Genomic DNA, 47,861 nt, shown 5'->3' with positions numbered 1-47,861 from the left:
TACCTGACGGATTACTACAACCATCAACGACCACACAGCTACAACGGATACAGAACGCCAGCGGAAACCGAATCACTGGCCGGATAAACCTAAACCAGTGTCCAGTTCTCGTTGACCACAACAAGGGCAGGGTGAGGGGGCGGCGTGCGGGCTGGATAAGTCTGTGTCCGAACTTGGCTCAGCTGATGCGTCCCGCACGTGCCCTCAAGCGTGAGAGCAACTCCGTATTCCGGACTGTTACTCGGCAACTGTATCCATGCGCCGCGCACGCCAACTGCTAGTGTGCGCGGAGTTTTCCAGGAGCCCTCGCCATGCCCTTGCCGCACATTCTGCTCGCCCTGCTGGTCACCCTGATCTGGGGCGTCAACTTCGTGGTGATCAAGGTTGGCCTGGAGGATTTCCCGCCATTGCTGTTCTGCGCCCTGCGCTTCGCCCTGGCGGCATTGCCGCTGCTAATTCTGCGCGGCCCGTTGCCGGCGCCCTGGTGGCGCATCGTGCAGATCGGCGTGCTGCTCGGGGTGATCAAGTTCGGCCTGCTGTTTGTCGGCATGCACCTGGGCATGCCGGCCGGGCTTTCCTCGCTGGTGCTGCAGAGTCAGGTGTTCTTCACCGTGTTGATTGCCGCGCTGGTGCTGGGCGAGCGTCCCAGTCGCCGCGCATTGGCCGGGCTGGCCCTGGCCGCCGGTGGCTTGGTGCTGATCGGCCTGCAACGACCGCTGGGTGACAGCCTGCTGGCTTTCGCTCTGGTGATCATCGCTGCGCTGGCCTGGGCTTGCGCCAATATCGCGACCAAACGCTCCGGGGCCAGCGACATGCTGCGGCTGATCTGCTGGGTGAGCCTGGTGCCGCCGTTGCCACTGCTGGGTTTGTCGTATCTGTTCGAAGGCCCACAGGCGATTACCACGGCGCTCTCGCACCTGAGCTGGCGCGGCGTGGGCGCGTTGCTCTATATCGCCTTCCTCGCCACCACAGTCGGCTTCGCCATCTGGAGTTTTTTGCTGCGCCGTTATCCGGCCAGCCTGGTCACGCCCTTCGCACTGGCGGTGCCGGTTTCCGGTCTGCTGGCCGGTTGGCTGCTGCTCGGCGAGTCGTTGACCATGCTTGGTTGGCTGGCCTGTGGACTGGTGTTTGGCGGCCTGGCCATCACCGTCATGCCGCGGTCTTTTCCAGGGTTGGCGAAAAGCCCTGCAGCCTAGCTGCCATGCGGCTTTGGCGGAATGCGAATCGCTCCGCCAGGTGCGACATTTACAGGCTTGACCATTGCTCGATCAGGGTCGAAGCTTGGCACTTAATCCGCTTTTTCCGGGACATCCGAACATGCAAGGCCAGGCCGAAGTCATCGAATACCTCAAGGACCTGCTGCGTGGCGAACTCGCCGCGCGCGACCAGTACTTTCTGCATTCGCGGATGTACCAAGACTGGGGATTCGACAAACTCTACGTGCGTCTCAATCACGAGATGGAGGAAGAAACCGAACACGCCGATGCCCTGCTCAAGCGCATCCTGTTCCTCGAAGCGACTCCGGACATGACCCCCAAGACCATCGTCCCCGGCACCACCGTGCCCGAGATGCTGCGTGCCGACCTCAAGCTGGAATACGAAGTACGTGAGGCGCTGAGCAAAGGCATCACCCTGTGTGAGAAGCACAAGGACTACATGAGTCGCGACATCCTCGCCCTGCAGCTCAAGGACACCGAAGAAGACCACGCCTACTGGCTGGAACAGCAGCTCGGCCTGATCGATCGCGTGGGGCTGGAGAATTACCTGCAGTCGCAGGCGTAATCGCCACTGCTATGAAAAGGGAGCTTCGGCTCCCTTTTTTCATTTCAGGCCTGGCGTTATGCGGGGTGTGTCGGCGTTTAGCAGAATCCACAGGCTTGCACAATTATTCCACTTGGGAAGTTAATAGCTTATGATAATGATTCTCGCCAACACTATAATTATCTGGAAGCACCTTCATGTCCCTTCTGGTTACCCTGCGTCAACAAGACGCTGTTGTGACGCACTCATCCGTTGCTCTTCGTCCGCTGGCCCTGGCTGTGCACATGCTGGCCGCCGGTATCGCCTTCGCTGCGCCATCGGTGCACGCTGAAGAGGCGCAGAAGACTGAAGCTGGTAGCGCCATTACCCTCGACGCCACGGCTATTTCCAGTACCGCCGACAGCCAGCTTGGCGACGTCACCGAGGACACCCAGTCCTACACCACGGGTTCTGCGCGCACTGCCACACCGCTGAAAATGTCCCTGCGCGAAACCCCGCAGTCGGTCACCGTGGTTACCCAGCAGCGCATGCAGGACCAGGACCTGCAGACCATTACCGACGTGGTCAATAACACCACCGGTATCTCGATGAACCGCTACGAAACCAGCCGGGGCCAGATCAACGCCCGTGGTTTCGAGCTCAACTCGCTGATGATCGACGGCGTACCGACTATCTATGAGCAGCCATGGAGCTCGGGCGAGATCTTCAGCAGCCTGGCCATGTATGACCGCGTTGAAGTCGTCCGTGGCGCCAACGGCCTGATGACCGGCGCTGGCGATCCTTCCGCCTCCATCAACATGGTGCGCAAGCGCGCCAACAGCCGTGAGCTGAAAGGCTCGGTGGAACTCAGTGCTGGCACCTGGGACACCTACGGCACCGAGGCTGATATCTCCACGGCGCTGAACGAGGCCGGCACTGTTCGCGCCCGTCTGGTTGGCGAGACCAACGAAGGCGACAGCTGGATCGACATGAACTCGACCCAGCGTGAAACCCTCTATGGCACCATGGACATCGACCTGACCGAAGACACCACGCTGTGGTTCGGTTTGAGCCGCCAGGAAACCAACTCTGACTCGCCCATGTGGGGTGGCTTGCCAGTCTGGTACGCCGATGGCAGCCGCACTGACTGGAGCCGTTCCAAATCCACGTCGGCTGATTGGAGCAAGTGGGACACCACTTACGAGACCTACTTCGTCAACCTCGACCACACCTTCGCCAACGATTGGAAGCTGAACCTGAGCTACAACCGTGGCGAGCGTAACGGCGACTCCTCGCTGCTGTACCTCTCCGGTAACCCGGGCCGGAACGGTAGCAGCGGCATGTACTCGTTCCCGGCGACCTATAAAACCGAGACCACCCAGGACGACTACAGCATTCGTGTCGATGGCCCGTTCTCGCTGCTGGGCCGTGAACACGATCTGGCTTTCGGTTACGTCGACAGCAAACAGGAGTTCGACGCTGACTCGCTCGATGCGCAAACCGGCTTTGGTGGTGTGGCCAACTTCGATAGCTACAACGGTGACTTCCCCGAGCCGATCTGGGGGCCACGCAGTGACTACGGTTACAGCGAAACACGGCAGAAGGGGCTGTACGCGGCTACCCGCCTGAACGTGACCGACGACCTGAAGGTGATCCTGGGCGCGCGGGAAAGCTGGTACGAGAAGACCAGTGATGACATCTACTCCGAAGTCAGCAAGACCGATGTCGATAACGAAGTGACGCCGTATGCGGGCCTCGTCTACGACCTCACCGAAAACATCTCGGCCTATGCCAGCTACACGGAAATCTTCCTGCCGCAATCGGTTCGCGATAGCAGTGGGCAGCAGCTGGACCCGATCGTTGGCGAAAGCAATGAGATCGGCCTCAAAGGCGAGTTCTACGATGGTCGCTTGAATGCCTCTGCTGCCGTCTTCCAGATCAAGCAGGACAATCTGGGCCAGAGCACTGGCGTGCTGATCGACCCTTCCAACCCCATGGGCGGCTATGCCTATGAGGCCAGCGAAGGCGCAACCAGTGAAGGCTTCGAGCTGGAAGTATCCGGCGAGCTGGCCAACAACTGGAATGCCTCGGTGGGTTACACCCAGTTCACCGCCGAAGATGCTGATGATAACGACGTGAACACCCTGTACCCGACCAAGCTGCTGCGTACCTTCACCACTTATCGTCTGCCTGGCGTGCTCAACAAGCTGGTCATTGGCGGCGGCGTCAACTGGCAGGACAGCATCTACACCTACGCTACCAACCCGGCGGGCAACCCCGAGAAGATCGAGCAGGACGCTTACGCCCTGGTCAACCTGATGGCGCGCTACGAGTTCACCGAGAACCTCTCGGGTCAACTGAACGCCAACAACGTGACCGACGAGAAGTACTTCGACATCTTCGATGCCTACGGCGCGATGACCTACGGCGCACCGCGTAGCCTGACCGCTTCCGCGAAGTACCGCTTCTAAGGCAAAACCGTGAGCGATGGCAGCTGTCTGCCCTCGCTCACTGCACAAAGCACAACGCCGGCTCTGCGCCGGCGTTGTGCTTTGTGCAGGAGTGAAAATCAGCGGTCGTTACTCGTACCTATTTCAAGGTCGCAACTTATGCAGTGGCGCCGCAGCAACCCGTCTCCAGCCCCTTGAGAATCGGGCAGTCGGGTCGGTGATCGCCTTGGCAGTGCTGCACCAGGTCGGTCAGGGTGTCGCGCAGGCTGCTGAGTTCTTCGATCTTGCGGTTCAGCTCGCTGATATGCGCCTGGGCCAGGGCTTTGACGTCGGCGCTGGCGCGGTCACGGTCTTGCCACAAGGCCAGCAGCTTGCCTACCTCCTCCAGGGAGAAGCCAAGGTCACGCGAGCGCTTGATGAAGGCCAGCACGTGCAGGTCTTGCGCGCCATACAGGCGGTAGCCGCTGTCGCTGCGTCCGGCGGGTTGCAGCAGGCCGATGGATTCGTAGTAGCGGATCATCTTGGCGCTGAGGCCGGACTGTTTGGCAGCTTGGCCGATGTTCATGGTTGTTGCTCCGTATCGCGCGGTTTCCAAGTGTTGAGCAGCAGGGCGTTGCTCACCACGCTGACGCTCGAGAGGGCCATGGCGGCGCCCGCCACCATGGGATTGAGCAGGCCGAAGGCGGCCAGCGGGATGCCGATCAGGTTGTAGACGAAGGCCCAGAACAGGTTCTGCTGGATCTTGCGCCAGGTACGCCGGCTGATATCCAGTGCGGCCGGCACCAGGCGCGGGTCGCCGCGCATCAGGGTGATCCCGGCGGCATGCATGGCCACATCGGTGCCGCCGCCCATGGCGATGCCGACATCGGCGGCGGCCAGGGCGGGGGCGTCGTTGATGCCATCGCCGACCATTGCCACCACCGCACCGCCCTGTTTCAACGCGGCGATGTGCGCGGCCTTGTCCGCCGGCAACACCTGGGCATGCACGTCGTCGATGCCTAGGGCGCGGCCCACGGCATTGGCGCTGCCGGCGTTGTCGCCGCTGATCAGGTGGCTGCTGATGTGTTGGTCGCGCAAGGCGCGGATGGTGTCGGCTGCACCGGGTTTCAGGCTGTCACCGAAGGCCAGCAGGCCGAGCACGCGTGGCTGTGGCGCCAGTTCCAGCAACCACGACAGGGTGCGGCCTTCGGCTTCCCAGTTACTGGCCAGCGCGCCGAGCTCGGCACTGGGCAACTGCAGTTCGTTGCGCAGCCGCTCGTTGCCCAGGGCCAGATGGCGCCCGTCGACCTCGCCCTGGATGCCGCGGCCACTGAGGGCCTGGCTGGCGCTGACCGGCGGCAGCACTAACTGGCGTTCGTTGCAGGCCTGCAGCACCGCGCGCGCCAGTGGATGTTCACTGCCTTGCTGCAGGGCGCCGGCCAGGCGGAGCAGCTGGCTTTCCTCGCCGACCGCTTGCAGATGGACGATGCGCGGCTGCCCGGAGGTGAGCGTGCCGGTCTTGTCGAACGCCACCACGCTGACCCGGTGGGCCAGCTCCAGCGCTTCGGCGTCTTTGATCAGGATGCCGTGGCGCGCGGCCACGCCGGTGCCGGCCATGATCGCCGCCGGGGTTGCCAGGCCGAGGGCGCAGGGGCAGGCGATCACCAGCACCGCCACGGCATTGATCAATGCGGTTTCGACGCCCGCGCCCATCCACAACCAGCCAGCCAGGGTGAACAGGGCGATCAGCAGCACCACGGGGACGAACACGGCGCTGACCCGGTCCACCAGTTTCTGGATCGGCGCCTTGGCGGCCTGGGCGTCTTCCACCAGGCGGATGATCCGCGCCAGTACGCTTTCGCCGCCGAGGGCGGTGGTGCGGATGACCAGGCGACCGTCGCCATTGATCGCACCACCGGTAACGGCATCACCCAGGGTCTTGGCGACAGGCAGGCTTTCGCCGCTGATCAGCGCTTCGTCGGCCTGGCTCTGGCCATCGGTGACCACGCCATCGGCGGGGAAGCGCTCGCCGGGGCGTACCACCAGCAAGTCGTCGAGTTGCAGTGCGCTGATCGCGACGTCTTCTTCGCGGCCATCACGCAAGCGCGTGGCGCGCTCCGGGCGCAAGGCTTCGAGGGCGCGAATGGCGGCGCTGGTCTGGCGCTTGGCGCGGCTCTCCAGGTATTTGCCGAGCAGAACCAGGGCGATCACCACGGCCGAGGCTTCGAAGTAGAGGTGCGGGGCGTGGTGCCCGGCAGTCGCCCACAGGTACAGACTGAGGCCATAGCCGGCGCTGGTGCCGAGCGCGACCAGCAGGTCCATGTTGGCGCTGCCGGCGCGCAGGGCTTTCCAGGCGGCCACGTAGAAGCGCGCGCCGAGGATGAATTGCACCGGGGTGGCCAGGGCAAATTGCACCCAGGCTGGCAGCATCCAGTGCAGGCCGAGCCAGTCGGCGAACATCGGCAGCACCAGGGGCGCGGCCAGCAACAGGGTGAGCAGCACGCGCAGGCGTTCGCGGCGCAGTGCGTGGCGTGGGTCCTGCGTCGGTGCGTCGGTGAGCAGGCGGGCCTGGTAGCCGGCGGCGTCGACGCTGGCGATCAGTTGCTCGGTCGGTAGGCCCTGGATGATCTCGACGCTGGCTCGCTCGCTGGCCAGGTTGACGCTGGCGCTGCGTACGCCGGGTAGTGTTGCCAGGGCGCGCTCGACGCGGCCGGCACAGCTGGCGCAGGTCATGCCGTCGATGGCCAGTTCAACACGTTGCAGCGGTACGTCGTAGCCGGCCTTGGCCACTGCGCCGATCAAGGCGTCCAGCTGTGCGGCGGGGGCGACGACACGGGCCTGTTCGCTGGTCAGGTTGACGCTGCTTTGTTGCACGCCGGGCACCTGGCTCAGCGCGCGCTCGACGCGGCCGGCGCAACCGGCGCAGGTCATGCCGTGGATGGGAAGGTCAAACGTCTGCAGGGCGGACATGGGCGAAACCTCCGTGGATTCACCCATAGGATCAACCTTTCCATGAGGTCAAGGTCAAGTGACGGCTTGTCGCAGAGGCTCTCAGTAGTTCTGCGGGGCTGGTGTCAGGTACAGGCCGCTCTGGCTCATGGCGATGCGGTACTTGTGTACCTGTCCGGCGCTGAGTTGCAGGGTCTGGCTGCGCAATTGCTCGAACTGCGGCTGGCAATGGCCGCCGCCGAGCAGGCCGAGGCGGACCAGCACGTCGCCGGGCGGCAGGTTGAGGGTGATCGACTGGCCCTGGTACAGGCGGGCGGTGAGGTTGCCCTGCAGGTACAGGCCGATATCGCAGGCGGTGGACACTTCCAGGCGTTCGCGGGAGATCACCAGAATGCCGTAGTCGATGGGCGCCGGCAGGGTCAGCGGCGCCAAGGGCACAGCCATGGGCGTGGGCGCCGAAGGAATGCTCGCCGAGGGTTCGCTGGCCGGTGGCGGACTGTCGGCCGGGGTTTCATCGGCCAGGGCGGGCAGGCACAGCAGAGCGAAGAGGAGAGGTAACACGCGCATGGGGCAACTCCGCAGGGTTCGCCATGAGCTTGGGCCAGCGCGGCGCTGACGACAAGTCGTGAGCCTTGACCTTGTCACGATGGCAAGCCGGAAGCTGCATCCAGAGCCATCCATGAGGAACCCACCATGCATATTCTGAAAGTGACCGGTATGTCCTGTGGTCATTGCGTCCGGGCCATCACCGGGGCGTTGCAGGCCGGTGATCCGGCGGCCGAGGTGCAGGTCGATCTGGCGGCGCGGGAAGTGCGTGTCAGCAGTCGCCTGAGCCTGGAGCAGTTACTGGCGGCGATTCGCGATCAGGGATACGCCGCCGAATCGGCCTGATCCAGAAGGGCTGTCGGCGGGGAGGGTGCAGCGTCACCCTGCACGTGATTTCGCGGGTGCTATGCAGGCGGATTCCAGTCCCGCAGCAGGCCGCGCAACAGGGCGTCGATCAAGCCGGCGGTGTCGCGCAGCGGATCGAACAGCGTGGGGTCGCGCGTCCAGTCGGTGAACAGGCCGATGATCTGCGCATGCAGCGCGCGGGCCGCCAGGCGCGGCGTCACGCCCGGCTGCAGGCGCGGGCGGCAGTCGTCGCGGGCGAACAGGGTCTCCACCAGGTCGATGAACTTATTAATGAAGGCGTTGTGGCGAATCTCCGCCTCGCGCAGTTCATCGGTGAACTCGCAGCGGTGCAGCAGGATGGTGAAAATGCGCCGCTTCTGCTCATCCCGGCCGAGGTTCTCGATGGCCTCGATGGACAGTTCGCGCAACGACAGCAGCGGGTCGACGCCATCGCAGCCGGACAAGCGCATGGACATCTGTTCCGGCGGCAGGCGCACCTGGTTGAGCATGTCGTTGAACAGGTGCGCCTTGTTCTCGAAGTGCCAGTACACCGCGCCGCGGGTCACGCCGGCATCACGGGCGATCTGTTCCAGCGAGCTGTGCGCCACGCCTTTGTCCAGGAATAAGCGCTCGGCGGCGGCGAGGATGGCGATGCGGGTCAGCTCGGCTTGTTCTTTGGTTCTGCGCATGGCGAGGGTCGTGTTTGCGGCTAGGCTCTTGTTCTGGGGAACGCAGTGTAATGTTTTTAATGCCGTTGTCTGGTTTACACGCGTGAATGTATGTCACTAGCATGGCTCCTTTACGGGTAATTGCCCGATCTAGACGTCACGGAGAAGACTGAATGCCACCTCGCCACCTTCCTTTTTCGTTTGGGGCTGCGGCTCTGGGCATTCTGTTCGTGACTGCGGCACAGGCTGCAGAGCCCGCTGGCGCGGCGGCGCCACCGCCGCCGGCCGTTGAAGTCGAGCTGGCCAAGGTCGAGTCCTTGCCACTGACGTTCGAGTACGCCGCCCGCACTGCTGGCTTCCGCGAGGTGGAAGTGCGCGCCCAGGTCAGTGGCATCCTGCAGGAGCGAACCTACCGCGAGGGCAGTGCGGTCAAGCAGGGGCAGGTGTTGTTCCGTATCGATCCGCGTCCCTACCAGGCCGCCTTGGCGCGGGCCAAGGGCTCCCTGGCGCAGGAACAGGCGCGCTACCGGCAGACTGAGCGTGACCTCAAGCGTATCCGCGAGCTGCAGAAGAAGGGCTTCGCCAGCGAGAGCGAACTGGACAACGCGATCTCCAACTTCGAACAGAGCAAGGCCAACATCGAGGCGGCCAAGGCCGAGGTGCAGGCCAAGCAGATCGACCTCGACTACACCACGGTGGAAGCGCCGATATCCGGTGTCACCAGCAAGGAAACGGTGTCCGAGGGCAGCCTGATGGTCGCCGGCGATCCCAGCGCCAGCCTGCTGACCAACATTACCCAGCTCGATCCGATCTACGTCAACTTCGCCGCCCCGGACCGTGAGGTGTCGCAAGTGCGCCAGGGCCTGCGCGACGGTAGCCTGGTGCGCCACGGCGGCCAGCAGATGAGCGTGCAGATCAAGTTCGGCGACGGCACCACCTACAAGCAAGAAGGCAAGGTGGACTTCACCGACAGCCTGATCGACCGTGCCACCGGCACCGTCAGCGCCCGTGCGGTAGTGCCCAACCCGGATCAGAGCCTGCTGCCGGGGCAGTTCGTGCGCGTGCTGGTCACCGGCATCAACAAGCCCAACGCCATCACCGTGCCCGAGCGCGCGATTTCCCAGGGGCCGAACGGCACCTTCGTCTACGTGGTGGATGAGCAGAACATGGCCCGCATCCGCCCGGTGACCACCGCGCACACCGCCCTTGGGCGCTGGGTGGTTGAGTCGGGGATCGCCGCCGGTGATCGGGTGATCGTCGAGGGGTTGCCCAAGGTCAGGCCGAACACGCCGGTCAAGGTGGTCGAAAAGGCCGCTCCCGCAGCACAGCAGTAAGGAGCGCGGCCCGTGATTTCTAAATTCTTCATCGACCGGCCGGTGTTCGCCGCGGTCATCTCCATCGTCATCGTGCTCGGCGGCCTGGCCGCCATGCGCTCGTTGCCGATTGCCCAGTATCCGCAGATTCTGCCGCCGCAGGTCTCGGTCACCGCCAGCTACCCGGGCGCCAGCGCCCAGGTCATCGCGGAAACCGTGGCCGCGCCGCTGGAGCAGCAGATCAACGGCGTGGAAGGCATGATTTACCAGCTGTCCAACTCGGCCAGCAGCGGCAGCATGAGCCTGTCGGTGTACTTCCAGGTGGGCCGCGACCCCGACCAAGCCACCATCGACGTCAACAACCGGGTGCAGGCCGCGCTGGCCAAGCTGCCGGAAGAAGTGCGCCGCCAGGGCGTCAAGGTGGAGAAGAAGTCGTCCGACATTCTCCAGGTGGTGACCCTGTATTCGCCGGATAACTCCAAGGACCCGGTGTTCATCTCCAACTACGCGCTGATCAACATCATCGATGAGCTCAAGCGCCTGCCCGGCGTCGGTGCCGTCAGCCAGTTCGGTTCCAAGGACTACTCGATGCGCATCTGGCTGCGCCCGGACAAGCTGGCGCAGTACAACCTGACGCCCACCGACGTGGTCAATGCCATTCGCGAGCAGAACTCGCAGTTCGCTGCCGGCAGCTTTGGCCAGCAGCCGTTGCAGACGCCCCAGGACTTTACCTACACGGTCACCACCCAGGGCCGCTTCAAGGACCCCAAGGAATTCGAGAGCGTGATTCTGCGCTCGGATGAAACCGGTGCCAGCCTGTTGCTCAAGGATGTTGCGCGGATCGAACTGGGTGCCCAGGACTACTCGCTGATCACCTCGCTCAACGGCCAGCAGAACGCCGCTTTCGGTATCTACCTGCAACCGGGCGCCAATGCCCTGGACACCGCCGAGGCGGTGCAGAGCACCATGAAGCGGCTGTCCGAGCGCTTCCCCGAGGGCATCACCTACAAGATCCCCTACGACACCACCAAGTTCGTCCAGGTCTCCATCGAGGAGGTGATCCACACCTTCTTCGAAGCGCTGGTGCTGGTGGTGCTGGTGGTATTCATCTTCCTGCAGAACTGGCGTGCCACGCTGATTCCGGTGTTGGCGATTCCCGTGTCGCTGATTGGCACCTTCGCCGGCATGTATGCCCTGGGTTTTTCGATCAACCTGCTGACCCTGTTCGGCCTGGTACTGGCCATCGGCATCGTGGTGGACGACGCCATCGTGGTGATCGAGAACGTCGAGCGGGTGATGAAGACCGAGAAGCTCGGCCCGCGCGAGGCCGCGATCAAGGCCATGGAGGAGGTGACCGGGCCGATCATTGCCATCGTCCTGGTGCTCTGCGCGGTGTTCGTGCCGGTGGGCTTCCTCGGTGGCCTGGCCGGGGAGATGTACAAACAGTTTGCGATCACCATTGCGGTGTCGGTGGTGATCTCCGGCATCGTCGCCCTGACCCTGTCGCCAGCCCTCTGCGCGCTGCTGCTCAAACCGGGGCACAGTGAACCGGCGGCGCCGTTCCGCGTGTTCAACCGCTTCTTCGACAAGATGACGGCCGGCTACAGTGCCGGGGTAGCGTTCTTCCTCAAACGCTCGCTGCTTGGCCTGATGCTGTTCGGCGGGATGATCGCGCTGATCGTCGTGCTGTTCGGTCGGGTACCCGGCTCGCTGGTGCCGGACGAGGACCAGGGCTATGTGATCAACGCCTACTTCCTGCCGCCGGCCTCCTCGGTCAACCGCACCGATGCGCTGACCAGCGATTTCACCCAGCAGATGATGAAGCACCCGGCGGTCAAGGACGTGGTGACCTTCGCCGGTTTCGACGTGCTGACCCTGGGCAACCGCACCAACGTCGGGGTGTCGTTCGTGCCGCTGAAAGACTGGTCCGAGCGCACCACGCCAGAGCTGGACGCACGCAACCTGACCCACGAGTTCATGGGCATGGGCGTCAGCGAGAAGGACGGTGTGGTGATGTCCTTCAACCCGCCACCGATCACCGGCATGAGCACCACCGGCGGCTTCGAGGGTTACATCCAGGACCGCAGCGGCGGCAGCGTTCAGCAGATGGCCGAGAAGGTCAAAGCCTTCACGGCTGCAGCGGCCAAGCGGCCAGAGCTAGGTGGGGTGCAGAGCACCTTCAGCGCCGATGTACCGCAGTACTACATCGACCTCGACCGCACCAAGGCGCGCGCCCTGGGGGTGTCGATCAGCGATGTGTTCACCGCGATGCAATCGACTTTCGGCAGCTACTACGTCAACGACTTCACCCTCTATGGCCGTACCTGGCAGGTCAGCCTGCAGTCGGAGTCGGAGTTCCGCCGCAAGCCGGAGGACCTGTCGCAGGTCTACGTGCGCTCCAGCACCACCAATGACCTGGTGCCGCTGACCAGCCTGATCAAGGTGCAGCGCATCCTCGGTCCGGACACCTACGCGCGCTTCAACGTCTACCCGTCGGCCAAGGTGCTGGGTGGCCCGGCGCCGGGTTACAGCTCGGGGCAGGCCCTGCAGGCCATGCAGGAAGTCGCCGACGAAGTGCTGGGCAAGGACTACACCCTCGGCTGGATCGGCTCGGCCTATCAGGAACTGGCCACCCAGGGCTCAGGCAGCATTGCCTTCGTCTTCGGTCTGATCATGGTGTTCCTGATCCTCGCCGCCCAGTACGAGCGCTGGACGTTGCCCATCGCGGTGGTGACTGCGGTGCCGTTCGCGGTGTTCGGGGCGATCCTCGCGGTGTGGCTGCGGGGTATCCAGAACGACGTGTACTTCCAGGTCGGCCTGATCACCCTGATCGGCCTGGCGGCGAAGAACGCCATCCTCATCGTCGAGTTCGCGGTGATGTTGCGCGCCGAGGGCAAGAGCATCTTCGACTCGGCCTACGAGGCCGCCAAGCTGCGTTTCCGGCCGATCGTGATGACCTCGCTGGCCTTCATCCTCGGCTGCGTACCGCTGGCCATCAGCACCGGTGCCGGTTCTGCCAGCCGCCACTCGATCGGTACCGGGGTGATCGGTGGCATGCTCGCGGCAACGCTGCTGGCCACCTTCGTGATTCCGATGTTCTACCTGCTGGTCGAGTCGTTGGCGGCCAAGGTCGGCAAGAAGAAAACCGCGCAGCCGCACACCGAGTGATGGCTGCTACCGAGAGCGCCCGCCACCCGGCGGGCGCTGTCTTTTCCACGTCCTGCTTGCGCAAGGTTGTTCCAGGTAACTGATGAAATTACGCATTCTGCTGATTCTGGGTTGGCTCAGCGCCTTTGGCCCGATGGCCATCGACTTCTATCTGCCGACTTTCCCCACTCTGGCCAAGCACTTCGCCACGGATGTGGAGCATATCCAGCTGTCGCTGGCGTCTTATTTCGTCGGTATCGCCCTGGGGCAATTGGTCTATGGGCCGATGGCCGATCGCTTCGGCCGGCGCCGCCCGCTGCTGGTCGGCGTGGTGCTGTTCACCCTGGCCTCACTGGCCTGCGCCCTGGCGCAGAGCCTGGAGTGGCTGATCATCGCGCGCTTCGTGCAGGCCCTCGGCGGCTGCGCCGGGATGGTCATCTCCCGTGCCGTGGTGCGTGACATGTGCGACCCGCTGCAATCGGCCAAGGCGTTTTCCAAACTGATGCTGGTGATGGGCGTGGCGCCGATCCTCGCGCCCATGGGCGGCGGCGTGCTGCTGGACCTGTTCGGCTGGCAGTCGGTGTTCTATGCACTGATGCTGTTCAGCGGCCTGTGCCTGCTGGCCGTGCTGTTGTGGCTGCCGGAAACCCTAGCCCCGGCTGCCACGCACCCGCCATTGAGCAGTGCGCTGTCGCGCTATGTGAGGTTGCTCGGTGATCGCTTGCTGATGGGCTACGGCCTGACCAGCGGCGTGGCGATGGCTGGCATGTTTGCCTATATCGCCGGCTCGCCTTTCGTCTTCATTGAGTTGTATGGCATCACGCCGCAGCAGTACGGCTGGCTGTTCGGCGCCAACGCGGCGGGGTTCATCTTCACTGCCCAGCTCAATGGCTGGCTGCTGCGCCTGCACGGCCCGGGCTACTGGCTGAAGCGCACGGTATGGGTGTTCCTGGCCTCGGCGGCAGCGTTGTTCGCCGTGTCCCTGGCCCAGCCGCAGAGCCTGTGGCCGTTGCTGGTGCCGTTGTTCATCTGCATTGCCAGCCTGTCGTGCATTCTGCCGAATGCCAGCGCCTGTGCGATGGCCGGGCAGGGAGCCCATGCCGGTACTGCTTCGGCGCTGATGGGCTCGGTGCAGTTCACCGTGGCGGCCGGGGCTTCGGCGCTGGTGGGGGCGCTGCACGATGGCACCGTGCGGCCGATGGCGCTGGTCATCGTCTGCTGCGCGGTGCTCACCGTGGTCCTGGGTTTCTTCAGCGCGCGCCATGCGCGCAAGTCGTCGCTGGAGTTCTAGGCCAGCCGCTCGCTCCTGCAAAGACAGGCCGTAGGGCGGGTGCAACCCGCGTGGGTCGGGCCACGGGTTTCACCCGCCCTACCGATCGAGGCTCGGGTTGAGGTGCGTAGCGGAGCACTGTAGGAGCGAGCTCTGCTCGCGAACCCGACTACGCAAGAGCTTCGCGAGCAGAGCTCGCTCCTACAAAAGCAGTCCGTAGGCTGGGTAGAGGCGCGCAGCGGCGAAACCCAGCATCAGCTGGCGACCGACTCTGGCTGCCTGGGCAGCGCGTGGGGCGCCTGCAGGCGGTTCTCCAGGGTGCGAACGAACTGCTTGGCCTCGGCCTCGCTGCGAAAGGTGACGCCGTGGCGATCCAGGCAGACCTGCCAACGGCTGCCTTGGGGTGTCATTACCGTGCGGACAATGATCTTCATCGGGGGCCTCCTGTCGGTCTGAGAGGTTCCAGTGTAGTCCTCGGCGTTTGCATTCTACTGATCTGGGTCAACCGACTGACTGATGGTCGCTGCGCAGCCAGTGGATCAGTTGGATGGCGCTCAGCGGCTTGCTGAACAGGTAGCCCTGGCAGGCGTCGCAGCCCAGCTGGCGCAAGGCCTGCAGCTGACCCTCGGTTTCCACGCCTTCGGCCAGCACGCGCAGTTTCAGGTTGCGCGCCAGGCCGATGATGGTGGCGACTATCTCCAGATTGGCCTGATCGTCCGGCACGCCGTGCATGAAGCTCTGGTCGACCTTCAGCTTGTCCAGCGGGAAGCGCCGCAGGTACGCCAGCGACGAGTAGCCGGTGCCGAAGTCGTCGATCGCCAGTTTCAGGCCCAGGCCCTTGAGGGCGAGCAGGGTTTCACAGGCCTGCTCGACATTGTCCATCAACGCCCCTTCGGTGATTTCCAGCTCCAGGCAGGTGGCCGGCAGGCCGCTGTCGAGCAGTGCATCGCGAACCTGCTGGAGCAGGTCGGCCTGGCGGAACTGGCGGGGCGACAGGTTGACCGCCAGGGTGTCCAGTTGCAGGCCCTGGCGCCGCCAGAACTGCATTTGCCGGCAGGCTTCGCGTAGTACCCAGGTGCCGATGGGCACGATCAGGCCGGTGTCTTCGGCCAGCGGAATGAATTGCGTGGGTGAGATCATGCCCTGCTCGCTGTTCCAGCGCAGCAGCGCCTCGACCCCCGTGGCGCGGCCACTGGCACTGTCGATCAGCGGTTGGTAGTGCAGCACGAACTCGTTGCGCTTGAGCGCCTGGCGCAGCTGGCCTTCCAGGGTCAGGCGGGTATTGGCCTGGTGGGTCAGGCCCTGGGTGTAGAAGCGGAAGGTGTTACGGCCCTCCTGCTTGGCCTGGTGCAGCGCGGCATCGGCGTTGCGCAGCAATTCGTCAGCGCTCAGGCCATCGTCCGGGTACAGGCTGATGCCGATGCTGGCGCTCAGGTAGGCTTCGCGGCCGTTGCCCAGCGGCAGGGGACGTTCCAGCAGGTCGAGCAGGGTGCGCGCGATGCTGGCGGCCTCTTCCGGGCGCTGCAGGTTCTCCAGCACCACAAGGAACTCGTCGCTGCTCAGCCGCGCCAGGGTGTCTTCGTTGCGCAGGCGCTGTTGCAGGCGCCGGGCGACGGCAATCAGCAGTTCGTCGCCGACCTTGTGGCCAAGGCCTTCGTTGATGGTCTTGAAATGGTCGAGGTCGAAGATCAGCACCGCGACCCGTTCGCTGTGGCGCTGGGCATGCTCCAGCGCGTGGGTCAGACGCTCGCCGGCATACAGGCGGTTGGGCAGGTCGGTGAGCGGGTCGAAGTGCACCAGGTGCGCCAGGCGCTCCTGGCTATCACGGTACTGGCTGAGATCGGTAAAGGTCAGCACGAACTGTGGCTGCTGCGGATCGCCTTCGCGCACCCGGCTGACGGTTAGCCAGAAGGGGAAGGTCGAGCCGTCACCGCGGCGGCTGTTCAGCTCGCCCTGCCAGTGGCCGTCCTCGCGCACCTTGCGCCACAGCGAACGGTAGCGCGCCCGCTCCAGACTCTTGCCCGACAGCAGCGGCAGGCGGTGGCCGACCGCCTGCTCCTGGCTCAGCCCGGTGATGCCGGTGAAGGCGGGGTTACAGGTGATGATGCGGCGGTTGGCGTCGATGATGACGATGGCCTCCTGAGTGTTGTCGAACACCGTCGAGGCCTGGTGCAGGGCCTGCTCATGCTGTTTGCGCAGGCTGATGTCCTCGACCACCGAGATGAAGTAGCTGGGCGTGTTGTTGGCCTGGCGTACCAGGGTCACGCTGAGGGTGGCCCAGAGCAGGCTGCCGTCACAGCGCAGGTAGCGTTTTTCCATGCTGTAGCTGCTGATCGCGCCGCTGAGCAGGCGCTCCACCTGCTGCATGTCCTTCGCCAGATCATCGGGGTGGGTGAGCTGCTGGAAGGTCATGCCGAGCATGTCCTCCAGGCTGTAGCCGTACATCTGGCAGAGCTTCTGGTTGACTCGCAGCCAGCGCCCGTCTGGCGACAAGTGGGCGATGCCCACGGCGGCCTGTTCAAAGGTGGCGCGAAAGCGCTGTTCGCTTTGCAGGCGCTCGGCGTCTTGCCTGGCTTGCTGCACGGCGAGCACGGCGAGGCGGGTGAACTCGGTGACCAGGGCAATATCGTCCGCCGCCGGATGGGTGACGCGCCGGTAGTAGATGCCGAAAGTGCCCAGCACCTCGCCCTGCTCATTGATGAACGGCAACGACCAGCAGGCACGCAGCCCGGCCTGTGCTGTCAGTTCGCGGAAGTCGCTCCAGTTGGGGTGGCGCTGCAGGTCTTCGGTAATGGTCAACTCGCCGGTGGCGGCGGCATGCCCGCAGCTGCCGAGCTGTGGCGCGGCGGCTATGCCATCCAGCGCGTTGTTGTACTCCTCGGGCAGGCTCGGAGCGGCCACCAGCTGCAGGTGGCCGTGTTCGAACAGCATGATGGAGATGAGCATCTCCGGGTTGATGCGCTCCAGGCGCAGGGCCATGTCTTCGAAGATTTTGCCCAGCGGCTGCTGCGCCAACATGCTGTCCAGAACCGCGTTGCGTGCTTCCTGCAGGGCCTGGGTCTGGCGCCGCTCATGGATGTCGCTGAGGCTGCCGCGCAGTCCCAGACCGTACTGCGCGCCGGCCGCCAGGCGCAGCGATACCCAGTGGCGCTGGCCGTCGGCCTCGCGCAGGCGGCTCTCACCCTGCCAGCTGCTGCTGTGGTGGGCGAGGATGCGCGAAATCTGCTGGCCGACTTCGCTCTGCTGGCTCTCGTCGATGAAGTCCAGCAGCGGCCGGCCAAGGCTTTCGCTGATGCTGTAGCCGGTCAGGGTCTGCCAGGTCGGGTTGAGGAAGGTCAGGCGCCCGCTGCTGTCGGTGAGGAAGATCGCCTCATGCAGCTGCTCGACCAGTTCGCGGTAGCGGGCCTCGCTGGCCTCCAGCTCGGTGTGGGTCTTCTTCTGTTCGCCGAGGTCGATGTCGACGCAGTACATCTCCATCTGGTTGCGGGCGTTATGCAGGATCAGGTGGCTGGAATAGACGTGGACGTCGTGGCCGTCGCGGTGCTGCAGCACCAGCTCGGCGGCGGGGATCGCCGGGCCGCCGATCATCCACATGTTGATCGCCGAGGCGACCTGGGCGCGTAGGGGCGGCGGCACGATCAGCTCCTCCAGGCGCTTGCCCATGGCCTCGGCCACGCTGAAGCCGTAGAGCTGCACGCTGGCCTGGTTCCAGAAGATCACCCGGCGGTCGCGGTCGTAACCCTGCACGGCGATGCGCGGGGTCTGCTCGAACAGCTGGCGGAAACGCTGCTCGCTCTCGCGCAGGGCCTGTTCGTCGCGCTTCTGCAGGCTGATGTTCTGCAGGGTGCCCTTGGCCAGACCGGGACCGCCGCTTTCGCCGCGCAGGGTCAGCCATAGCAGCGGTTCATTGGCGGGGCGATTGAGGCGGGCATTGACCAGCAGCGGCGCGCCTTCCTCCAGCAGTGCCTGCAGGGCGCGCTGCACGGCGCTGCGGTCGGCGGGGTAGAACCAGCTGAGCAGGTCGTCGATGCTGCTGGTGGCGTCGCTGTCACTGCGGTTGAGCAGGCGCAGGGCTTCGGCGGACCAGTGGAAGTGGTCGCTGTACTCCCAGTCGCCCAGGCCGGCTTCGCGCTGGGTCTGCTGCAGTTGCTCGGCACGCTGCTGCAGGGCGCCTTGCAGTTGCAAATGGGTTTTCTGGTTGTGCCGGCTGACGACCAGGATCAGCAGGCTGCTGGCCAGGACGAAGAGCAGGAGCGTGCCGGCCTGCAGCCAGGCAAGGGTTACCGGTTCGAGAGGCAGGGCCTGCAATAACAGGTTGCTGAGGACTAGCCAGGCGGCGCTGAAGACGACATAGAGGCCGGCCAGCCGCATAGGCCGAGAGAGAGTGGGTCGCATCCTGAACCCCTGGCAATTGCGGGAGATAGGCGCGCATCACGGCAGGAGAAGCGGGCTAGTGCTGAGTCTAGCCGTTGGGTTTTGTGCTGCTGGCACTTTGTCATGCCAGGTGCCGAGCGGTTATGCGCAAGTCAATCGGTAGGGCGGGTGCAACCCGCGTGGCTTGCCCCCGCTTACGACCTGCTCTTGTAGGAGCGAGCTCTGCTCGCGAAGCACTTGTGTCGCTGGGTTCGCGAGCAGAGCTCGCTCCTACAGCACCGCGCTGCTCACCTCGGCCCACCAAGATAACCAGAAACGTTTATCGGTAGGGCGGGTGCAACCCGCGTGGGCCATACGCGGGCTTACGACCTGCTCTTGTAGGAGCGAGCTCTGCTCGCGAAGCGTGTGCGTCACTGGGTTCGCGAGCAGGGCTCGCTCCTACAGCACCCTGCGCCTCGGCCCACGCGGGTTGCACCCGCCCTACGCGGCGCCGCGGCTCAGAACCCTTCGAGGACGATCTTGCCGCGCGCCTTGCCGCTTTCCAGCAGGGCATGGGCGCGCCGCAGGTTGCTCGCATCGATACGGCCGAAGTGCTCGCCCAGGGTGGTTTTCAGCACGCCGTCGTCGATCAGTTGGCTGACCCGGTTGAGCAGGCGGTGCTGCTCGATCATGTCGGCGGTCTGGTACAGCGAGCGGGTGTACATGAACTCCCAGTGCAGCGACAGGCTCTTGCGCTTGAGCTTGACCACGTCGAGCTCGGCCGGGTCGTCGATCAGCGCCAGGCGGCCTTGCGGGGCCAGGGCTTCGACCAGTTGATCGAGGTGCTGGTCGGTGTGGGTCAGGCTGGCCACGTGGCTGACGTTATCGATGCCGATGGCCTTGAGCTGCGCGGCCAGCGGCTGGCTGTGGTCGAGCACGTGATGGGCGCCGAGCTCCTCGACCCAGGCGCGGGTTTCCGGGCGCGAGGCGGTGCCGATCACCGTCAACCCGGTGAGCTGGCGCGCCAGCTGCACCAGGATCGAACCCACACCGCCGGCCGCGCCGACGATCAGCAGGCTCTCTTGCTCATCGCCCTTGCCTTCGTGAATTTGCAGGCGCTCGAACAGCAGCTCCCAGGCGGTGATGGCGGTCAGTGGCAGGGCGGCGGCGCGGGCGAAATCCAGTGAGCCGGGCATACGCCCGACCAGGCGTTCGTCGACCACATGCAGTTCGCTGTTGGCGCCGGGGCGGTCGAGGGCGCCGGCGTAGAACACCTGGTCGCCTGGGCGGAACTGCTTGACCTCATCACCTACCGCCTTGACCACCCCGGCCACGTCCCAGCCGAGCACCTTGGCCTGCCCGGCAACCGGCGCGACGTTGCGGCGAATCTTGGTATCCACCGGGTTGACCGAGATCGCCCGCACTTCCACCAGCAGGTCGTGGGGGCCGGGTTGCGGCGCGTCCAGCTCGATGTCGAGCAGGGCTTCGGCATGGTCGATGGGCAGGTTCTGGTAATAGGCGATGGCTTTCATGCGGTACTCCACGCAGGAGGCAGGTGGGGAAGTCGAATGCTCCAGCTTAGTCGCCTGGTGGCGAGCCGTTGCTTGGCAGTGGGTGCATGTTCAGCTATCTGGCTGGCAAGAAAAACCGGCTGGGAATAGAGTCTCTTTCAATAAAGTTTTGAAAGTGAACGCCATGCTGCGCCTCGATGACCTCACCCTGTTCACCCGTACCGCCGAGCTGGGCAGCCTCTCCGCTGCCGCTCGCGAGCTGGATATCTCGCCAGCCGTAGCCAGCGCCGGGCTCAAGCGACTGGAGCAGCAACTGCAAGTGCGCCTGATCCTGCGCTCCACCCGCAGCCTGCGTTTGACTCCGGAGGGCGAACAGTTCCTCGCCCATGCGCGCAGCGCCCTGCACAGCCTGGAGAGCGGGCGCCAGGCCTTGGCCGGTGGCAAGGCGGCGATCAGCGGCGTGTTGCAGATCGCCGCTCCCTCGGATTTCGGCCGCAACGTGCTGCTGCCCTGGCTCGACCAGTTCCAGCAGGCGCATCCGCAGCTCAGCCTGCGCCTGCTGCTCAGCGATCACGTCGCCGATCTGTTCCGCCAGCCGGTGGATATCGCCCTGCGCTACGGCGAGCCGGAGGACTCCAGCCTGGTCGCCCTGCCGGTGGCAGCGGGCAACCGCCGCGTGGTGTGCGCCGCACCGGCGTATTTCGCGCACCACGGGCAACCGCGCCAGCCCGAGGAGCTGCGCGGGCACAACTGCCTGCTGTACATGCTCGGTGGCCGCGTGCACGACCGCTGGAGCTTCGTGCGTGGTGGCGAGAGTCAGGCGCTGACGGTGAGTGGCGACCGCGTCAGTGATGACGCCGACGTGGTACGGCGCTGGGCCGTGGCGGGGCAGGGCGTGGTGTACAAGTCCTGGCTGGACGTGGCGGCCGATGTCGAGGCTGGGCGCCTGCAGGTGGCGCTGGCCGACTACCGGGGCGAGGCAACTCCGCTCAACCTGATCTGCGCCCACCGCGATCAGTTGAGCAAGCCGGTGCACCTGTTGCGTGAGTTCCTCCAGCAGCGCTGCGCAGAGCTGCTGGCGCGGGTGCCGTGGGCATAAACATGTAGGGCGGGTGCAACCCGCGTGGCACTCATCGCGGATTGCACCCGCCCTACAGCGGCGTGATGTCTATGTAGCTAGGTAGGGTGGATGACGCTCTATTCATCCACCAATGGCCCCGCTCGGTGGATCGGTAAAGCGTGATCCACCCTACGGTTGCGTTAGCCGCGCTTCGGCGGCGTCAGCCCACAGCCCTTGAGAATGATGCGCTCGAGGTTGTCTGCGGCCTCGTCGAAGTCGGCGCGCTTGAGGCTGTTCTTGCCGGTCAGGCGGCAGATCTGGCTGGCGAAGTCGGCGTAATGCTGGGTGCTGCCCCACAGCAGGAAGATCAGGTGCACCGGGTCGATCGGGTCCAGCTTGCCGGCATCGATCCAGGTCTGGAACACCGCTGCGCGGCCACGGAACCAGTCGCGGTAGTCCTGGCTGAAGTGCTCGGTCAGGCACTCGCCACCGCTGATCACTTCCATGGCGAAGATGCGCGAGGCCAGCGGCTGGGTGCGCGAGAACTCGACCTTGGAGCGGATGTAGCGGCTCAGCGCCTCGGCTGGGTCGTCGTTCACCGTCAGCGTGCTGAAGGTGTCGTCCCACTGGTCGAGGATGTTGTTTAGCACCGCGATGTACAGACCCTGCTTGTTATTGAAGTAGTAGTGCAGGTTGGCCTTGGGCAGCCCCACCGCCTGGGCGATGCTGTTCATGCTGGTGCCTTTATAGCCGTGACGGGCGAACTCGACTTCGGCGGCGACGATGATCGCCTTCTCGTTCTTCTGGCGGATGCGCCCGGCGGGCTTGCTGGTATTCGGAACGGCGGGAGTTGTTGCAGGCATCGAAGGGTTCCGTACTGGTTGAGCGGTGTGGCTTGCGCACTGATACCCCACGGCGCCTGGCGACACAACCCTTGCGCGTCAAAAACAGGTGCCTTTGCGAGGAAGAGGGCATCTTGGCAAAAAATATGGCCAATTAAGCGTCAGAAAGCCGTCTTTTTGCCCCGCTTCGGGCCCGCCAAAAACGCCCCGCAATGGGGCGCAAAGCCTTGTGGTACGGGTGTTCCAGCTTTATCAGGTCAGTTGCCGGTTTCCGCCAGGGCTTCGAGAAAACTCTCCAGCACCAGTTGCGGCCGTCGGCCCTTGCGCGTCACCGAGGCCAGGGTCAGGTCATAGAAGCGACTGGCCGGCTTCAGCACACGCAGGCGGCCCTGTTGCACCCACTGCTGGGCGTAGTGGTCGGCCAGGTAGCCGATGTAGCGCCCGGTGAGGATCAGAAAGGCCATGCCTTCGCGGTCCGAGGCGCTCGCGGTGCAGTTGAGCACCTGGTACTGCGCCTGGATATCGGCCGGCAGGCGGAAGGTCGGTGCCACCGCTTCCTGGGCATTCAAGCGGGTTTCCGAGAGCTGCGCGTCGTCCACATAGAACAGCGGGTGGCCCACCGCGCAGTACAGCTGCGAGCGCTCGCCATACAGCGGCTGGTACTCCAGGCCGGACAGTGGGTGGCTCTGCGGCACCACGCCAACGTGCAGGCTGCCATCGAGCACGCCCTGTTCCACCTCGCTCGGCGGGGTCATGCGGATCTGGATGCGCACATCCGGGCCGCGCTCCTTGAGCCGCGCCAGGGCGTGGGTGATGCGCATGTGCGGTACGGTCACCAGGTTGTCGGTGAGGCCGATATGCAGCTCGCCGCGCAGCTGGCGGTGCAGGCCGTTGACCCCGTTACGAAAGCTCTCCAGCGCGCCGAACAGCTGCAAGGCGGACTGGTACACCTCGCGGCCTTCCTCGGTCAGGGCGAAGCCGGCACGCCCGCGCTGACACAGGCGCAGGCCCAGGCGCTGCTCCAGATCGCTCATCTGCTGGCTGATCGCCGAGCGGCCGATACCCAGCACGCTTTCCGCGGCGGAGAAGCCACCGCACTCGACCACGCTGCGGAACAGGCGCAGCAGGCGGATTTCAAAGTCACTGACCTGGGCCAGGGGATCGGGACGGCGTACGCTCATTGTTTAGCTCTGACTTAACTGAAGATAAGAAGAGTTGGGTTTTAGTGACTTTATGCCCGTGGCACCTTGCGCTGCAACAAGCACACAACACGTCCTCGCGAGAGACCTACGATGAACATGCCGCAGACCACTACCCCGTCCCTGGCCAGCCAGCTCAAGCTGGATGCGCATTGGATGCCGTTTTCCGCCAACCGTAACTTCAAGCGCGACCCGCGCATCATCGTTGGCGCCGACGACAACTACTTCATCGACGACAAGGGCCGCCGCATCTTCGACAGCCTGTCCGGCCTGTGGACCTGTGGTGCTGGGCACAATCGCAAGGAAATCCAGGAAGCCGTGGCCAAGCAGCTGGGCACCCTGGACTACGCACCGGGCTTCCAGTACGGCCACCCGCTGTCCTACCAGCTGGCCGAGAAAATCACCGAGCTGACCCCGGCCGGCCTCGACCACGTGTTCTACACCGGCTCCGGCTCCGAATGCGCCGACACCTCGGTGAAGATGGCCAAGGCCTACTGGCGCCTGAAAGGCCAGCCGAGCAAAACCAAATTCATCGGCCGTGCCCGTGGCTACCACGGCGTCAACATCGCCGGCACCAGCCTTGGCGGCATCGGCGGCAACCGCAAGATGTTCGGCCAGATGATGGACGCCGACCACCTGCCGCACACCCTGCAGCCGCACCTGGCCTACACCAAGGGCATGGCTGAAACCGGCGGCGTGGAACTGGCCAACGAACTGCTGAAGCTGATCGAACTGCACGACGCCTCCAACATCGCCGCCGTGATCGTCGAGCCGATGTCCGGTTCCGCCGGCGTGCTGGTGCCGCCAGTCGGCTACCTGCAGCGCCTGCGTGAGATCTGCACCCAGCACAACATCCTGCTGATCTTCGACGAAGTGATCACCGCCTTCGGCCGCATGGGCAAATGGACCGGTGCCGAATACTTCGGCGTCACCCCGGACCTGATGAACACCGCCAAGCAGATCACCAACGGTGCCATCCCCCTGGGCGCGGTCATCGCCTCCAGCGAGATCTACAACACCTTCATGCAGCAGGCGATTCCGGAGCACATGGTCGAGTTCGGCCACGGCTACACCTACTCCGGCCACCCGGTAGCCTGCGCCGCCGGCCTGGCGACCCTGGAACTGCTCAAGCGAGACAACCTGATCGAGCAATCCGCAGCCCTGGCGCCGGTGTTCGAAGAGAAGCTGCACGGCCTCAAAGGCAGCAAGCACGTCATCGACATCCGCAACTGCGGCCTGGCCGGTGCCCTGCAACTGGCCCCGCGTGACGGCGATGCGGTGATCCGCCCGTTCGAAGCCGGCATCAAGCTGTGGGAAGCCGGTTTCTACGTACGCTTCGGTGGCGACACCCTGCAGTTCGGGCCGACCTTCAACACCAAGCCCGAGCAACTGGACACCCTGTTCAACGTCGTCGGCGAGATGCTCGCCAAGGTCGACTGATAGCGTTTCCCCAGCCCTCTCCCAGGTGGAGAGGGGGCCAGCCGTAGGGTGGATGCCGCTGTTCGCATCCACCAGGCCGGCAACACTTATTTGCGGTGGATGAACACAGCGTCATCCACCCTACGTGACACCAACGAGGAGTTTTCATGAGCACCGTCGCCCACCTGATCAATGGCGAAATCACCCTGCGCAGCGGCCGTACCGCCCAGGTCTTCAACCCGTCCATCGGCGAGCCCGTACGCCAGGTTGAGCTGGCCGATCGCGCCACCATCCAGGCCGCCATCGACTCCGCCAAGGCTGCCTTCCCGGCCTGGCGTAACACCCCGCCGGCCAAGCGCGCCCAGGTCATGTTCCGCTTCAAGGTTCTGCTGGAAGCGAACAAAGACAAGATCGCCGCGATGATCAGCGAAGAACACGGCAAGACCCTCGAAGACGCCGTTGGCGAACTGCAGCGCGGCATCGAGAACGTCGAGTACGCCTGTGGCGCCCCCGAGCTGCTGAAAGGCGAGTTCAACCGCAACGCCGGCCCGAACATCGACAGCTGGTCCGACCATCAGCCGCTGGGCGTGGTTGCCGGTATCACCCCGTTCAACTTCCCGGCCATGGTGCCGCTGTGGATGTACCCGCTGGCCATCGTCTGCGGCAACTGCTTCATCCTCAAGCCGTCCGAGCGTGACCCAAGCTCCACCCTGTTCATCGCCCAGCTGCTCTGCGAAGCCGGCCTGCCCAATGGCGTGCTCAGCGTCATCAACGGCGACAAGGAAGCCGTCGACGCGCTGATCGAAGCCCCGGAAGTCAAAGCCATCAGCTTCGTCGGCTCCACGCCGATCGCCGAATACATCTACACCGAGGCCAACCGTCGCGGTAAGCGCGTCCAGGCCTTGGGCGGCGCCAAGAACCACGCCGTGGTCCTGCCGGACGCCGACATCGACAACACCGTCAACGCCCTGATGGGTGCGGCCTACGGTTCCTGCGGCGAGCGCTGCATGGCCATCTCCGTGGTCGTCGCCGTGGGTGACCAGGTTGCCGATACCCTGGTGGCCAAGCTGACTCCGAAAATCCAGGCACTGAAAATCGGTGCTGGCACCTCCTGCGGCCTCGACATGGGCCCGCTGGTTACCGGCGCGGCGCGTGACAAGGTCAAGGGCTACGTCGACGCCGGTGTCGCCCAGGGCGCTACCCTGGTCGTCGATGGCCGCGGCCTGGTGGTACCGGGCAACGAAGCCGGCTTCTTCCTTGGCGGCAGCCTGTTCGACCACGTCACCACCGAGATGAGCATCTACCAGGAAGAAATCTTCGGCCCAGTCCTGTGCATCGTCCGCGTCGGCAGCCTGGAAGAAGCCATGCAGCTGATCAACGACCACGAATACGGCAACGGCACCTGCATCTTCACCCGCGACGGTGAAGCCGCACGCCTGTTCTGCGACGAGATCGAAGTCGGCATGGTCGGCGTCAACGTACCGCTGCCGGTACCAGTGGCTTACCACAGCTTCGGCGGCTGGAAGCGCTCGCTGTTCGGCGACCTGCATGCCTACGGCCCGGATGGCGTGCGCTTCTACACCAAGCGCAAGACCATCACCCAGCGCTGGCCGCAGCGCGCGAGCCACGAGGCCGCGCAGTTCGCCTTCCCGAGCAACGGTTAAGCAACACCCGAGGGCTGGTCGCAAGACCGGCCCTTTTGCTGCGCACCACCTGTAGGAGCCAGCTTGCTGGCGATCTTTTCAACGTAAAAGCATCGCCAGCAAGCTGGCTCCTACAAACAGCCGAACAACAGCTTTACGCAACAAACCAGCCGCGCGGGCGCGGCGTTGGTGCAGTGACCCGGCCCGGCCGGTTACGGCACCCCTTGGGTGAGCGGGTTCACGGTTTTCGTGACCCGGTAACCCGCTGTCCCAAGGGCAGCCCACTTCAATCTCAAATGAAGAGGACACCCTTGCAATGAACAAACCCATGATTGGCCTTCCCCTGTGCCGCTGGCAGCTGACGAGTCGTGATATCGGCTGGTTCCATCTGGTGGGGGAGAAGTACATTCACGCGGTCACCGGCTTCGGCGCCTTCCCGCTGATGATTCCGGCCTTCGGCGACGACCTGGACATGGAGACCGTGCTCGACAGCGTCTCCGGCATCATGTTCGGCGGCTCGCTGTCCAACGTGCACCCCAGCTGCTACGGCGACGACCACCCCGGCCTGGGCCTGGCCGACCAACCCCGCGATGCCACCGTGCTGCGCCTGATGCGCGCCTGCATCGAGCGTGGCATTCCCTTCCTCGGCATCTGCCGTGGCGTGCAGGAACTCAACGTGCTGTACGGCGGCACTCTGCACCGTGAAGTGCATGAGGTAGAAGGTCGCTTGGACCACCGCGAAGTGAAGGATGTACCGGACGACGTGGCTTACGGCCCGATCCACAAGGTCGCCCTGACCGAGGGTGGTGTGCTGCACAAGCTGCTTGGCGAGCGCGAGATCAGCGTCAACTCGCTGCATGGGCAGGGGATTGATCGGCTCGGCGAGGGGCTACAGGTCGAGGCCGTCTGTGAAGACGGGCAGATCGAGGCGGTCAGCGTGATTGGTGCCAAGGCGTTTTCCGTGGGGGTGCAGTGGCATCCGGAGTATCGCTATTGGGAGAAGGCGGATTACAACGCGCTGATTGGGGCGTTTCATGAGGCGGCGGTGAAGTATCAGGCTGCGAAGCTGGTTAAGCGGAGGGAGGCGGTGGAGGCCTGAGCGGCGCTACGTTGTTGAGTGAAAAGAGCCCGTCGAATGACGGGCTTTTTATTTCACTAGTAAGCATCCCTCAGTTGGGGCGGTGCGGCGATGTATATGGTTTCTTCCAAGTGAAACACTGAATGTCCCCGGCGGGTTGGTAAAACACCAGCCAGTTGCCACACACGTCAATGCTGTTGGCTATGGTGCCGGCTGATGCTTGCCACACTTCGTCTCCTGTGTATTTGTCCCAGGCGCGTGGGCGGCGCTCCTCCAAGCCGAATACCAAGTCGCCGTCGGTATTGGCGGCAAGCATGTCGTAGTTGTTTTCACGGCCCCACAACACTGAGCCGTCAGCCGTAGAAAGACAGAGCAAATATTTGGCGCCGCTCAGCACCAGCGTGCTCCCTGATGCGCTGATGAAGTGCGAAATGGCGGCATTTTTGTATTTCAATCCAGACAACAGCGTCTGCATGAAGTCGGTGTTGAAATAGGCAAATTCAGCGACGACGGAGAAAGTTGCCAGGTCAATGATAAGTACATGGTTGCCGGCTAACACATGAAGTCGGTCGCCACACCGGGATACCGAGGCTGTGGGCTCGTCGTAGGCAAACTCGTAGTGCGCCAGTGGCACCTCAAGCTTCACCGTGTTCTCGATAATCGAATATACACAGAAGGTTGGCGACGAGAGCCGTACTCCGTAGATCAGACCGTCAGTGCAGGGCATGAAGTACTGGATATCAATATCGGCGTGACCAATGACCTTGCTGTCACGAACGATATCCAGGCCTTGGGTATAGTCGTTCCAGCCAAAGGCCCGATAAATCTGCTTGCCGTGATAGACAAAGCGGCCGTCGATTGACCAGTCGGGATTGGCAGTTCCTTCGTATTCGCTATAGATCCGCTCCCACTGACTTACATCAATCAGCTCCGGCTGTTCTCCGTATACATGCAGCAGGTTGCCGTGTAGAAACATAGGCCTCCAGCGTACTTCTACTTCTTGACCTAATTGGGCCGGCTCGCTCTCTTCGTCGCCAGAGTAGTGCTGCAGGTCAAAGTCTTTGAAGTAGCGCTTTCCGGCTGCAGTACCGTACTGCACATATAGATGGTCGTTGCCTAATGCGGCAGATACAACTCCGTCAAATTTCTGGGCAAAGCGAAAGGTTGCTTTTTTTGCTGGGATGCCTACTGCCACAACATGCTCCTTCTGTCCGTAGGGTGGACAACGCTTCGCTTGTCCACCTTTAGCACTCACCGAAACTTCTATTAATTCAGAAGTCACGCTTTTCGCCTTCCCGGCGAGTCACTTTCTCTTTGCTTGTGCAAAGAGAAAGTAACCAAAGAGAAAGCACACCCGGCATCCGGGTCTCGCTGCGCGAGACTTCCTTCGTTCCATCATTGCTCCAGGGGCCCGCCGCGAAGGGCCATCCCTGGCCCATCGCGGCTCTCGCGGCATCCATGCCGCTCAACCCCTTACGCAACGATTCCACTCAGCCTCCTGACGGGACCCGGTCCCGGCCCGACCTCCGCAAGCAATCTTTGATGGGCTTGCAGTTGGCTTCTTGTCGCTAGATCGCTTGCCTGTTGCTGAGCGCTTTAAGCATGAACATGCCCAGAATCTCTGTAGCCGCCGCAGCGCCGAGGTAGGCAGCCACTGTTCCTCGCCATCCCTCTCCCCACATCACGACGTATCCAAGGCAGAGCAAGGCAATGATGAGGCTGTAAGTCAAACCTCTGGGCGATAGCCCCATGGCCGACCGAGTGACGAGCATCGGCAAAATGATCCTGAGCGAGGCGCAAATGCCTGCCACATAGAGCGCTGTTGCCGTATTTGGAGAGAAAACCACGAGCATCAGGATGATCAGAACATCTAGGTAACCGGGGGAGCTTAAAAACTTCTTCAATGCCATGCCCTCCGAGGCATCACTTTAAAATCCGACAATTCGCAGCCTCTCATAACTCGAAACCTTCATGCGCGCAGACTCCCCGTCAGGAGGCCGAGCGTAGGTGTTGTGTAGGGGAGTGAGCCGCATGGATGCGGCGAGAGGCGTAAAGGGCCATGGATGGCCCTTGTACGCCGGCCCCCGGAGCGGCACCGGAGGGAGGGCAGTCGAGCGCAGCGAGACCCGTATGCCGGGGTGTGTTTCTTTGCTTACTCTTCTTTGCACAAGCAAAGAAAGTGAGTCGCCCGGGAGGGCGAAACCACGCCACCAAGCACCATCAGTAATTAGCCAGCGCACGGCGAGTGGCGGCACAGCCAAGGGTTGGTGAGAAGTCGCAGCATCAATGGCCATTGGTGCATCCTTGCAGTCGATGCCTCGACCTTACTGCGAAATAATGGCCTAACGCCATAGCTGATGCCTTAGTCAGCAATCGGACTTGCGCCAAGCCCACGCCGAATTACCAAGGACCCCCATGCCCACCCTCGACTGGCTCCGCAACCACCCCGCACACACCACCCAGCTGGCCGAATGGCTCTACCAGCAATTCCCCTACGAGTTCAGCGAGCAGCCCCTGGCCGACTGGCAAGCCGAGTTCGCTGCCGGCCAACACAACGGCGAGTGGGAAATGCTCATCGCCCTGGACGGCGACAACCTGCTGGGAAGCGCCGGGCTGGCGTGCGATGACCTGCCGCAGCGGGCTGATCTCGGCCCCTGGCTGGCCTGCGTCTATGTGCATCCGGAAGCGCGCGGCCAAGGCCTGGCCGAGCGGCTGATCGAGGCCATCTGCAGCACAGCCCGCGAGCGCGGCCACGAGCAGCTGTACCTGCACACCCACGACCGCGCCGACTACTACGCCAAACGCGGCTGGACGCTGCTGGAGCGCTTCCAGGCCTGGGGCGCTACCCAGCACCTGATGCAGCGCCCACTCTGACGTTGCCTTCCGCAGAAATGACAAGCCCCGCAATGAGCGGGGCTTGTGGGTTACCAGCGGCGGTCGTCGTAGTGGCCTTTGCCGCGGCCGTGATTGTGGTGACGGTCGTCGTCACGGTAACGGTAGCCACCGATCACGACGGGATACGGGCGGTAATACACCGGGCGAGGCTGGTAGTACACCGGACGCGCTTCGTAATAGACCGGGCGCGGCTCGTAGTACACCGGCTGGGGCGGGTAGTAGGCCACTGGAGGCGGTGCCGGGTAGTACGCCACGGGCGGTGGAGGCGGCGAGTAGACCTCGACCGGCCGAGTCTGGCTGGCGATGACACCGCCGACCACTGCGCCCAGGACAACCCCGGCGGCAACATCGCCGCTGTCCGCCGCTACGGCTGGTTGCTGGCTGAGAACGGCCAGGCTGACCACCAGGCCGGTGACGAGGGGGGAACGCGAACGCATGATCATGACTCCTCTACTACCGGGATGGTCCGGTTAAACCATCTGACTGCGCGTCCTGAGGGTTGTCACGCGCTGTTGTGTAAAGCTTGTGTAAACCCGCCGAGCGGGCATGAAAAAGCCCGGTCGCAACCGGGCTTTGGCGGGCGTGAGGCGCGGGGCGGCTCAGACCTTTTTAACGAACTCGGACTTGAGTTTCATCGCGCCGATGCCGTCGATCTTGCAGTCGATGTCGTGGTCGCCGTCGCACAGGCGGATACCCTTGACCTTGGTGCCGACCTTGACCACCAGGGACGAGCCCTTGACCTTGAGGTCTTTGATCACGCTGACGGTGTCGCCGTCCTGCAGCACGTTGCCGACGGCATCGCGGATGACCTTGTCGCCTTCTGCCGAGGCCTCGGCGGTGCCATCGGCGGACCACTCATGGGCACACTCCGGGCACACCAGCTGGGCGCCATCTTCGTAGGTGAATTCGGAGTTGCATTGGGGGCAGGGCGGCAGGGTGCTCATGGCGCTTCCTCGGGTTCAGCGGTACTAAAGGCCGTGCATTGTATAGGGTTTTGTCGGCGTTGATGGCATTGCCGGGCGCGCGTGGCGGTGATGCGCGGCGATTTGCAGTCGAACTCCCGCCTGGTGCGGGTCGTCCCAACCTGTAGCGATGGGTTTAATGCAGGGGATGGCGGCATGTTCTTTCCGGATTTGCGCGGGGTTTCGTGGTGGACGATCAGCAAGTGCACGGTGCTCGAATACATCGACGATGAGCTGCCGACCTATGCGGCGGCGCTGGCCTTTCAGCTGTTCTTCTCGCTGTTCCCCTTTCTGCTGTTTCTGGTGGCGATCATCGGCCTGCTGGATATCCAGCCGTTCTTCGACTGGCTGCGCGAGCAGGCGGCGCTGGTGTTGCCGCGGGCGGTAATGGAGCTGGTCGATCCGGCGATTGTGCAGTTGCAGACGCAGAAGGTCGGGCTGTTTTCCGTGGGCATTTTGCTGGCGCTGTGGACGGCGTCGGCGGCGGTGCGCTCGACCATGGCGGCGATGAACAAGGCCTATGGCGTAGTCGATGCGCGGCCGCTGTGGAAGCGCGTGCCGTTGTCGTTGCTGTACACGGTGGCCATCGCCCTGGCGCTGCTGACGGCTGCAGGGCTGATGGTCACCGGCCCGCAGGCGATGAACTGGCTGGCCCAGCAAGTGGGCCTGGAACGTACGGTGGTGATCCTCTGGGCCTGGCTGCGCTGGCCGCTGGCGCTGCTGATGCTGATGGCCGTGGTGGCGGCGGTGTATTACCTGGCGCCGGATGTGCAGCAGGAGTTTCGCTTCATTACACCGGGCTCGGTGCTGGCGGTGATGGTGTGGATCGGCGCCTCGCTGGCCTTCGGCTTCTACGCGCAGAACTTCGCCAGCTATAACGCGACCTACGGCAGCATCGGCGCGATCATCCTGTTCCTGCTCTATCTGTACATCTCTTCGGCGGTGTTGCTGTTCGGCGCCGAGCTGAATGCGGTGATCGAACACCACGCCCGTGACGGCAAGGCGCCGGGGGAGAAAGTGGCCGACGCTTGAAGCTCAGGGCGCGTTGGCGGGACTGGGCCAGTTCAGGGTGCCGCTGTCATCGAAACGCACCGTGCCCAGTAAGCCGCCGGCCAATTTGCCATTTAGCCGGTAGGGCAAGTCCTGCCCTTGGCGATAACCGGACGCCGCCCAGGCCTGGCGCACCAGGGAGAAGGTGGAAATGCTCAGCGGCACGCGGATCAGCGCTTCGCCGAAGCGCGGCACCTGCCCGGCCTGTGCACTGACGCCGCTGGCCAGGGGCTGGCCGTTGACCTCCAGGTCGAGGGCCACGCCGTTGTAGTCAATCACGTTGTCATTGGGGTTCTGCACGCGCAGCACCACGGCAAAGCGCATCTCCATCTCCTGGCCGGCGAGCGGCTCCAGCCCGACCAGGTCGATATGCAGCGGGTCGCGCGGGGTCAGCAGGCTGCAGCCAGCCAGGCCAAGCAGCAGTGAACAGACCAGCAAACGGGCAAAAAGCGAGAGCACGGAGCGGGGCATGGCAGTCTTCCTTGGGCATTACAGACACGATAGAAGACCGCGCTTGCTGTGGAAGGTTTGAGCCGTGGTGTTTCACTTCGGGACGAGCAGGAATGCTGAATCGCAGGCAAAAAAAGACCCGGCAGAGCCGGGTCAAATAACCGTGATTAGCCTGATGAGGAGATAATCTGAAGAGTCCGACTGCGTGGTCTCTAGAGCTTATCGGCTGATCTCGCGACCAGTTGAGTTAATAATAACAATTCTCATTTTGCAGTCAACACCCAAATGCGAATTATTTTCGACTGGTTGGCATTAGCCCAGAAAAACCAACCCCGGCGCATGGCCGGGGTTGGTTTGGGGATTGGCTGGACGTGCTGTTTCAGGTCGCTTCACGCGGCAGGCGCAGCTGGGTGACTTCCTTGTTCAGCAGGTCGATGCGTCGGGCCATGCTCTCGATCAGGCTGTGGGCAATGCGCGGGTTGCTCTGCATGAGGCTGAGGAACTGGTCTTTGGGGATGACCATGACGGTACAGGGTTCGCTGGCGATCACCGTGGCACTGCGCTTCTCGCGGGTGAACACGGCCATGGCGCCGAAGATCTCGTCCTTCTGCACATCGCCAACCTTCTGCCCATCGACATGCGCTTCGGCGTGGCCTTCGATGATGACGAACACGTGGTCGGCTTCATCGCCCTGGTGAATCAGTTCCTCGCCGGCGGCGAAGTGCTGGAAGCCGGTGGCCGGGCGAATCTCCGGCTGCTTGAGGCGCGCGAGGGCGTCAGACAGCAGGGCGGTGTGGCCGATCAGGTACTGGATGAACAGTTCCTGGCGTTGTTCACTGGCATAGATGTGCTTGAACACGTCGGTGCGGCTGTAGGGGATCAGTGCCAGGGGTTCTTCGCTGCTGTAGCGGCAGCTCGGCAAATCGATACCCTGACGCAGGCCGACCAGGTCGCCTTCCTGGAGATAGAACAGCGGGCGCTCATCGACCAGGGCGTGCAGCAGACCGTTCTCGATGATGTACAGCTGATTGCCGGGCAGAATCTTCGCCAGGTCATCGACCTGTTCCAGACGCAGCGGCGGGCCGCTGGGCTGCAGGCCGTCGAGCAACTGCGCGGGCAGGCTCTGCAGGCGTTGGATCAGCTGGTCGGCGTAGGCCGGTTGCTCCCCGAGTAGGTACATGACAGTAATTCCTTGAGCTGGCAGGGGCGGACGATAAGCCACGCGCGACCCTGCAACAATAGGCGCCGCCGAAATGCAGGTAAATGGCCGCGCTTGGAGGTTGTGAGCTAGCTCTTGTTGCTCATGCCCAGCGCGTCGACCTGACCGTTCAGTTCTGCCTTGTGTGCCGGTGGAAGCTGGTTCCAGTGCACATCCAGTAGCGCGCCCTCAATGGCATACAGCAGCACCTTGGAGGCGCGAAAGCCTCGCGCACGTACGGCACGATAGGCGTCTACGGCGCCCAGGCGGCGCAGATCGGTAGCGTTGTGGATGCCAACCGCATGGAGCCACTGCGCGGAAGTTTTCCCCAGATTTTTCAGGTGTTGCAGTTCATCGTTCATTGCGCCTCCATGCATTGCTGCGCAGCTACTGATGGGGCCGTGCGGGTTGGCCTGCAAGGAAGTGTAGCGGCCATCGCACAAAACGCCGCCGTTGCGGTGTTCCCCAGGCTTTTTCCAGGTTGGGTAACAGGTCAAGCAGCGGGTCACGTCCACTGGCTTGCTCTAGTTTCTGTACGGCGGACCAGGTGCTGAGATAGCCGAACAACTGTGGTAGATCCCATTCGAGTTCAATGGCGAACGCCGGCACGGCGAGCCGCGCGAAAGGCGCCTGGATGTCGCTGTAACCCGCATCCACACTGGCCCGGCCCTGTGGCCAGTAGCCGCCGAGGGTGTTCCAGTAGAAGTCGTGGAGCACGGCATCGAGTTCAGCGTCGATCTGCAGCAGGCTGTAGCACCAGGCGCAGAACAGGCCGTCCGGTTTGAGCAGGCGCGCGGTTTCGGCGAAGAAACTCGGGGTGGCGAACCAGTGCAGTGCCTGGGCGACGACGATCAGGTCCAGGCTGGCATCGGCCAGCGGCAGGGCCTGCGCATCGGCGGCAAACACGCCGACGCCAGCGAGGTCGGTGGCGGCCAGCAGTTGCTCCGGGCTGCCGTCGCAGGCCAGCACCTGTTGGAAATATCCCAGCAAGGGCCGACTGGCCTGGCCGTTGCCGCAGGCAATATCGAGCGCGCACTGGTTTCCGGGGCTATTGCTGGCCAGCCAGGCGAACAGTGCTTGCGGGTATTGCGGGCGAAAGCTGGCGTAGGCGCGGGCGCGGTTGCCGAACAGGCGGGTGATTTCGCTCATCGATGCCCTCGCCTTAGCGAGTGCGGTAGCGCAGGCGAGTACCGAAATTGACCGACATAAGAATCTCGTCGGCGGTGAGTTCGGCCGGGAAGTAGGCGCCGGAGATCTGTGCATGGGCAATGCTGGCGCCTTCCAGCGCGGCATCACGAAGATCCAGGCCGCGCAGATCGGCACCGCGGAAGTAAGCGTCGGTAAAGTCGACACCGTGGGCATCCAGGGCACGCAGGTCGAGGCCGCGGAAATCGCCGCCGCGCAGGTCTATCTTGGCGTCCTTGGGTTTCTGCGAGTTGAACTCGCTGACTTTTTCATCGTGCAGCAAGCGGTAAAGCGGGTTGTCGAGCTGGCGTGGCTGACTCATGGCGTGCCTCCGTTCTGGGCCTGCCGCGAGTATAGACAGCGGCAGGCCCGACGGCGGATTGCCTCAGAGCCCTGGCAGGCGCTGGCGAATGCGCTCGATCAGGCTGTCCAGGCTGGTGGCGTCGTGGGTGTCGACGCGCTTGCTGTGAGCCTGTTCGTCGTCGCTCAGGGCTTCGCGGTTGGCTTGCTGGGCCTGAATCACTTCGAGGGTGGCGTCGGACGGGTCGCCGCCTTCGCTCTGGCGCTGTTGCAGCCAGCCGGCGATGACTTCTTGCGGAGCCTGGCAGTCGAGGATCAGGAACGGATCGCCATTCTGCTCGGCCACCTGCCAGGCAGCGCTGCGCTGTGCCTGTTTCAGGTAGGCGGCGTCCAGTACCACCGGGTAGCCGGCGTGCAGCGCGCTATCCGCCAGCTGGTGCAGGCGTTGATAGGTAGCCTGGGTGGCTTCCTGGGTGTAGATGCCGCTGTACAGGTCATTCTTTTCGCCGGACTGCTCGCCGAACAGGCGCTTGCGCTCCACGTCCGAACGCAGGCGAATGGCGCCAAGGGCTTCGACCAGGCGCAGGGCGACGTGGCTTTTGCCGACGGCCGAGACGCCGGTGGTGATGGCCAGGAACGGCGTGGGAATGGCGCTGTAGCTTTCCGCCAGGTTGGCGTAGTTGCGGTACTGGCTCAGCGTGGCGGCACGCTGCTGCTCATCGGTTTGGTGGGCCAGGCTGAACAGCGCAACCTTGGCACGCACCAGTGCGCGGTGGGTCTTGTAGAGGTTGAGCAGTTCCAGGGCGTCGTAGTCGCCGCTGTGCTCCAGCCAGGCGCTGACGAAGCGCCGCGACAGGGCCTTGAGGCCGCGGTCTTCGAGGTCCATGGCGAGGAAGGCGGCATCCAGGGCGATGTCGATCAGGCGGAACGGCTCGTTGAATTCAATGCAGTCGAACAGCACGGCTTTGCCGTCGAGCAGGGTGGCGTTGCCCAGGTGGATGTCACCGTGGCACTCGCGGATTGCACCGGCGGCCGCGCGCCGGGCCAGTAGCGGCTCCAGGCGGGAGATGCTGGCTTCCACCCAGGCGTCCAGGGCGTCGAGTTGGCGCAGGTCGGCGGCGTCGGACAGCAGTGGGCGGATCTGCTCGAAGTTCTGCCGCATTGGCGCAACGATGGCCTGCGGCTCGCAAAGCGGATGGGTGGTGGCCACGGCCGGGGTGCGGGCATGGAAACCGGCAATCTGCTCGGCCAGGGCGTCGATATGTGCCGGCGTCAGCTCACCGCGGGCTTGCACGGCGCTGAGTAGCTGGCTCTGCGGGAACTGGCGCATTTTCAGCACATATTCGATGGCCGGGCCGGCGCCGCCGAGTTGCGGAGCGCTCTCGCTGCCGGTGATCGGCAGGACCTCCAGGTACAGGCCTTCGGTCAGGCGCTGGTTGAGGCGCAGCTCTTCGCCGCAGAAATGCTGGCGGGCGTCGAGGCTGGTGAAGTCGAGGAAGCCGAAGTTCACCGGCTTCTTGATCTTGTAGGCGAAGGGGCCGGTGAGCAGCACCCAGGAAATGTGCGTCTCGATGACCTGGAAACCGTCCACCGCATGGGGGTAGAGGGCCGGGTTCTGCAGCGCGGCGATCAGGGCTTGGCTCACGGTCTTTCCTTAGCTTTTAACGTCGATAAGAGCCGGCATTATGGCCGCTGTGAGGCGCTCTGCAAACCGCCGGAGTGCGCCTGTCCGGCCTAGGCAAAGTGCGTATAATGCCGCGCCATGACTCGTTCCCGTACCCCGCGCAAAAGCGCCAAGCGCCGCTCTGGCGCCTCTCGTCCCTGGCTTGGCTGGGTTCTCAAACTGGCATTGGTCGGTCTGGTGGTTCTCGCCGGCTTCGCCGTGTACCTGGACGCCGTGGTGCAGGAGAAATTCTCCGGCAAGCGCTGGACGGTGCCGGCCAAGGTCTATGCCCGTCCTCTGGAACTGTTCGTCGGGCAGAAACTGAGCAAGCAGGATTTCCTCACCGAACTCGACGCGCTGGGTTATCGCCGTGAAGGCGCGGCCAATGGGCCGGGTGCGGCAGCGGTCAACGGCAATCAGATCGACTTGTTCACCCGCGGCTTCCAGTTCTACGAGGGCAACGAGGCTTCGCAGCATGTACGCGTGCGTTTCTCCGGTGATTACGTCGCCGGCCTGACCCAGGCCAATGGCGGCAACCTCGCCGTGGCCCGTATGGAGCCCCTGCTGGTGGGCGGTCTGTACCCGGCGCACCACGAAGACCGCATCCTGATCAAGCTGGATCAGGTGCCGCCGTATCTGCTGGAAACCCTGGTGGCGGTGGAGGACCGCGAGTTCTTCAACCACTTCGGCGTTTCGCCCAAGGGTATCGCCCGCGCCGTATGGATCAACGCCACGGCCGGCCAACTGCGCCAGGGTGGCAGTACTCTGACCCAGCAGTTGGTGAAGAACTTCTACCTGACCAACGAACGCAGCCTCACTCGCAAGGCCACCGAGGCGATGATGGCGGTGTTGCTGGAGCTGCATTACGACAAGCGGGAGATCCTCGAGGCTTACCTCAACGAGGTGTTCCTCGGTCAGGACGGCCAGCGCGCGGTTCATGGCTTCGGTCTGGCCAGTCAGTACTTCTTCAGCCAGCCGTTGAGCGAGCTCAAGCTCGATCAGGTGGCGCTGCTGGTGGGCATGGTCAAGGGGCCGACTGTCTATAACCCGCGGCGCAATCCGGAGCTGGCGCTCAAGCGCCGCAACCTGGTGCTCGACCTGTTGGCACAGCAGGGCGTGGTCACGGTGGCCGAAGCCGAGGCGGCTAAGAACAAGCCGCTGGGCGTGACCAAGCGTGGCAGCCTGGCTGACAGCTCGTTCCCGGCATTCCTCGACCTGGTCAAACGCCAGCTGCGCGAGGATTACCGAGAGGAAGACCTGACTGAGGAAGGGCTGCGCATCTTCACCAGCTTCGACCCGATCCTCCAGCTCAAGGCCGAGGCGGCCCTGGCCGAGACCCTCAAGCGCCTTGGTGGGCGCAAGGGCGTCGATGAAGTGGAGGCGGCGATGCTGGTGGCCAATCCGGAGAATGGTGAAGTACAGGCCATGCTCGGCAGTCGCCAGCCGCGCTATGCCGGTTTCAACCGGGTGCTGGATGCGGCGCGGCCGATTGGCTCGCTGATCAAGCCGGCGGTCTACCTCACGGCGCTGGAGAAACCGAGCCAGTACACCCTGACCAGTTGGGTGTCCGACGAGCCATTCTCGGTCAAGGGCCAGGACGGCCAGGTCTGGCGCCCGCAGAACTATGACCACAAGGCTCACGGCACCATTTACCTGTATCAGGGCCTGGCCAACTCCTACAACCTGTCGACTGCCAAGCTCGGCCTGGAACTGGGCGTGCCAAATGTGCTCAAAACCCTCGCGCGCCTGGGTGTCAGTCGCGAGTGGCCGGCCTATCCGTCGATGCTGCTGGGGGCTGGTTCGCTCAGCCCGATGGAAGTGGCGACCATGTACCAGACCCTGGCCAATGGCGGTTTCAATACGCCGCTGCGGGGTATTCGCAGCGTGCTGACTGCCGAGGGCGAGCCGCTCAAGCGTTATCCGTTCCAGATCCAGCAGCGCTTCGATCCGGGTGCGATTTACCTGGTGCAGAACGCCATGCAGCGCGTGATGCGCGAAGGCACTGGCCGTTCGGTCTACAGCCAGTTGCCGTCGTCGCTGACGCTGGCCGGCAAGACCGGCACCAGTAACGACTCGCGTGACAGCTGGTTTGCCGGCTTCAGCCAGGATCTGCTGGCGGTGGTCTGGCTGGGGCGCGACGACAACGGCAAGACACCGTTGACCGGCGCGACCGGTGCCTTGCAGGTGTGGACCAGCTTCATGGTCAAGGCCGATCCATTGCCGTTGGACATGCCGCTGCCGGACAACGTGGTACAGGCCTGGGTCAATGCCAGCAGCGGTCAGGGCTCGGCGGCGGGTTGTCCGGGGGCTGTGCAGATGCCGTATATTCGCGGCAGCGAACCACCCCAGGGGCAGCCTTGCGGCCAGAGCGCGCCGGCTGATGCGGTGATGGACTGGGTACGCGGCTGGCTTAATTGAATGTGCTTCAAGTGAGGATGTGAATGGCTAAGTGGTGGATTTCCGTCGTGGTCGCTTCAACGCTGTTGAGCGGTTGTGCCAGCGTGCAGCGCGGCTCGATTCCGGTCGAAGACTCCAGCGGGCAGCTGATGACCGACGAGCAGGCGGCAGCCGATGGCTATGGCCGTGCTCCCGCCAGGGCGCAAAGCCAGTCGCAAGCGCAAAGCATGCCGCAGGATTCCGGTGTGGTGGTGATGGTGCCGGGTGGCGCGTCCAGTGCGCCGCTGCAGACCTATCCGGATGGCAGCAGCTCGATGCCGTCCTCCATCAGCAGCTCGACGCCGCTGAGCACCGGGCCGATTTCCTCTGCGGGTAGCTATCAGCCCAGCGCGCCGAGCATGCCCAGTGGCATTCCTTCCGGCAATCTGGCCGCTGATGAGCAGCTGGATGGCCCGGTGCTGGCTCTGCTGACAACGGCGCAGCAGCAGCAGGGTAGTGGTGACCTGAATGGTGCCGCCTCCAGCCTGGAGCGTGCGCAGCGCATCGCCCCACGCGAGCCGCAGGTGCTTTATCGACTCGCCGAAGTTCGACTGGCTCAGGGTGATGCGGCTCAGGCCGAGCAATTCGCCCGCCGTGGTCTGACCTACGCCAATGGCCGTCCAGCCTTGCAGGCCAGCCTGTGGAACCTGATCGGCCAAGCCCGTGAACGCCAGGGCGATCCGGCTGGCGCCGCGCAGGCCCGCGAGCGTGCGCGAGTCAATCTCTGATGGATCCGCGTCTACCCGTCGTAGCCGACCAACTGCTGCTGATCGAGCGTGAGTTGCGCGTGATCGGTCTGTGGGGGGCGGTTGCGCCCTCGGCAGAGGCGCTGGCCAGCGAGCAGCCGTTTTGCGTGGATACGCTCTCGTTCGATGAGTGGCTGCAGTGGCTGTTTCTGCCGCGCATGAAACGCTTGCTTGAAGCGGGCGGGCCGTTGCCAGCAGCTTCCGGTATCCAGCCGATGGCGGAAGAGAGCTACAAGGGGCGGGAGGCCGAAGTGCAGGGGTTGTTGCGGGTGTTGGGTGAATTCGATCGGTTGATCGGGGGCGCATAAGGCGCCCCGTCGCTGCCAGTGCTTACTGGCAGTTTTCCTTGATGCCCGCTTCGCTCTTGGCCATGCGCTCTTGGCGTTCTTCTTCGGTAAGGCGACGTGGTTCGCCATTTTCCTCGATGCGTATGCGCGGGTTGGCTTTCATCTGTGCCAGATCCTTGCGAAGGCTCTCGCAGTAAGCCGAGAGTTCTTTCTCGCGCTTGTCGGCGGCAGCCTTGGCCTCGCGATCAAGCTCTTCCTGCCTGGCTTCGCCTGCCGATTTCTCGAACTTCGGCGGGGCTGGCGGCGCCACTTTTGGCTGGGTGATGTTGGTGTTCACCTGTGCGGCCTGCTGGCCTTCCGGCGGCTGCGCGCCGAAGTGCGTATTGCCCTGTGCATCCACCCATTTGTAGATCTGACCGGCCATGGCGCTGGCGCTCAGGGCGAGCAGCAGGCTGCCCGTGAGAATCATGCGATGCATGCTGTTTCCTTTTTTATGGCTGTGGAACCTGGTGGTTACTATAACCAAAACGCGCAAAAGGTCATCCTGCGCCATGTCACAGCTATCGGCGGAAGATTCCACGCTGCACGGCTTGACTTAGTGTGCGCTATTCAGAACAATCGCACGTTCCGTTGTAGTGGAGTCCGCCGCAAGCGTCCTCCAGCTCAGCGAAAAAAGGCGCTACCCGTGCCAACCCCCGTTACACCCGCAACGCGTTACCTCGCGCTGGGAAGGAAAGGCTCCGCAAGATTGGGCCATTCCGTTACTCGTTATGCAGACACCCCGCACTACCCCCGCGACCACAGTCGCGCTTGTCCGCTGACCAGTAAGACCTACTTCAAGGACCACTCGTTGACGGGTGGTAATCTGGCGTTTTAGAGGTGAACAACGTGGAGCTTTTATCCGGCGCTGAAATGGTCGTCCGCTCGCTGCGTGACGAAGGCGTGAAGTACATCTATGGGTACCCGGGCGGTGCCCTCCTGCACATCTACGATGCCCTGTTCAAAGAGCCGGAAGTGACCCATATCCTGGTTCGTCACGAGCAGGCTGCTACCCATATGGCTGACGGCTATGCCCGCGCGACCGGCAAGGCCGGCGTGGTGCTGGTGACCTCCGGCCCAGGCGCGACCAATGCCATCACCGGCATCGCTACCGCCTATATGGACTCGATTCCGATGGTCATCATCTCCGGTCAGGTGCCCAGCACCGTGGTCGGTACCGATGCATTCCAGGAAACCGACATGGTCGGTATTTCCCGCCCGATCGTGAAGCACAGCTTCATCATCAAGCATCCTTCGGAAATTCCCGAAGTGATCAAGAAAGCCTTCTATCTCGCCCAGTCCGGCCGTCCAGGCCCGGTGGTCGTGGATATTCCGAAGGACATGGGTGATCCCTCCCAGAAGTTCGAATACAGCTACCCGAAGAAGGTCAAGCTGCGCTCCTACAGCCCAGCTACCCGTGGTCATTCCGGGCAGATCCGCAAGGCGGCTGAGATGCTCCTGGCCGCCAAGCGCCCGGTCATGTACTCCGGCGGTGGCGTGGTCATGGGCGGCGCTTCCGAGGCGCTGACCGAACTGGCCAAGATGCTCAATATCCCGGTGACCAATACCCTGATGGGCCTTGGCGCCTTCCCGGGTACTGATCGCCAGTTCGTTGGCATGCTCGGCATGCACGGCAGCTACACCGCCAACCTGGCGATGCACCATGCTGACGTGATCCTGGCCGTCGGTGCGCGTTTCGATGACCGTGTGATCAATGGCGAGACGGGTGCCAAGTTCTGCCCGAACGCCAAGATCATCCACATCGACATCGACCCGGCTTCGATCTCCAAGACCATCAAGGCGGACATCCCGATCGTCGGCCCGGTGGACAGCGTGCTGGTCGAGATGGTTGCCATCCTCAAGGAAGTCGGCGAGACCCCGAACAAGGAGACCGTCGCCAACTGGTGGAAGCAGATCGACGAGTGGCGCGGCAGTGGCCGCCTGTTCCCCTACAACGAGGGTGACGGCAGCATCATCAAGCCACAGACCGTGATCGAGACCCTTAGCGACGTGACCAAAGGCGATGCCTTCATCACCTCCGACGTGGGCCAGCACCAGATGTTCGCGGCGCAGTACTACCGCTTCAACAAGCCGAACCGCTGGATCAACTCCGGCGGCCTGGGCACCATGGGCTTCGGTTTCCCCGCCGCCATGGGTGTCAAGCTGAACTTCCCGGAGGCCGACGTGGCCTGTGTCACCGGTGAAGGCAGCATCCAGATGAACATCCAGGAACTGTCGACCTGCCTGCAGTACGATCTGCCGGTGAAGATCATCAACCTGAACAACGGTGCGCTGGGCATGGTTCGCCAGTGGCAGGACATGCAGTACAGCAGCCGTTATTCGCACTCGTACATGGAATCGCTGCCTGACTTCGTCAAGCTGGCCGAGGCCTATGGTCATGTGGGCATGCGCATCACCGACCTGAAAGACCTCAAGCCGAAGATGGAAGAAGCCTTCGCCATGAAGAACCGCCTGGTGTTCCTCGACATTGCCGTCGATACCAGCGAGCACGTCTACCCGATGCAGATTCGTGGTGGTGCCATGCGTGACATGTGGCTGAGCAAGACGGAGCGGACCTGAACATGCGCCATATCATCTCCCTGTTGCTGGAAAACGAACCGGGCGCCCTGTCGCGCGTGGTTGGCCTGTTCTCCCAGCGCAACTACAACATCGAAAGCCTGACCGTGGCGCCGACCGAGGACCCGACCCTGTCGCGTCTGACGCTGACCACCGTAGGGCATGACGATGTGATCGAGCAGATCACCAAGAACCTCAACAAGCTGATCGAAGTGGTCAAGCTGGTGAACCTGTCGGAAAGCGCACACATCGAGCGTGAGCTGATGCTGGTCAAGGTCAAGGCCACTGGCGCCCAGCGCGCCGAGGTCAAGCGCACCACCGACATCTTCCGCGGGCAGATCGTCGACGTGACCAGCAGCGTCTACACCATTCAGCTGACCGGCACGAGCGACAAGCTGGACAGCTTCATCCAGGCCATCGGCACCGCGTCGATCCTGGAAACCGTACGTAGCGGCGTCACCGGCATTGCCCGTGGCGACAAAGTACTCAGCATTTAACTCTTTAGCGAACGGCCCACGAGGCCAGATTAAACAGGGGAATTCCCATGAAAGTGTTCTACGACAAAGACTGTGACCTCTCGATCATCCAGGGCAAGAAAGTCGCCGTTATCGGCTACGGCTCCCAGGGCCATGCTCAGGCATGCAACCTGAAAGACTCCGGTGTTGACGTCACCATCGGCCTGCGCAGTGGCTCGGCTACCGTCGCCAAGGCCGAAGCCCATGGCCTGAAAGTCACCGACGTGGCCACCGCCGTCGCCAATGCCGACCTGGTCATGATCCTGACCCCGGACGAATTCCAGGGCCGCCTGTACAAGGACGAGATCGAGCCGAACATCAAGAAAGGCGCCACCCTGGCCTTCTCTCACGGCTTCGCCATCCACTACAATCAGGTTGTTCCACGTGCCGACCTCGACGTGATCATGATCGCGCCGAAGGCCCCGGGTCACACCGTGCGCTCCGAGTTCGTCAAAGGCGGCGGCATCCCTGACCTGATCGCCATCTACCAGGACGCTTCCGGCAATGCCAAGAACGTCGCCCTGTCCTACGCCGCTGGCGTCGGCGGTGGTCGTACCGGCATCATCGAAACCACCTTCAAGGACGAGACCGAAACCGACCTGTTCGGTGAGCAAGCCGTTCTCTGCGGCGGTTGCGTGGAACTGGTCAAAGCCGGTTTCGATACCCTGGTTGAAGCCGGCTACGCGCCGGAAATGGCCTACTTCGAGTGCCTGCACGAGCTGAAGCTGATCGTCGACCTGATGTTCGAAGGCGGCATCGCCAACATGAACTACTCGATCTCCAACAACGCCGAGTACGGTGAGTACGTCACTGGTCCGGAAGTCATCAACGCCGAATCCCGTCAGGCCATGCGCAACGCTCTGAAGCGCATCCAGGACGGCGAATACGCGAAGATGTTCATCCAGGAAGGCGCAGCCAACTACCCGTCGATGACTGCATACCGCCGCAACAATGCCGCTCACGGCATCGAAGTGGTCGGCGAGAAACTGCGTGCGATGATGCCGTGGATCTCCGCCAACAAGATCGTCGACAAGGCCAAGAACTAAGGTCTTTTGATGCTCTGAAAAGAACGCGGCTCCGGCCGCGTTTTTTTATGCTTGGCATAGGCTTCTGGTATAAAGCCCATTCGTTTGTATGGAGCGGCTGGCGAACCTCTGCCGGCTGCTTCGGTCGAAATCCATTCCAAATCGCTGCAAGGTGTTGTTCATGAACGAACGTCCCGAGGAATCCGGCTCTGCCTCCGAAGAGGAGAGTCTTCTGCCCATCGACGAGCATGTGGAGGAGGGGCACGACGCGGAAGGTCGCAAGGTCCGCCATCGCGGCATTTACCTGTTGCCCAACCTGTTCACCACGGCAGCGCTGTTTTCCGGTTTCTACGCGATCATCAACGGCATGAGTGGTCAGTTCGACCATGCGGCTATCGCCATCTTCGTGGCCATGGTGCTCGACGGTCTGGACGGTCGCGTTGCGCGCCTGACCAACACGCAGAGCGCGTTCGGTGCCGAGTACGATTCGCTGTCGGACATGGTCGCCTTTGGTGTGGCCCCGGCGCTGGTGGCTTTCGAGTGGGCGCTGGGTAGTCTGGGCAAGGTCGGCTGGATGGTTGCCTTCATCTATGTGGCGGGTGCTGCACTGCGCCTGGCGCGCTTCAATACCATGGTCGGCAAGGCGGACAAGCGCTACTTCATCGGTTTGGCCAGTCCGGCCGCGGCCGCTTTGGTCGCGGGTACGGTGTGGGCGTTCAGTGACTTCGGCATCAAAGGCTCGAACATGGCCTTCGTTGTGGCCTTGCTGGTAGCGGCTGCCGGTACCCTGATGGTCAGCAACATCAAGTACAACAGCTTCAAGGACCTGGATCTCAAGGGGCGCGTGCCCTTTGTCGCGATCCTCATCGTGGTGCTGGTGTTTGCCGTAGTGTTCAGTGACCCGCCGCGTATCCTGCTGCTGATCTCGCTCGCCTATGCAGCGTCCGGTCCTGTGCAATATTTGTTGCGACTGCGTCGTCGCAAAGCTGCCGAGTGATGTAATTTCCTGCCGACTCCGCAGTCTATTGGCGCATCAGTCGTCCCTAGCTGCGGAGTCAACATGCTGATCAAAGTCCCCCTCGCGTCAGCTGCGCGCGAATCTGATGTCACTCCCGAGTCCGTTTATCTCTCGCGCCGCACCTTCATGGCTGCTGCTGGTGGATTGGCTGCCATGGGTGCGCTGCCTTTGCGTGCTGAAGAGGCGCGTTATCCGGACGTCGAGTCGGGGGATTCTCCACGTTGGTTTACCGAGAAGCTTCCGGATGTTCAGTGGCGCGCGGTTACTGCGGGCGATGAGGCACTGACACCGTTCAACGATGTCACCCACTACAACAACTTCTATGAGTTCGGTACTGGCAAGGGGGATCCGGCGCGCTATGCCGGCAAGCTTGAGGTAGAGCCCTGGACGGTGACGATTGATGGTGAGGTGGCCAAGCCTGGTCCGGTTTCGCTGGAGTCTCTGGTTCAGCCGCATCGTCTGCAGGAGCGTATCTATCGCCTGCGCTGTGTCGAGGCCTGGTCGATGGTGATTCCTTGGTTGGGTTTTCCTTTGGCTGATCTGCTCAAGCGCGCCGAGCCCACGGGTAAGGCTAAATATGTGCGTTTCGAAACCAGAGTGGCTCCTGAACAAATGGCGGGGGTTCGCTCAGGGTTTTCGCTGATTGACTGGCCTTACCAGGAGGGGCTGCGACTGGATGAGGCAATGCATCCCCTGGCCATCATGGCGGTTGGTCTCTACGGGCGAGAGTTACCCAGTCAGAACGGTGCTCCGTTGCGCCTGGTTGTACCTTGGAAATACGGGTTCAAGAGCATCAAGTCGATTGTGCGCATCAGTCTGGTGGCGGAGCGTCCGACGACTACCTGGGAAAGCCTGGCGCCGGATGAGTACGGCTTCTATGCCAACGTTAATCCGGAAGTCGACCACCCACGCTGGAGCCAGGCGACTGAGCGACGCCTACCCAATACTCTGTTCAGTCCGAATGTGGTGTCGACACGCATGTTCAATGGCTATGACGAAGTGGCGCCTCTATATAGTGGCCTCGATCTGCGGAAGTATTACTGATGCGCTATCGGGTTTGGCGCGTAACGGTTTTCCTCTTGGCTCTGCCTGCTCCTTTGTTGTGGCTCTACTGGGGGTTGGTTCAGAAACTGGGTCCCGATCCCGGCAAGGTCTTGGTGGATTATCTGGGGCAGGGGGCGCTGATCCTGTTGCTGCTGACGCTGGCTATGACGCCGCTGCGTCGGCTGACGGGGTGGGGCGGTTGGGTAGCTGTGCGCCGCCAGCTCGGGTTGTGGTGTTTCTCTTATGCACTGCTGCATGTGGCGGGGTACCTGTTCTTTATTCTTGGGCTGCGTTTCGATCAATTGCTCGATGATCTGAGTGAGCGGCCGTACATCATTGTCGGTGCCATGGCCTTCGCCGCGTTGCTGCTTCTGGCGCTGACCTCCAATCATTACAGCGTGCGCAGGCTTGGTCGGCGCTGGCGGCAACTGCATAAGCTGGTCTATGCGGTTGCCTGCCTGGCATTGCTGCATATGCTCTGGATCGTGCGCTCGGATATTGGTGAGTGGTTGCTCTACGCCATAGCCGGTGCGTCTTTGCTAGTGATGCGTGCTCCGGTAGTGGCGGCGTGGTTGTCAGCGCGTCAGGCCAATATGACGAAATCATTTCAATAAGGTGTTGACGGGAAGTTTTGCGGGCCTATAATGCGCACCTCTTACGGCGCAGCCTGATCTGAAAACTCCTTGCTAAACAAAGAGTTAGACGAAAATAAAGGTTGCTCCGGTGGCGGATTCGAGTAGAATGCGCCGGGCTGGCAGGGTGGCGGTTTGATCCTGTCGGTGCTTCGGTTCGAAAGAGCTGAAGAAGCTGAAAAGAGGTGGTTGACAGCGAGTTTTAACGCTGTAGAATTCGCCTCCCGCTGATGTGAAGCGCAAGCAGATCGGAAGCGCAAGCGGTTGAGAGGAAACGAAAAATTCTTCGAAACTGGTTGACAGAAAGAAAGGCTGCTGTAGAATGCG

The 47,861-nt window shown here is 63.2% G+C and carries 44 protein-coding genes; 22 read left to right on the top strand and 22 right to left on the bottom strand.

What is annotated here, in order from left to right:
• Positions 1-311: 311 nt before the first annotated feature.
• From H3H51_RS20840 to H3H51_RS20830, 3 genes are all read left to right on the top strand, one after another.
• Positions 312-1,196: an EamA family transporter gene (locus tag H3H51_RS20840; RefSeq protein ID WP_183091008.1), complete on the top strand. Its 885-nt coding sequence runs from the start codon at positions 312-314 to the stop codon at positions 1,194-1,196.
• A gap of 121 nt (positions 1,197-1,317) precedes the next feature.
• Positions 1,318-1,782, top strand: a complete 465-nt coding sequence (gene bfr, locus H3H51_RS20835) for a bacterioferritin (protein ID WP_183091007.1) — start codon at positions 1,318-1,320, stop codon at positions 1,780-1,782.
• 176 nt (positions 1,783-1,958) lie between these two features.
• Positions 1,959-4,211: a TonB-dependent siderophore receptor gene (locus H3H51_RS20830; RefSeq protein WP_183091006.1), complete on the top strand. Its 2,253-nt coding sequence runs from the start codon at positions 1,959-1,961 to the stop codon at positions 4,209-4,211.
• Positions 4,212-4,347: 136 nt separating this feature from the next.
• On the opposite strand, the gene cueR is transcribed toward H3H51_RS20830, so the two are convergent.
• From cueR to H3H51_RS20815, 3 genes are all read right to left on the bottom strand, one after another.
• Positions 4,348-4,755 carry a Cu(I)-responsive transcriptional regulator gene (gene cueR / locus H3H51_RS20825; RefSeq protein WP_183091005.1) on the bottom strand — a complete coding sequence of 136 codons (408 nt, stop codon included), beginning with the start codon at positions 4,753-4,755 and terminating at the stop codon, positions 4,348-4,350.
• Entirely contained in the window at positions 4,752-7,139 is a 2,388-nt protein-coding gene (locus tag H3H51_RS20820; RefSeq protein WP_183091004.1) for a heavy metal translocating P-type ATPase, read from the bottom strand. The genes cueR and H3H51_RS20820 overlap by 4 nt, the downstream gene beginning before the upstream one ends.
• Before the next feature lie 81 nt (positions 7,140-7,220).
• The gene (locus tag H3H51_RS20815; protein ID WP_235981443.1) at positions 7,221-7,685 is read right to left on the bottom strand and encodes a hypothetical protein; all 465 of its coding nucleotides are present in this window, start codon (positions 7,683-7,685) and stop codon (positions 7,221-7,223) included.
• A gap of 126 nt (positions 7,686-7,811) precedes the next feature.
• Between H3H51_RS20815 and H3H51_RS20810 the strand changes: the two genes are divergently transcribed.
• Positions 7,812-8,009, top strand: coding sequence for a cation transporter (locus tag H3H51_RS20810; protein WP_183091003.1), 198 nt, complete (start codon positions 7,812-7,814; stop codon positions 8,007-8,009).
• 59 nt (positions 8,010-8,068) lie between these two features.
• On the opposite strand, the gene H3H51_RS20805 is transcribed toward H3H51_RS20810, so the two are convergent.
• Positions 8,069-8,698 carry a TetR family transcriptional regulator gene (locus tag H3H51_RS20805; protein ID WP_183091002.1) on the bottom strand — a complete coding sequence of 210 codons (630 nt, stop codon included), beginning with the start codon at positions 8,696-8,698 and terminating at the stop codon, positions 8,069-8,071.
• Positions 8,699-8,850: 152 nt separating this feature from the next.
• Here H3H51_RS20805 and H3H51_RS20800 point away from each other — a divergent pair, with 152 nt between their 5' ends.
• The 3 genes from H3H51_RS20800 (at position 8,851) to H3H51_RS20790 (ending at position 14,428) form a co-directional block, all read left to right on the top strand.
• A complete protein-coding gene (locus H3H51_RS20800) occupies positions 8,851-10,011 on the top strand; it encodes an efflux RND transporter periplasmic adaptor subunit (protein WP_183091001.1) in 1,161 nt (386 codons plus the stop codon).
• Between the two features lie 12 nt (positions 10,012-10,023).
• Positions 10,024-13,158, top strand: a complete 3,135-nt coding sequence (locus H3H51_RS20795; RefSeq protein ID WP_328803695.1) for an efflux RND transporter permease subunit — start codon at positions 10,024-10,026, stop codon at positions 13,156-13,158.
• A gap of 82 nt (positions 13,159-13,240) precedes the next feature.
• Positions 13,241-14,428, top strand: a complete 1,188-nt coding sequence (locus tag H3H51_RS20790; protein ID WP_183091000.1) for a Bcr/CflA family multidrug efflux MFS transporter — start codon at positions 13,241-13,243, stop codon at positions 14,426-14,428.
• Between the two features lie 233 nt (positions 14,429-14,661).
• Here H3H51_RS20790 and H3H51_RS20785 read toward each other — a convergent pair whose 3' ends face one another.
• From H3H51_RS20785 to H3H51_RS20775, 3 genes are all read right to left on the bottom strand, one after another.
• Positions 14,662-14,841: a hypothetical protein gene (locus tag H3H51_RS20785; protein ID WP_183090999.1), complete on the bottom strand. Its 180-nt coding sequence runs from the start codon at positions 14,839-14,841 to the stop codon at positions 14,662-14,664.
• A 67-nt stretch (positions 14,842-14,908) separates the two neighbouring features.
• Positions 14,909-18,802 carry a PAS domain S-box protein gene (locus H3H51_RS20780; RefSeq protein WP_183090998.1) on the bottom strand — a complete coding sequence of 1,298 codons (3,894 nt, stop codon included), beginning with the start codon at positions 18,800-18,802 and terminating at the stop codon, positions 14,909-14,911.
• 476 nt (positions 18,803-19,278) lie between these two features.
• Positions 19,279-20,292 carry a zinc-binding alcohol dehydrogenase family protein gene (locus H3H51_RS20775; protein ID WP_183090997.1) on the bottom strand — a complete coding sequence of 338 codons (1,014 nt, stop codon included), beginning with the start codon at positions 20,290-20,292 and terminating at the stop codon, positions 19,279-19,281.
• A 163-nt stretch (positions 20,293-20,455) separates the two neighbouring features.
• On the opposite strand from H3H51_RS20775, the gene H3H51_RS20770 reads away from it, so the two are divergent.
• Positions 20,456-21,370, top strand: coding sequence for a LysR family transcriptional regulator (locus tag H3H51_RS20770; protein WP_183090996.1), 915 nt, complete (start codon positions 20,456-20,458; stop codon positions 21,368-21,370).
• A 161-nt stretch (positions 21,371-21,531) separates the two neighbouring features.
• Here the strand turns inward: H3H51_RS20770 and H3H51_RS20765 are convergent, their stop codons facing one another.
• On the bottom strand, positions 21,532-22,194 hold the full coding sequence (locus tag H3H51_RS20765) for a TetR/AcrR family transcriptional regulator (RefSeq protein WP_183090995.1): 663 nt from the start codon (positions 22,192-22,194) through the stop codon (positions 21,532-21,534).
• 236 nt (positions 22,195-22,430) lie between these two features.
• Positions 22,431-23,354, bottom strand: a complete 924-nt coding sequence (locus H3H51_RS20760; RefSeq protein WP_183090994.1) for a LysR family transcriptional regulator — start codon at positions 23,352-23,354, stop codon at positions 22,431-22,433.
• A gap of 111 nt (positions 23,355-23,465) precedes the next feature.
• On the opposite strand from H3H51_RS20760, the gene H3H51_RS20755 reads away from it, so the two are divergent.
• The 3 genes from H3H51_RS20755 to H3H51_RS20745 all read left to right on the top strand — a co-directional run bounded on the left by H3H51_RS20755 (position 23,466) and on the right by H3H51_RS20745 (position 27,533).
• Complete coding sequence (locus H3H51_RS20755) at positions 23,466-24,812, top strand: aspartate aminotransferase family protein (protein ID WP_183090993.1); 1,347 nt, start codon at positions 23,466-23,468, stop codon at positions 24,810-24,812.
• Between the two features lie 146 nt (positions 24,813-24,958).
• Positions 24,959-26,455: a CoA-acylating methylmalonate-semialdehyde dehydrogenase gene (locus H3H51_RS20750; protein ID WP_183090992.1), complete on the top strand. Its 1,497-nt coding sequence runs from the start codon at positions 24,959-24,961 to the stop codon at positions 26,453-26,455.
• A 307-nt stretch (positions 26,456-26,762) separates the two neighbouring features.
• Positions 26,763-27,533: a gamma-glutamyl-gamma-aminobutyrate hydrolase family protein gene (locus H3H51_RS20745; protein ID WP_220791115.1), complete on the top strand. Its 771-nt coding sequence runs from the start codon at positions 26,763-26,765 to the stop codon at positions 27,531-27,533.
• A 70-nt stretch (positions 27,534-27,603) separates the two neighbouring features.
• Here the strand turns inward: H3H51_RS20745 and H3H51_RS20740 are convergent, their stop codons facing one another.
• The 3 genes from H3H51_RS20740 to H3H51_RS20730 all read right to left on the bottom strand — a co-directional run bounded on the left by H3H51_RS20740 (position 27,604) and on the right by H3H51_RS20730 (position 29,422).
• Complete coding sequence (locus H3H51_RS20740; RefSeq protein WP_183090990.1) at positions 27,604-28,794, bottom strand: hypothetical protein; 1,191 nt, start codon at positions 28,792-28,794, stop codon at positions 27,604-27,606.
• A complete protein-coding gene (locus H3H51_RS20735; protein WP_183090989.1) occupies positions 28,784-29,002 on the bottom strand; it encodes a hypothetical protein in 219 nt (72 codons plus the stop codon). The genes H3H51_RS20740 and H3H51_RS20735 overlap by 11 nt, the downstream gene beginning before the upstream one ends.
• Before the next feature lie 78 nt (positions 29,003-29,080).
• Positions 29,081-29,422, bottom strand: coding sequence for a hypothetical protein (locus tag H3H51_RS20730; protein ID WP_183090988.1), 342 nt, complete (start codon positions 29,420-29,422; stop codon positions 29,081-29,083).
• A 505-nt stretch (positions 29,423-29,927) separates the two neighbouring features.
• On the opposite strand from H3H51_RS20730, the gene H3H51_RS20725 reads away from it, so the two are divergent.
• Positions 29,928-30,386, top strand: coding sequence for a GNAT family N-acetyltransferase (locus H3H51_RS20725; protein ID WP_183090987.1), 459 nt, complete (start codon positions 29,928-29,930; stop codon positions 30,384-30,386).
• Between the two features lie 50 nt (positions 30,387-30,436).
• On the opposite strand, the gene H3H51_RS20720 is transcribed toward H3H51_RS20725, so the two are convergent.
• Both H3H51_RS20720 and H3H51_RS20715 read right to left on the bottom strand, forming a co-directional pair.
• Positions 30,437-30,844 carry a hypothetical protein gene (locus H3H51_RS20720; RefSeq protein ID WP_183090986.1) on the bottom strand — a complete coding sequence of 136 codons (408 nt, stop codon included), beginning with the start codon at positions 30,842-30,844 and terminating at the stop codon, positions 30,437-30,439.
• A 162-nt stretch (positions 30,845-31,006) separates the two neighbouring features.
• Entirely contained in the window at positions 31,007-31,351 is a 345-nt protein-coding gene (locus H3H51_RS20715; protein WP_183090985.1) for a zinc ribbon domain-containing protein YjdM, read from the bottom strand.
• 174 nt (positions 31,352-31,525) lie between these two features.
• On the opposite strand from H3H51_RS20715, the gene H3H51_RS20710 reads away from it, so the two are divergent.
• Positions 31,526-32,401: a YihY/virulence factor BrkB family protein gene (locus tag H3H51_RS20710; RefSeq protein WP_183090984.1), complete on the top strand. Its 876-nt coding sequence runs from the start codon at positions 31,526-31,528 to the stop codon at positions 32,399-32,401.
• 3 nt (positions 32,402-32,404) lie between these two features.
• Here the strand turns inward: H3H51_RS20710 and H3H51_RS20705 are convergent, their stop codons facing one another.
• The 6 genes from H3H51_RS20705 to H3H51_RS20680 all read right to left on the bottom strand — a co-directional run bounded on the left by H3H51_RS20705 (position 32,405) and on the right by H3H51_RS20680 (position 37,197).
• Entirely contained in the window at positions 32,405-32,890 is a 486-nt protein-coding gene (locus tag H3H51_RS20705; RefSeq protein ID WP_183090983.1) for an LEA type 2 family protein, read from the bottom strand.
• Positions 32,891-33,248: 358 nt separating this feature from the next.
• Positions 33,249-34,049, bottom strand: coding sequence for a cyclic nucleotide-binding domain-containing protein (locus H3H51_RS20700; protein WP_183090982.1), 801 nt, complete (start codon positions 34,047-34,049; stop codon positions 33,249-33,251).
• A gap of 107 nt (positions 34,050-34,156) precedes the next feature.
• Positions 34,157-34,429 carry a TfoX/Sxy family protein gene (locus tag H3H51_RS20695; RefSeq protein WP_183090981.1) on the bottom strand — a complete coding sequence of 91 codons (273 nt, stop codon included), beginning with the start codon at positions 34,427-34,429 and terminating at the stop codon, positions 34,157-34,159.
• A gap of 25 nt (positions 34,430-34,454) precedes the next feature.
• On the bottom strand, positions 34,455-35,216 hold the full coding sequence (locus H3H51_RS20690) for a class I SAM-dependent methyltransferase (RefSeq protein ID WP_183090980.1): 762 nt from the start codon (positions 35,214-35,216) through the stop codon (positions 34,455-34,457).
• Between the two features lie 13 nt (positions 35,217-35,229).
• Positions 35,230-35,574, bottom strand: a complete 345-nt coding sequence (locus H3H51_RS20685) for a pentapeptide repeat-containing protein (protein ID WP_183090979.1) — start codon at positions 35,572-35,574, stop codon at positions 35,230-35,232.
• 63 nt (positions 35,575-35,637) lie between these two features.
• Entirely contained in the window at positions 35,638-37,197 is a 1,560-nt protein-coding gene (locus H3H51_RS20680) for a bifunctional aminoglycoside phosphotransferase/ATP-binding protein (protein WP_183090978.1), read from the bottom strand.
• 117 nt (positions 37,198-37,314) lie between these two features.
• Here H3H51_RS20680 and mrcB point away from each other — a divergent pair, with 117 nt between their 5' ends.
• Genes mrcB through H3H51_RS20665 form a run of 3 tightly spaced genes read left to right on the top strand, consistent with a single transcriptional unit; the run spans position 37,315 to position 40,705 of the window.
• Positions 37,315-39,633, top strand: coding sequence for a penicillin-binding protein 1B (mrcB, locus tag H3H51_RS20675; protein ID WP_183090977.1), 2,319 nt, complete (start codon positions 37,315-37,317; stop codon positions 39,631-39,633).
• 23 nt (positions 39,634-39,656) lie between these two features.
• Positions 39,657-40,379, top strand: coding sequence for a tetratricopeptide repeat protein (locus tag H3H51_RS20670; RefSeq protein ID WP_183090976.1), 723 nt, complete (start codon positions 39,657-39,659; stop codon positions 40,377-40,379).
• A complete protein-coding gene (locus H3H51_RS20665; RefSeq protein ID WP_183090975.1) occupies positions 40,379-40,705 on the top strand; it encodes a YqcC family protein in 327 nt (108 codons plus the stop codon). The genes H3H51_RS20670 and H3H51_RS20665 overlap by 1 nt, the downstream gene beginning before the upstream one ends.
• Before the next feature lie 22 nt (positions 40,706-40,727).
• On the opposite strand, the gene H3H51_RS20660 is transcribed toward H3H51_RS20665, so the two are convergent.
• Complete coding sequence (locus H3H51_RS20660; RefSeq protein WP_183090974.1) at positions 40,728-41,162, bottom strand: DUF4124 domain-containing protein; 435 nt, start codon at positions 41,160-41,162, stop codon at positions 40,728-40,730.
• A 410-nt stretch (positions 41,163-41,572) separates the two neighbouring features.
• On the opposite strand from H3H51_RS20660, the gene H3H51_RS20655 reads away from it, so the two are divergent.
• The 6 genes from H3H51_RS20655 to msrQ all read left to right on the top strand — a co-directional run bounded on the left by H3H51_RS20655 (position 41,573) and on the right by msrQ (position 47,516).
• Positions 41,573-43,303 (top strand): acetolactate synthase 3 large subunit, encoded by a 1,731-nt coding sequence (locus H3H51_RS20655; protein ID WP_183090973.1) that lies wholly within the window; start codon positions 41,573-41,575, stop codon positions 43,301-43,303.
• A gap of 2 nt (positions 43,304-43,305) precedes the next feature.
• Entirely contained in the window at positions 43,306-43,797 is a 492-nt protein-coding gene (gene ilvN / locus H3H51_RS20650) for an acetolactate synthase small subunit (RefSeq protein WP_137974870.1), read from the top strand.
• Positions 43,798-43,844: 47 nt separating this feature from the next.
• Positions 43,845-44,861, top strand: a complete 1,017-nt coding sequence (gene ilvC / locus H3H51_RS20645; protein ID WP_183090972.1) for a ketol-acid reductoisomerase — start codon at positions 43,845-43,847, stop codon at positions 44,859-44,861.
• A gap of 160 nt (positions 44,862-45,021) precedes the next feature.
• Complete coding sequence (gene pssA, locus H3H51_RS20640; protein WP_183090971.1) at positions 45,022-45,837, top strand: CDP-diacylglycerol--serine O-phosphatidyltransferase; 816 nt, start codon at positions 45,022-45,024, stop codon at positions 45,835-45,837.
• Positions 45,838-45,900: 63 nt separating this feature from the next.
• Positions 45,901-46,902 carry a protein-methionine-sulfoxide reductase catalytic subunit MsrP gene (gene msrP / locus H3H51_RS20635; RefSeq protein WP_183090970.1) on the top strand — a complete coding sequence of 334 codons (1,002 nt, stop codon included), beginning with the start codon at positions 45,901-45,903 and terminating at the stop codon, positions 46,900-46,902.
• The gene (gene msrQ, locus H3H51_RS20630) at positions 46,902-47,516 is read left to right on the top strand and encodes a protein-methionine-sulfoxide reductase heme-binding subunit MsrQ (RefSeq protein ID WP_183090969.1); all 615 of its coding nucleotides are present in this window, start codon (positions 46,902-46,904) and stop codon (positions 47,514-47,516) included. The genes msrP and msrQ overlap by 1 nt, the downstream gene beginning before the upstream one ends.
• A gap of 84 nt (positions 47,517-47,600) precedes the next feature.
• Here msrQ and H3H51_RS21125 read toward each other — a convergent pair.
• Positions 47,601-47,861: hypothetical protein (locus tag H3H51_RS21125; protein ID WP_220791114.1), on the bottom strand; the 261-nt coding region annotated here is incomplete at its 5' end.

This window comes from Aquipseudomonas ullengensis (genome assembly GCF_014174475.1).
In the GTDB taxonomy this organism is placed as follows: Bacteria; Pseudomonadota; Gammaproteobacteria; order Pseudomonadales; family Pseudomonadaceae; genus Aquipseudomonas; species Aquipseudomonas ullengensis.
This window is presented reverse-complemented; position numbering and strand designations above follow the sequence as displayed.

Coding starts and splice junctions, on each gene's coding strand:
- H3H51_RS20690 (WP_183090980.1), bottom strand. CDS start 35,216: ATGAGCGAAATCACCCGCCTGTTCGGCAACCGCGCCCGCGCCTACGCC.
- H3H51_RS20710 (WP_183090984.1), top strand. CDS start 31,526: ATGTTCTTTCCGGATTTGCGCGGGGTTTCGTGGTGGACGATCAGCAAG.
- ilvC (WP_183090972.1), top strand. CDS start 43,845: ATGAAAGTGTTCTACGACAAAGACTGTGACCTCTCGATCATCCAGGGC.
- H3H51_RS20805 (WP_183091002.1), bottom strand. CDS start 8,698: ATGCGCAGAACCAAAGAACAAGCCGAGCTGACCCGCATCGCCATCCTC.
- mrcB (WP_183090977.1), top strand. CDS start 37,315: ATGACTCGTTCCCGTACCCCGCGCAAAAGCGCCAAGCGCCGCTCTGGC.
- H3H51_RS20755 (WP_183090993.1), top strand. CDS start 23,466: ATGAACATGCCGCAGACCACTACCCCGTCCCTGGCCAGCCAGCTCAAG.
- H3H51_RS20780 (WP_183090998.1), bottom strand. CDS start 18,802: ATGCGACCCACTCTCTCTCGGCCTATGCGGCTGGCCGGCCTCTATGTC.
- H3H51_RS20815 (WP_235981443.1), bottom strand. CDS start 7,685: ATGCGCGTGTTACCTCTCCTCTTCGCTCTGCTGTGCCTGCCCGCCCTG.
- H3H51_RS20770 (WP_183090996.1), top strand. CDS start 20,456: ATGCTGCGCCTCGATGACCTCACCCTGTTCACCCGTACCGCCGAGCTG.
- H3H51_RS20760 (WP_183090994.1), bottom strand. CDS start 23,354: ATGAGCGTACGCCGTCCCGATCCCCTGGCCCAGGTCAGTGACTTTGAA.
- bfr (WP_183091007.1), top strand. CDS start 1,318: ATGCAAGGCCAGGCCGAAGTCATCGAATACCTCAAGGACCTGCTGCGT.
- H3H51_RS20830 (WP_183091006.1), top strand. CDS start 1,959: ATGTCCCTTCTGGTTACCCTGCGTCAACAAGACGCTGTTGTGACGCAC.
- H3H51_RS20765 (WP_183090995.1), bottom strand. CDS start 22,194: ATGCCTGCAACAACTCCCGCCGTTCCGAATACCAGCAAGCCCGCCGGG.
- H3H51_RS20785 (WP_183090999.1), bottom strand. CDS start 14,841: ATGAAGATCATTGTCCGCACGGTAATGACACCCCAAGGCAGCCGTTGG.
- ilvN (WP_137974870.1), top strand. CDS start 43,306: ATGCGCCATATCATCTCCCTGTTGCTGGAAAACGAACCGGGCGCCCTG.
- H3H51_RS20695 (WP_183090981.1), bottom strand. CDS start 34,429: ATGAACGATGAACTGCAACACCTGAAAAATCTGGGGAAAACTTCCGCG.
- H3H51_RS20840 (WP_183091008.1), top strand. CDS start 312: ATGCCCTTGCCGCACATTCTGCTCGCCCTGCTGGTCACCCTGATCTGG.
- H3H51_RS20750 (WP_183090992.1), top strand. CDS start 24,959: ATGAGCACCGTCGCCCACCTGATCAATGGCGAAATCACCCTGCGCAGC.
- H3H51_RS20820 (WP_183091004.1), bottom strand. CDS start 7,139: ATGTCCGCCCTGCAGACGTTTGACCTTCCCATCCACGGCATGACCTGC.
- H3H51_RS20665 (WP_183090975.1), top strand. CDS start 40,379: ATGGATCCGCGTCTACCCGTCGTAGCCGACCAACTGCTGCTGATCGAG.
- H3H51_RS20660 (WP_183090974.1), bottom strand. CDS start 41,162: ATGCATCGCATGATTCTCACGGGCAGCCTGCTGCTCGCCCTGAGCGCC.
- H3H51_RS20685 (WP_183090979.1), bottom strand. CDS start 35,574: ATGAGTCAGCCACGCCAGCTCGACAACCCGCTTTACCGCTTGCTGCAC.
- H3H51_RS20800 (WP_183091001.1), top strand. CDS start 8,851: ATGCCACCTCGCCACCTTCCTTTTTCGTTTGGGGCTGCGGCTCTGGGC.
- H3H51_RS20745 (WP_220791115.1), top strand. CDS start 26,763: ATGATTGGCCTTCCCCTGTGCCGCTGGCAGCTGACGAGTCGTGATATC.
- H3H51_RS20700 (WP_183090982.1), bottom strand. CDS start 34,049: ATGTACCTACTCGGGGAGCAACCGGCCTACGCCGACCAGCTGATCCAA.
- H3H51_RS20810 (WP_183091003.1), top strand. CDS start 7,812: ATGCATATTCTGAAAGTGACCGGTATGTCCTGTGGTCATTGCGTCCGG.
- cueR (WP_183091005.1), bottom strand. CDS start 4,755: ATGAACATCGGCCAAGCTGCCAAACAGTCCGGCCTCAGCGCCAAGATG.
- H3H51_RS20715 (WP_183090985.1), bottom strand. CDS start 31,351: ATGAGCACCCTGCCGCCCTGCCCCCAATGCAACTCCGAATTCACCTAC.
- H3H51_RS20790 (WP_183091000.1), top strand. CDS start 13,241: ATGAAATTACGCATTCTGCTGATTCTGGGTTGGCTCAGCGCCTTTGGC.
- msrP (WP_183090970.1), top strand. CDS start 45,901: ATGCTGATCAAAGTCCCCCTCGCGTCAGCTGCGCGCGAATCTGATGTC.
- H3H51_RS20775 (WP_183090997.1), bottom strand. CDS start 20,292: ATGAAAGCCATCGCCTATTACCAGAACCTGCCCATCGACCATGCCGAA.
- H3H51_RS20705 (WP_183090983.1), bottom strand. CDS start 32,890: ATGCCCCGCTCCGTGCTCTCGCTTTTTGCCCGTTTGCTGGTCTGTTCA.
- pssA (WP_183090971.1), top strand. CDS start 45,022: ATGAACGAACGTCCCGAGGAATCCGGCTCTGCCTCCGAAGAGGAGAGT.
- H3H51_RS20720 (WP_183090986.1), bottom strand. CDS start 30,844: ATGCGTTCGCGTTCCCCCCTCGTCACCGGCCTGGTGGTCAGCCTGGCC.
- H3H51_RS20730 (WP_183090988.1), bottom strand. CDS start 29,422: ATGGCATTGAAGAAGTTTTTAAGCTCCCCCGGTTACCTAGATGTTCTG.
- H3H51_RS20725 (WP_183090987.1), top strand. CDS start 29,928: ATGCCCACCCTCGACTGGCTCCGCAACCACCCCGCACACACCACCCAG.
- msrQ (WP_183090969.1), top strand. CDS start 46,902: ATGCGCTATCGGGTTTGGCGCGTAACGGTTTTCCTCTTGGCTCTGCCT.
- H3H51_RS20670 (WP_183090976.1), top strand. CDS start 39,657: ATGGCTAAGTGGTGGATTTCCGTCGTGGTCGCTTCAACGCTGTTGAGC.